The 55,133-nt window shown below is 66.5% G+C and carries 52 protein-coding genes (1 of these 52 running past the window's edge); 17 read left to right on the top strand and 35 right to left on the bottom strand.

Annotated elements, in window-relative coordinates; genetic code table 11:
- The 10 genes from brnQ to sdhC form a co-directional block, all read right to left on the bottom strand.
- Positions 1–1,143 carry the 5' portion of a branched-chain amino acid transport system II carrier protein gene (gene brnQ, locus DMX10_RS20975; RefSeq protein ID WP_111262878.1) on the bottom strand. Its footprint begins 171 nt before the window's first position, so only the first 1,143 of its 1,314 coding nucleotides appear in the window; it begins with the start codon at positions 1,141–1,143; its stop codon lies off the left edge, out of view.
- 277 nt (positions 1,144–1,420) lie between these two features.
- Positions 1,421–2,308, bottom strand: a complete 888-nt coding sequence (gene sucD, locus DMX10_RS20970; RefSeq protein ID WP_111262877.1) for a succinate--CoA ligase subunit alpha — start codon at positions 2,306–2,308, stop codon at positions 1,421–1,423.
- Entirely contained in the window at positions 2,308–3,474 is a 1,167-nt protein-coding gene (sucC, locus tag DMX10_RS20965; protein WP_111262876.1) for an ADP-forming succinate--CoA ligase subunit beta, read from the bottom strand. The genes sucD and sucC overlap by 1 nt, the downstream gene beginning before the upstream one ends.
- Before the next feature lie 203 nt (positions 3,475–3,677).
- A complete protein-coding gene (gene lpdA, locus DMX10_RS20960) occupies positions 3,678–5,114 on the bottom strand; it encodes a dihydrolipoyl dehydrogenase (protein ID WP_111262875.1) in 1,437 nt (478 codons plus the stop codon).
- Between the two features lie 89 nt (positions 5,115–5,203).
- Positions 5,204–6,433, bottom strand: coding sequence for a 2-oxoglutarate dehydrogenase complex dihydrolipoyllysine-residue succinyltransferase (odhB, locus tag DMX10_RS20955; RefSeq protein WP_111262874.1), 1,230 nt, complete (start codon positions 6,431–6,433; stop codon positions 5,204–5,206).
- 44 nt (positions 6,434–6,477) lie between these two features.
- Positions 6,478–9,309 (bottom strand): 2-oxoglutarate dehydrogenase E1 component, encoded by a 2,832-nt coding sequence (locus tag DMX10_RS20950; RefSeq protein ID WP_111262873.1) that lies wholly within the window; start codon positions 9,307–9,309, stop codon positions 6,478–6,480.
- A gap of 248 nt (positions 9,310–9,557) precedes the next feature.
- Positions 9,558–10,265 (bottom strand): succinate dehydrogenase iron-sulfur subunit, encoded by a 708-nt coding sequence (locus tag DMX10_RS20945; RefSeq protein ID WP_111262889.1) that lies wholly within the window; start codon positions 10,263–10,265, stop codon positions 9,558–9,560.
- 26 nt (positions 10,266–10,291) lie between these two features.
- Positions 10,292–12,064 carry a succinate dehydrogenase flavoprotein subunit gene (gene sdhA / locus DMX10_RS20940; RefSeq protein ID WP_111262872.1) on the bottom strand — a complete coding sequence of 591 codons (1,773 nt, stop codon included), beginning with the start codon at positions 12,062–12,064 and terminating at the stop codon, positions 10,292–10,294.
- Between the two features lie 3 nt (positions 12,065–12,067).
- Complete coding sequence (gene sdhD / locus DMX10_RS20935) at positions 12,068–12,436, bottom strand: succinate dehydrogenase, hydrophobic membrane anchor protein (RefSeq protein ID WP_111262871.1); 369 nt, start codon at positions 12,434–12,436, stop codon at positions 12,068–12,070.
- Positions 12,430–12,804, bottom strand: coding sequence for a succinate dehydrogenase, cytochrome b556 subunit (sdhC, locus tag DMX10_RS20930; RefSeq protein ID WP_111262870.1), 375 nt, complete (start codon positions 12,802–12,804; stop codon positions 12,430–12,432). The genes sdhD and sdhC overlap by 7 nt, the downstream gene beginning before the upstream one ends.
- A 361-nt stretch (positions 12,805–13,165) precedes the next feature.
- On the opposite strand from sdhC, the gene gltA reads away from it, so the two are divergent.
- Positions 13,166–14,455 (top strand): citrate synthase, encoded by a 1,290-nt coding sequence (gene gltA, locus DMX10_RS20925; protein WP_111262869.1) that lies wholly within the window; start codon positions 13,166–13,168, stop codon positions 14,453–14,455.
- Between the two features lie 202 nt (positions 14,456–14,657).
- Here gltA and DMX10_RS20920 read toward each other — a convergent pair whose 3' ends face one another.
- The 5 genes from DMX10_RS20920 to DMX10_RS20900 all read right to left on the bottom strand — a co-directional run bounded on the left by DMX10_RS20920 (position 14,658) and on the right by DMX10_RS20900 (position 22,108).
- The gene (locus DMX10_RS20920; RefSeq protein WP_111262868.1) at positions 14,658–15,272 is read right to left on the bottom strand and encodes an START domain-containing protein; all 615 of its coding nucleotides are present in this window, start codon (positions 15,270–15,272) and stop codon (positions 14,658–14,660) included.
- A 46-nt stretch (positions 15,273–15,318) separates the two neighbouring features.
- Positions 15,319–15,594 carry a YkgJ family cysteine cluster protein gene (locus tag DMX10_RS20915; RefSeq protein WP_111262867.1) on the bottom strand — a complete coding sequence of 92 codons (276 nt, stop codon included), beginning with the start codon at positions 15,592–15,594 and terminating at the stop codon, positions 15,319–15,321.
- An 81-nt stretch (positions 15,595–15,675) separates the two neighbouring features.
- On the bottom strand, positions 15,676–17,583 hold the full coding sequence (locus DMX10_RS20910; RefSeq protein ID WP_146603038.1) for a sensor histidine kinase: 1,908 nt from the start codon (positions 17,581–17,583) through the stop codon (positions 15,676–15,678).
- The gene (locus DMX10_RS20905) at positions 17,580–19,814 is read right to left on the bottom strand and encodes an EAL domain-containing protein (RefSeq protein ID WP_111262865.1); all 2,235 of its coding nucleotides are present in this window, start codon (positions 19,812–19,814) and stop codon (positions 17,580–17,582) included. The genes DMX10_RS20910 and DMX10_RS20905 overlap by 4 nt, the downstream gene beginning before the upstream one ends.
- A gap of 80 nt (positions 19,815–19,894) precedes the next feature.
- The gene (locus tag DMX10_RS20900) at positions 19,895–22,108 is read right to left on the bottom strand and encodes an alpha-glucosidase (RefSeq protein ID WP_158545617.1); all 2,214 of its coding nucleotides are present in this window, start codon (positions 22,106–22,108) and stop codon (positions 19,895–19,897) included.
- 101 nt (positions 22,109–22,209) lie between these two features.
- Here DMX10_RS20900 and DMX10_RS20895 point away from each other — a divergent pair, with 101 nt between their 5' ends.
- Positions 22,210–22,551, top strand: a complete 342-nt coding sequence (locus tag DMX10_RS20895) for a DMT family protein (RefSeq protein WP_043247147.1) — start codon at positions 22,210–22,212, stop codon at positions 22,549–22,551.
- 48 nt (positions 22,552–22,599) lie between these two features.
- Here the strand turns inward: DMX10_RS20895 and DMX10_RS20890 are convergent, their stop codons facing one another.
- Complete coding sequence (locus tag DMX10_RS20890; RefSeq protein ID WP_111262863.1) at positions 22,600–23,472, bottom strand: NAD(P)-dependent oxidoreductase; 873 nt, start codon at positions 23,470–23,472, stop codon at positions 22,600–22,602.
- 120 nt (positions 23,473–23,592) lie between these two features.
- Between DMX10_RS20890 and DMX10_RS20885 the strand changes: the two genes are divergently transcribed.
- Both DMX10_RS20885 and DMX10_RS20880 read left to right on the top strand, forming a co-directional pair.
- The gene (locus DMX10_RS20885; RefSeq protein ID WP_111262862.1) at positions 23,593–24,141 is read left to right on the top strand and encodes an exonuclease domain-containing protein; all 549 of its coding nucleotides are present in this window, start codon (positions 23,593–23,595) and stop codon (positions 24,139–24,141) included.
- 88 nt (positions 24,142–24,229) lie between these two features.
- A complete protein-coding gene (locus DMX10_RS20880) occupies positions 24,230–24,511 on the top strand; it encodes a pyrimidine/purine nucleoside phosphorylase (protein WP_111262861.1) in 282 nt (93 codons plus the stop codon).
- 138 nt (positions 24,512–24,649) lie between these two features.
- Here DMX10_RS20880 and DMX10_RS20875 read toward each other — a convergent pair whose 3' ends face one another.
- The 6 genes from DMX10_RS20875 to DMX10_RS20850 form a co-directional block, all read right to left on the bottom strand.
- Positions 24,650–25,759, bottom strand: coding sequence for a saccharopine dehydrogenase family protein (locus DMX10_RS20875; protein ID WP_236208703.1), 1,110 nt, complete (start codon positions 25,757–25,759; stop codon positions 24,650–24,652).
- Between the two features lie 22 nt (positions 25,760–25,781).
- Positions 25,782–27,554, bottom strand: a complete 1,773-nt coding sequence (locus tag DMX10_RS20870; RefSeq protein ID WP_111262859.1) for an ABC transporter transmembrane domain-containing protein — start codon at positions 27,552–27,554, stop codon at positions 25,782–25,784.
- A gap of 72 nt (positions 27,555–27,626) precedes the next feature.
- Positions 27,627–28,067, bottom strand: coding sequence for a thiol-disulfide oxidoreductase DCC family protein (locus DMX10_RS20865; RefSeq protein WP_111262858.1), 441 nt, complete (start codon positions 28,065–28,067; stop codon positions 27,627–27,629).
- A 50-nt stretch (positions 28,068–28,117) separates the two neighbouring features.
- Positions 28,118–28,696, bottom strand: a complete 579-nt coding sequence (locus DMX10_RS20860; RefSeq protein ID WP_111262857.1) for a DUF1287 domain-containing protein — start codon at positions 28,694–28,696, stop codon at positions 28,118–28,120.
- A 2-nt stretch (positions 28,697–28,698) separates the two neighbouring features.
- Positions 28,699–29,097, bottom strand: a complete 399-nt coding sequence (locus tag DMX10_RS20855; RefSeq protein ID WP_111262856.1) for a GFA family protein — start codon at positions 29,095–29,097, stop codon at positions 28,699–28,701.
- Between the two features lie 292 nt (positions 29,098–29,389).
- Positions 29,390–30,529 (bottom strand): ATP-NAD kinase family protein, encoded by a 1,140-nt coding sequence (locus DMX10_RS20850; RefSeq protein ID WP_111262855.1) that lies wholly within the window; start codon positions 30,527–30,529, stop codon positions 29,390–29,392.
- Positions 30,530–30,723: 194 nt separating this feature from the next.
- Here DMX10_RS20850 and DMX10_RS32990 point away from each other — a divergent pair, with 194 nt between their 5' ends.
- Entirely contained in the window at positions 30,724–30,900 is a 177-nt protein-coding gene (locus DMX10_RS32990) for a PA1571 family protein (RefSeq protein WP_178082991.1), read from the top strand.
- A 70-nt stretch (positions 30,901–30,970) separates the two neighbouring features.
- Here DMX10_RS32990 and pdxB read toward each other — a convergent pair whose 3' ends face one another.
- On the bottom strand, positions 30,971–32,113 hold the full coding sequence (gene pdxB / locus DMX10_RS20845) for a 4-phosphoerythronate dehydrogenase PdxB (protein ID WP_111262854.1): 1,143 nt from the start codon (positions 32,111–32,113) through the stop codon (positions 30,971–30,973).
- A gap of 264 nt (positions 32,114–32,377) precedes the next feature.
- Here pdxB and DMX10_RS20840 point away from each other — a divergent pair, with 264 nt between their 5' ends.
- On the top strand, positions 32,378–33,790 hold the full coding sequence (locus DMX10_RS20840; protein ID WP_111262853.1) for an MATE family efflux transporter: 1,413 nt from the start codon (positions 32,378–32,380) through the stop codon (positions 33,788–33,790).
- Positions 33,791–33,953: 163 nt separating this feature from the next.
- Here DMX10_RS20840 and tusA read toward each other — a convergent pair whose 3' ends face one another.
- Positions 33,954–34,193, bottom strand: coding sequence for a sulfurtransferase TusA (gene tusA, locus DMX10_RS20835; protein ID WP_021216828.1), 240 nt, complete (start codon positions 34,191–34,193; stop codon positions 33,954–33,956).
- 89 nt (positions 34,194–34,282) lie between these two features.
- Positions 34,283–35,338, bottom strand: a complete 1,056-nt coding sequence (gene rlmM / locus DMX10_RS20830; RefSeq protein WP_111262852.1) for a 23S rRNA (cytidine(2498)-2'-O)-methyltransferase RlmM — start codon at positions 35,336–35,338, stop codon at positions 34,283–34,285.
- 215 nt (positions 35,339–35,553) lie between these two features.
- Here rlmM and acnA point away from each other — a divergent pair, with 215 nt between their 5' ends.
- A complete protein-coding gene (acnA, locus tag DMX10_RS20825; RefSeq protein WP_111262851.1) occupies positions 35,554–38,295 on the top strand; it encodes an aconitate hydratase AcnA in 2,742 nt (913 codons plus the stop codon).
- A 147-nt stretch (positions 38,296–38,442) separates the two neighbouring features.
- Here acnA and DMX10_RS20820 read toward each other — a convergent pair whose 3' ends face one another.
- Both DMX10_RS20820 and DMX10_RS20815 read right to left on the bottom strand, forming a co-directional pair.
- Positions 38,443–39,417 carry an alpha/beta fold hydrolase gene (locus tag DMX10_RS20820; RefSeq protein ID WP_111262850.1) on the bottom strand — a complete coding sequence of 325 codons (975 nt, stop codon included), beginning with the start codon at positions 39,415–39,417 and terminating at the stop codon, positions 38,443–38,445.
- A gap of 94 nt (positions 39,418–39,511) precedes the next feature.
- On the bottom strand, positions 39,512–40,342 hold the full coding sequence (locus tag DMX10_RS20815) for an undecaprenyl-diphosphate phosphatase (RefSeq protein WP_043246471.1): 831 nt from the start codon (positions 40,340–40,342) through the stop codon (positions 39,512–39,514).
- A gap of 244 nt (positions 40,343–40,586) precedes the next feature.
- Between DMX10_RS20815 and DMX10_RS20810 the strand changes: the two genes are divergently transcribed.
- The 5 genes from DMX10_RS20810 (at position 40,587) to DMX10_RS20790 (ending at position 44,606) form a co-directional block, all read left to right on the top strand.
- A complete protein-coding gene (locus DMX10_RS20810) occupies positions 40,587–42,218 on the top strand; it encodes a methyl-accepting chemotaxis protein (protein WP_111262849.1) in 1,632 nt (543 codons plus the stop codon).
- 8 nt (positions 42,219–42,226) lie between these two features.
- Complete coding sequence (locus tag DMX10_RS20805) at positions 42,227–42,841, top strand: hypothetical protein (RefSeq protein ID WP_111262848.1); 615 nt, start codon at positions 42,227–42,229, stop codon at positions 42,839–42,841.
- Positions 42,842–42,942: 101 nt separating this feature from the next.
- Positions 42,943–43,482 carry a hypothetical protein gene (locus tag DMX10_RS20800; protein ID WP_111262847.1) on the top strand — a complete coding sequence of 180 codons (540 nt, stop codon included), beginning with the start codon at positions 42,943–42,945 and terminating at the stop codon, positions 43,480–43,482.
- 39 nt (positions 43,483–43,521) lie between these two features.
- Positions 43,522–44,085: a nicotinamide riboside transporter PnuC gene (pnuC, locus tag DMX10_RS20795; RefSeq protein WP_111262846.1), complete on the top strand. Its 564-nt coding sequence runs from the start codon at positions 43,522–43,524 to the stop codon at positions 44,083–44,085.
- The gene (locus DMX10_RS20790; RefSeq protein ID WP_111262845.1) at positions 44,082–44,606 is read left to right on the top strand and encodes an AAA family ATPase; all 525 of its coding nucleotides are present in this window, start codon (positions 44,082–44,084) and stop codon (positions 44,604–44,606) included. Before pnuC ends, DMX10_RS20790 begins: the two co-directional genes overlap by 4 nt.
- Here DMX10_RS20790 and DMX10_RS20785 read toward each other — a convergent pair.
- From DMX10_RS20785 to DMX10_RS20765, 5 genes are all read right to left on the bottom strand, one after another.
- Positions 44,586–45,062, bottom strand: coding sequence for a DUF3429 domain-containing protein (locus DMX10_RS20785; protein ID WP_111262844.1), 477 nt, complete (start codon positions 45,060–45,062; stop codon positions 44,586–44,588). The genes DMX10_RS20790 and DMX10_RS20785 overlap by 21 nt on opposite strands.
- Before the next feature lie 65 nt (positions 45,063–45,127).
- Positions 45,128–46,447 (bottom strand): sensor histidine kinase, encoded by a 1,320-nt coding sequence (locus DMX10_RS20780; RefSeq protein WP_111262843.1) that lies wholly within the window; start codon positions 46,445–46,447, stop codon positions 45,128–45,130.
- A complete protein-coding gene (locus tag DMX10_RS20775; protein WP_111262842.1) occupies positions 46,444–47,112 on the bottom strand; it encodes a response regulator transcription factor in 669 nt (222 codons plus the stop codon). The genes DMX10_RS20780 and DMX10_RS20775 overlap by 4 nt, the downstream gene beginning before the upstream one ends.
- Positions 47,112–47,426: a PepSY domain-containing protein gene (locus DMX10_RS20770; protein ID WP_111262841.1), complete on the bottom strand. Its 315-nt coding sequence runs from the start codon at positions 47,424–47,426 to the stop codon at positions 47,112–47,114. Before DMX10_RS20770 ends, DMX10_RS20775 begins: the two co-directional genes overlap by 1 nt.
- Positions 47,426–47,734 carry a PepSY domain-containing protein gene (locus tag DMX10_RS20765; RefSeq protein WP_021216815.1) on the bottom strand — a complete coding sequence of 103 codons (309 nt, stop codon included), beginning with the start codon at positions 47,732–47,734 and terminating at the stop codon, positions 47,426–47,428. Before DMX10_RS20765 ends, DMX10_RS20770 begins: the two co-directional genes overlap by 1 nt.
- A gap of 222 nt (positions 47,735–47,956) precedes the next feature.
- Between DMX10_RS20765 and DMX10_RS20760 the strand changes: the two genes are divergently transcribed.
- The 3 genes from DMX10_RS20760 (at position 47,957) to DMX10_RS20750 (ending at position 50,246) form a co-directional block, all read left to right on the top strand.
- Positions 47,957–49,036, top strand: a complete 1,080-nt coding sequence (locus DMX10_RS20760) for a patatin-like phospholipase family protein (protein ID WP_111262840.1) — start codon at positions 47,957–47,959, stop codon at positions 49,034–49,036.
- A gap of 66 nt (positions 49,037–49,102) precedes the next feature.
- Positions 49,103–50,029, top strand: coding sequence for a hypothetical protein (locus DMX10_RS20755; RefSeq protein ID WP_236234935.1), 927 nt, complete (start codon positions 49,103–49,105; stop codon positions 50,027–50,029).
- A complete protein-coding gene (locus tag DMX10_RS20750) occupies positions 49,989–50,246 on the top strand; it encodes a DUF5329 domain-containing protein (protein ID WP_236206418.1) in 258 nt (85 codons plus the stop codon). Before DMX10_RS20755 ends, DMX10_RS20750 begins: the two co-directional genes overlap by 41 nt.
- Before the next feature lie 3 nt (positions 50,247–50,249).
- On the opposite strand, the gene DMX10_RS20745 is transcribed toward DMX10_RS20750, so the two are convergent.
- The 3 genes from DMX10_RS20745 to hmpA are packed head-to-tail and all read right to left on the bottom strand — an operon-like array spanning position 50,250 to position 52,906.
- Positions 50,250–51,440: an NnrS family protein gene (locus DMX10_RS20745; protein ID WP_111262839.1), complete on the bottom strand. Its 1,191-nt coding sequence runs from the start codon at positions 51,438–51,440 to the stop codon at positions 50,250–50,252.
- A complete protein-coding gene (locus DMX10_RS20740; RefSeq protein ID WP_111262887.1) occupies positions 51,427–51,672 on the bottom strand; it encodes a transmembrane sensor/regulator PpyR in 246 nt (81 codons plus the stop codon). The genes DMX10_RS20745 and DMX10_RS20740 overlap by 14 nt, the downstream gene beginning before the upstream one ends.
- Before the next feature lie 52 nt (positions 51,673–51,724).
- A complete protein-coding gene (gene hmpA, locus DMX10_RS20735) occupies positions 51,725–52,906 on the bottom strand; it encodes an NO-inducible flavohemoprotein (RefSeq protein ID WP_111262838.1) in 1,182 nt (393 codons plus the stop codon).
- A 154-nt stretch (positions 52,907–53,060) separates the two neighbouring features.
- Between hmpA and norR the strand changes: the two genes are divergently transcribed.
- A complete protein-coding gene (gene norR, locus DMX10_RS20730; RefSeq protein ID WP_111262837.1) occupies positions 53,061–54,614 on the top strand; it encodes a nitric oxide reductase transcriptional regulator NorR in 1,554 nt (517 codons plus the stop codon).
- A 99-nt stretch (positions 54,615–54,713) separates the two neighbouring features.
- On the top strand, positions 54,714–55,070 hold the full coding sequence (queD, locus tag DMX10_RS20725) for a 6-carboxytetrahydropterin synthase QueD (RefSeq protein WP_043247051.1): 357 nt from the start codon (positions 54,714–54,716) through the stop codon (positions 55,068–55,070).
- Positions 55,071–55,133 lie beyond the last annotated feature (63 nt).

Below are 55,133 nucleotides of genomic sequence, written 5' to 3'. Positions count from 1 at the left end.
GCCGAAGACGAGGGCAACGAGCATGGTGGGCACGAAGACGCGGCGCGACGACAGCCACAGGCGATTGCAGAGGCTCAATGCCACCAGGACGATCGCCAGGGGATACAGCCCCACCAGCACGGGCACCGAGAAGGCGATCAGCTGGGTCAGCCCCTGGTTGGCCACCAGCAGGCTGAACGCGGCCAGCCCCAGTACCACGGTGCGGTAGGAGACCGGCAGGATGCGGCTGAAGAACTCGCCGCACGCGGTGAGCAGGCCGACGGCAGTGGTCAGGCAGGCCAGGGTGATGACCACGGCCAGCAGCAGGCTGCCGACGGTGCCGAAGGTGTGCTGAACGTAGGCGGTGAGGATCTGTACACCGTTCTGTGCGTCACCGGCGATGCCCTGGCTGGTGGCCCCCAGATAGAAGAGCGCGAGGTAGACAGCGGCCAGCCCGGATGCAGCGATGATCCCGGCTATGACGGAGTAGCGGGTAACCAGGCCGGCATCTTCGACACCGTGGTCGCGGATGGCCGTGGCGATGACGATGCCGAATACCAGCGCGCCCAGGGTGTCCATGGTCAGGTAGCCCTGCAGGAAACCTTCCACCAGCGGCGCAGCCTGGTAGGCCTGCGAAGTGCTGCCGATGGGGCCGGCCGGCATGCTCATCGCGGCACCGCCCAGTACCAGCAGCGCGGCCAGCAGGACAGGGGTGATGAACTTGCCGATGCTGTCCACCAGCTTGCCGGGATTCAGCGCCAGGAACAGCACGGCACCGAAGTACAGCACGCTGTAGATGAACAGTGCGATGCCGCTTTCTCCGGTAAAGGGCGCAACACCCATCTCGAAGGAAACCACGGCGGTACGCGGGGTGGCGAAAAGAGGCCCTATGGCCAGGTAAACGGCTACCGCGAAGGCCAGGCCGGCAGCCTTGCCGAGCGGCGCGGTCAGGCGGTCCATGCCGCCACCGACACGTGCCAGGGCGACCACGGTGAGCAGCGGCAGGCCGACGCCGGTGAGCAGGAAGCCGAGCGCGGCGCGCCAGACATTGTCACCCGCGGCCATGCCGGCGCTGGGCGGAAAAATGATGTTGCCGGCGCCAAGGAACAGCGCGAATGTCATGAAGCCGAGGGCCAGGAGGTCCGAGCCTTTCAAACGAGTCATAGGGAGGAATACCACAGGCAGAATTTCATAGTTTCAGAGGGTTTCCCCGGGGTACGGGAAACGTCATCCATCCGTTTTGGGATCGACCATGGGTGCCCGTTCCCTGCCCTTGTGGAGCCTGGCGAGCTTGAGGGGTGCAAGACTAGCGATTTGTTCAGCCCACCGGCACTGACATGCATCAGCCTGTCGACTGGACTTAACTATCTGTCGCCTGAAGAACAGGCGCGGAAAAACACAAAGGCCACCCGAAGGTGGCCTTTGCTCAGGTCGGAAAGCCTTAGGCCTTCTTCACTTCCCAGCCGGTCAGCTCGGCCAGGGCCTTGCCGATGTCGGCCAGGGAACGCACGGTCTTCACACCGGCGTCCTGCAGGGCGGCGAACTTCTCGTCCGCAGTGCCCTTGCCGCCGGAGATGATGGCGCCGGCGTGGCCCATGCGCTTGCCGGGCGGTGCGGTGACACCCGCGATGTAGGACACCACCGGCTTGGTCACGTTGGCCTTGATGAAGGCAGCGGCTTCTTCTTCAGCGGAACCGCCGATCTCACCGATCATGACGATCGCTTCGGTCTTCGGGTCTTCCTGGAACAGCTTCAGGATGTCGATGAAGTTGGAGCCCGGGATCGGGTCGCCACCGATGCCCACGCAGGTGGACTGGCCGAAGCCGGCGTCGGTGGTCTGCTTCACGGCTTCATAGGTCAGGGTGCCGGAACGCGACACGATGCCTACCTTGCCCGGCAGGTGGATGTGACCCGGCATGATGCCGATCTTGCACTCGCCGGGAGTGATCACGCCCGGGCAGTTCGGGCCGATCAGGCGTACGCCCAGCTCGTCGCACTTGACCTTGGCTTCCAGCATGTCGATGGTCGGGATGCCTTCGGTGATGCAGACGATCAGCTTGATGCCGCCGAAAGCCGCTTCGAGGATGGAATCCTTGCAGAACGGAGCCGGAACGTAGATCACCGATGCGTCGGCGCCGGTGGCTTCCACGGCTTCCTTGACGGTGTTGAACACCGGCAGGCCGAGGTGGGTGGTGCCGCCCTTGCCGGGGGTCACGCCGCCAACCATCTTGGTGCCGTAGGCGATGGCTTGCTCGGAGTGGAAGGTGCCCTGCGAGCCGGTGAAGCCCTGGCAGATTACTTTGGTGTCTTTATTGATCAGGACGCTCATTACTTACCCTCCGCGGCCTTGACGACCTGCTGGGCAGCGTCGGTCAGGCTGGTCGCAGCGATGATGTTCAGACCGCTTTCGGCCAGTACCTTGGCGCCGAGTTCGGCGTTGTTGCCTTCCAGGCGGACGACCACCGGGATCTTCACGCCGACTTCCTTCACTGCACCGATGATGCCTTCGGCAATCATGTCGCAACGAACGATACCGCCGAAGATGTTCACCAGTACGGCAGCGACGTTGCTGTCGGACAGGATGATCTTGAAGGCTTCGGTCACGCGCTCTTTGGTCGCGCCACCGCCGACGTCGAGGAAGTTGGCAGGCTTGCCACCGTGCAGGTTGACGATGTCCATGGTGCCCATGGCCAGGCCAGCGCCGTTGACCATGCAGCCGATGTTGCCTTCCAGCGCGACGTAGTTCAGTTCCCACTTCTGCGCATGGGCTTCACGAGCGTCGTCCTGGGACGGGTCGTGCATGGCGCGCAGCTTGGGCTGGCGGTACATGGCGTTGCTGTCGATGTTGATCTTGGCGTCCAGGCAGTGCAGGTTGCCGTCGGCCTTGATCACCAGCGGGTTCACTTCCAGCAGGGCCAGGTCGTAGTCCTGGAACAGCTTGGCCAGGTTCACGAAGATGTGGGTGAACTGCTTGATCTGGTCGCCTTGCAGGCCCAGTTGGAAGGCCAGTTCACGACCCTGGTAGGGCTGAGCGCCGACCAGCGGGTCGACGGTGGCCTTGAGGATCTTCTCGGGAGTCTCGTGGGCTACTTTCTCGATGTCCACGCCACCTTCGGTGGAGGCCATGAACACGATGCGGCGGCTGGAACGGTCTACCACGGCGCCCAGGTACAGTTCCTTGGCGATATCGGTGCAGGACTCGACCAGGATCTTGCTGACCGGCTGGCCGTTGGCGTCGGTCTGGTAGGTCACCAGGCGCTTGCCGAGCCAGTTGGCGGCGAACGCCTTGGCGTCGTCCTTGCTCTTGACCAGCTTCACGCCGCCCGCTTTACCGCGGCCGCCGGCGTGGACCTGGGCCTTGACGACCCACTCGCTGCCACCGATTTTTTCGCAGGCTTCTGCGGCTTCTTCCGGGGTATCCACGGCGAAGCCCTTGGATACGGGCAGGCCGTACTCAGCGAACAGCTGCTTACCCTGATATTCGTGGAGATTCATGCTTGTCTACCGTCTTCGTTTGGGTATTGCCCATTCGGCGCTGCATTCGTGGTGCCGCGCCACCTGTGACTGCTTCTGAAGGCAGTCCGGCGGGCTTTCCGCGGTGAGCCCCTGGGGGCTCACGACGGGTGGCCCGCCGTGGTTCTTCTGTCAGGAATCCGCTGGGGAGGCGCCGACCCGGCGCGGCATCCCCGGCTGATTTCTCAACGCTTCTTGCGGTTGGCGATGTGGATCGCGTGGCCATTCACGGCCAGGGCCGCTTCGTGCAGCGCCTCGGACAGGGTCGGGTGCGAGAAGACCATCATGCCCAGGTCTTCGGCGCTGGTACCGAACTCCATGCCGATCGCGCCTTGCTGTACCAGCTCCGCAGCGCTCGGGCCGATCACGTGGACGCCCAGGACGCGGTCGGTCTTGGCATCGGCGATGACCTTGACCAGGCCGGTGGTGTCGTTGGCAGCCATGGCGCGACCGCTGGCCGCGAAGGGGAAGGTGCCGACGTTGACTTCGACGCCTTCGGCCTTCAGGGACTGCTCGGTCTTGCCGACCCAGGCGATTTCCGGATGGGTGTAGATCACCGACGGGATCAGGTCGTAGTTCATCTGGGCTTTGTGGCCGGCGATGCGCTCGGCGACCATGATGCCCTCTTCCGAAGCCTTGTGGGCCAGCATCGCGCCACGCACCACGTCGCCAATGGCGAAGACGCCGGGAACGGAGGTCTTGCAGTGGTCGTCGACGTAGATGTAGCCGCGCTCGTCAAGGGTCACGCCGCTGTCGGCAGCCAGCAGGTCGGTGGTGACCGGACGACGACCAACGGCAACGATCAGCTTGTCGAACACCTGCTTCTGCTCGCCTTCGGCGTCGGTGAAGCTGACGGTGACCTGCTTCTTCTTCACTTCGGTACCGGTGACACGGGCGCCCAGGCGGATCTTCAGGCCCTGCTTGGTGAGGACCTTGAGGGCTTCCTTGGCGATCTGCTCGTCAGCGGCCGGGAGGAACTTGTCCAGGGCTTCCAGCACGGTGACTTCGGCACCCAGGCGGGCCCATACGGAGCCCAGCTCCAGGCCGATCACGCCAGCGCCGATCACGCCGAGCTTCTTCGGCACGGCCTGGAAGTCCAGGGCGCCGGTGGAGTCGACGATGACGTCCTGGTCGATGGGAGCCGGGGGGATTTCCACCGGGCGGGAGCCGGATGCCAGGATCACGTTCTCGGCCTGGACGATCTGGGTCTTGCCGTCGGAACCGGTGACTTCGACCTGCTTGTTGGCCAGCAGCTTGCCGTGGCCTTCCAGCAGGGTGACGCCGTTGGCCTTGAACAGGGTGCTCACGCCGCCGGTCAGGTTCTTAACGATGCCGTTCTTGCGCGCGACCATGGCCGGTACGTCGATGCTGACGCCCTTGGCTTCGATGCCATGGATTTTGAAGCCATCGATGGCCTCGTGGTACTTGTAGGAGCTGTCCAGCAGCGCCTTCGACGGAATGCAGCCGACGTTCAGGCAGGTACCGCCCAGAGCGGTCTTGCCGTCCTTGTCCTGGTATTTCTCGATGCAGGCGGTCTTCAGGCCCAGTTGGGCTGCCTTGATGGCCGCGACGTAACCGCCGGGGCCCGCACCAATCACTACCACGTCGAATTTCTGGGTCATAACGTTCTCCTAAGCCTCGAGCTTCGAGCGGCAAGCCACAGGCCGGGCTGCGATGTTCTGCAGCTTGCGGCGTGTGGCTTGCAACTGATTTAGATGTCCAGCAGCAGACGAGCCGGGTCTTCCAGCAGGTTCTTGATGGTCACCAGGAAGCTGACGGCTTCCTTGCCATCGATCAGACGGTGATCGTAGGACAGAGCCAGGTACATCATCGGGCGGATGACCACCTGGCCGTTTACCGCCATGGGACGCTGGATGATGTTGTGCATGCCGAGGATGGCGGCCTGCGGCGGGTTGACGATCGGGGTCGACATCATCGAGCCGAAGGTACCGCCGTTGGTGATGGTGAAGGTGCCACCGGTCATCTCGTCGATGGACAGCTTGCCCTCACGGGCCTTCTTGCCGAAGGTGGCGATGCCGTTCTCGACTTCGGCCAGGCTCATCAGCTCGGCGTTGCGCAGGACCGGAACCACCAGGCCACGGTCACTGGAAACGGCTACGCCGATGTCCTGGTAACCGTGGTAGACGATGTCGTTGCCGTCGATCGAGGCGTTGACCGCCGGGAAACGCTTCAGCGCCTCGACGGAAGCCTTGACGAAGAAGGACATGAAGCCCAGGCGGACGCCATTGTGGGTCTTCTCGAACAGGTCCTTGTACTTCGAACGCAGGGCCATGACTTCGGTCATGTCGACTTCGTTGAAGGTGGTCAGCATGGCCATGGTGGACTGGGCCTCGACCAGACGCTCGGCGACCTTGGCACGCAGGCGGGTCATCGGGACGCGCTTCTCGACGCGATCACCCGCGGCAAAGACCGGGGCTTCGGCGGCCGGAGCGGCAGGCTTGGCAGCCGGGGCGGCGGCCGGAGCGGATTTCTTCGCTTCGACGGCAGCGACCACGTCTTCCTTGGTCACGCGACCGCCCTTGCCAGTGCCGGCGATGCTGTTCGGGTCGATGCCGTTCTCTTCGGCCAGCTTGCGAGCGGCCGGCGAGAGGATGGCGTCGTCGCCACCGGCAGCCGGAGCGGCGGCCTGGGCAGCGGGAGCGGCAGCAGGGGCTGCAGCGGCGGCAGGAGCAGCAGCGGCGCCACCTTCGGTCAGTTTGCCCAGCAGCTCGCCACTGAGGACGGTGTCGCCCTCGTTCTTGACGATCTCGCCCAGGACGCCGTCGGCCTCGGCCAGCACTTCCATCACCACCTTGTCGGTTTCGATGTCGACGATCAGCTCGTCACGCTTCACGGCCTCGCCCGGCTTCTTGTGCCAGGTGGCTACGGTGCCATCGGCAACCGACTCGGGGAATGTAGGGGCTTTGATCTCGATAGCCATTTGTATGGGTTCCTATCTAATTCGGTTTTATCTGCGCGAAGGCGTTAAACAGTAAAGGCATCTTGCAGCAGTTTTTCCTGCTGCTCAGCGTGCATCGAGGCGTAGCCGCAGGCCGGCGAGGCCGACGCGTCACGACCGGCGTACTCGAGGAACAGCCCTTTCTTGTGGGCCGCCGCGACACGACGCATGTGATGCTGGCTGCAGTACCAGGCGCCCTGGTTCATCGGCTCTTCCTGGCACCAGACGATGTGCTTGAGGTTCTTGTACTGGGCAAGAACTTCGGCCAGGTCGTCTTCCGGGAACGGGTAGAGCTGCTCGATGCGCACGACGGCGATGTCTTCGCGGCCTTCGGCACGACGCTTTTCCAGCAGGTCGTAGTAGACCTTGCCGCTGCACAGCACCAGGCGCTCGACCTTCTTCGGATCGATCGGGTCGATCTCGCCGATGACGGTCTGGAACGAACCCTCGGCCAGATCTTCCAGGGTGGAGATGGCGAGTTTGTGGCGCAGCAGAGACTTGGGCGTCAATACGACCAACGGCTTGCGCAGCGGGCGGATCACCTGGCGACGCAGCAGGTGGTAGATCTGCGCCGGGGTGGTCGGCATGCAGACCTGGATGTTGTGCTCGGCGCACAGCTGCAGGTAACGCTCCAGGCGTGCGGAGGAGTGCTCCGGGCCCTGCCCTTCGTAGCCGTGCGGCAGCAGCATGGTCAGGCCGCAGAGACGACCCCACTTGTGCTCGCCACTGGTGATGAACTGGTCGATCACCACCTGGGCGCCGTTGGCGAAGTCACCGAACTGGGCTTCCCAGATCACCAGCGCGTTGGGCGTGGTGGTGGAGTAGCCGTATTCGAAGGCCAGCACGGCCTCTTCGGACAGGTAGGAGTCGTACAGTTCGAAGCTCGGCTGGCCGTCGAACAGGTTCTGCAACGGCAGGTAGGTGCCGGCGTCCTTCTGGTTGTGCAGCGCCGCATGGCGGTGCGAGAAGGTACCGCGGCCCACGTCCTGGCCGGTGATGCGGACCGGGTGGCCTTCGAACAGCAGGGTGGCGTAGGCCATGGTCTCGGCATAGCCCCAGTTGATCGGCAGGCCGCCGGCGCCCATCTTCTGGCGGTCTTCGAGGATCTTCGAGACCTGGCGCTGGACGACGAAGCCTTCCGGGATCTCCAGCAGCTTGGCGGAGAGATCCTGCAGGGTCTTGAGCTCGAAACGGGTGTCGTGGCGAGCGGTCCAGGCATGGCCCAGGTAGGGACGCCAGTCGACGAAGAGCTCCTTGTTGGGCTCCTTCACCAGGCTCTTGACCACGTGCTGGCCGTTGTCCAGGGCGGTGCGGTACTCGTCGATCTTGGTCTGCACGCGCTCGTTGTCCAGCACGCCGGACTGGATCAGGGCGTCGGCGTAGAGCTCACGAGTGGTGCGCTGCTTGGCGATCTGCTGGTACATCAGCGGCTGGGTGCCGCTCGGCTCGTCGGCCTCGTTGTGGCCGCGACGGCGGTAGCAGACCAGGTCGATGACCACGTCACGCTTGAACTGCATGCGGTAGTCGACGGCCAGCTGGGTCACGAAGAGCACGGCTTCCGGATCGTCGCCGTTCACGTGGAAGATCGGCGCCTGGATCATCTTGGCGACGTCGGTGGCGTACTCGGTGGAGCGCGAGTCGTCCTGACGGCTGGTGGTGAAGCCGACCTGGTTGTTGATGACGATGTGCACGGTACCGCCGGTGCGGTAGCCGCGGGTCTGCGACATCTGGAAGGTTTCCATGACCACGCCCTGGCCCGCGAAGGCGGCGTCGCCGTGGATGGAGATCGGCAGTACCTTGTCGCCGGCCTTGTCCTTGCGGCGGTCCTGACGGGCGCGCACGGAACCCTCGACCACCGGGGAGACGATTTCCAGGTGGGACGGGTTGAACGCCAGCGCCAGGTGGACTTCACCGCCCGAGGTCATGACGTTGGAGGAGAAGCCCTGGTGGTACTTGACGTCACCGGAGGACAGGCCCTCGACCTTCTTGCCCTCGAACTCGTCGAACAGGTCGCGCGGGTTCTTGCCGAAGGTGTTGACCAGGACGTTCAGACGGCCGCGGTGGGCCATGCCGATGACGATTTCCTGGGTGCCGTAGGCGCCGGAGCGCTGGATGATCTCGTCCAGCATCGGAATCAGGCTTTCGCCACCTTCCAGGCCGAAACGCTTGGTGCCCGGGTATTTGGTGCCCAGGTACTTTTCCAGGCCTTCGGCCGCGGTCAGGCGCTCGAGCAGGTGGCTCTGCACTTCAGCGGAGAACGCCGGGCGGCCACGCACGCTTTCCAGGCGCTGCTGGAACCACTTGCGCTGGTCGGAATCGACGATGTGGGTGAACTCGGCACCGATGGTGCGGCAGTAGGTCTGCTGCAGCGACTGATGGATCTCGCGCAGGGTCGCTTCTTCCTTGCCGATGTAGAGCTCACCGGTACGGAAGGTGGTGTCGAGGTCGGCGTCGGTCAGGCCGTAATGGTTGATCGACAGGTCGGCCGGCACCTTGCGCTGCCAGAGGCCGAGGGGGTCGAGCGTCGCCGCCTGATGGCCGCGCATGCGGTAGGCCTGGATCAGGCGCAGGACTTCGACCTGCTTCTTCTCGTGCTCGCTGCTGACGCTGCCAGCCGAAACGGGCTGGGCACGGCGCTGGTTCTTGGCGAGCAGGACGAAATGGTCGCGGACAGTAGAATGCGATACGTCGGTGGCGGCGTTGCCGTCGGCCGGCAACTTCTGGAAGTAGGTGCGCCACTCTTCGGGCACAGCGTTGGGATCGTGCAGGTAAAGCTCATAGAGCTCTTCCACATATGCAGCGTTGCCACCGGATAGGTGGGCGCTGTTCCACATGCGCTGCATTACGCTTTCTTGCATGCTTGGTCACCCTCGGTAAGGGGACACCACCGGCGTGGAATCATCGTGGTTTCAACAGTCCTGGCACAGCGACTCGGTAAAGCCACCAAGGATCCCGCAGATAGTCCGGGCACCAGCCCGGTTGCCCCTGCTGGTCATCTATGTATTTTCGAGTAAGGACCGCCGCTTTGTGAGCTGCTGTCCTGGTTTTACTGCGGCGCCGGAAGCAAACCGGCGCCGCAGGTGTCACGGGTAAAGCATGAAGCGCATCAAGTACCGCTTTGCAGCAGCATGTGACGTACGTGGCCGATCGCCTTCGTCGGGTTCAGACCCTTGGGGCAGACGCTCACGCAGTTCATGATGCCGCGGCAGCGGAACACGCTGAACGGATCGTCCAGCGCTGCCAGACGCTCTTCGGTCTTGGTGTCACGGCTGTCGGCCAGGAAGCGATAGGCCTGCAGCAGCGCAGCGGGACCGAGGAACTTGTCCGGGTTCCACCAGAAGGACGGGCAGGAGGTCGAGCAGCAGGCGCACAGGATGCACTCGTACAGACCGTCCAGCTTCTCGCGCTCTTCCGGGGACTGCAGACGCTCGATCGCCGGGGCGGGCGCGTCGTTCTGCAGGAAGGGTTTCACCTTCTCGTACTGCTTGTAGAAGATGCTCATATCGACGACGAGGTCACGGATGACCGGCAGGCCGGGCAGCGGGCGGATCACCAGCTGGCCGCCCTTGAGGCCGGCAGCGGAGATCGGCGTGATGCAGGCCAGGCCGTTCTTGCCATTGATGTTCATGCCGTCGGAACCGCAGACCCCTTCACGGCAGGAGCGACGGTAGGAGAAACCCTCGTCCTGCTCCTTGATCAGGGCCAGCACGTCCAGGACCATGATGTCCTTGCCGCCGGTATCGACCTGGAAGTCCTGCATGAAGGGCGCAGCGTCCTGGTCCGGGTTGTAGCGATAAACGCTGACTTTCAGAATGTTGGCTTGCGACATATCAGCCACCCTTAATAGGTACGTACTTTGGGTTCAAACGCCGGAACTGTCTTGGGCGTGAAGTTGACGTCGCGCTTGGTAACGCGTTTCTCACCCGGGAAATACAGGGTGTGGCACAGCCAGTTCTCGTCGTCACGATCTTCGAAGTCTTCGCGGGCGTGCGCGCCACGGGATTCCTTGCGGACCTCCGCTGCGATCGCGGTAGCCTCGGCCACTTCGAGAAGGTTCTGCAGTTCCAGCGCCTCGATACGCGCAGTGTTGAAGGCCTGGCTCTTGTCGGCGATCTTCACGTTGGCGATGCGCTCGCGCAGGTCGGCCAACTGAGCGATGCCTTTCTGCATGTATTCGCCGGTACGGAATACGCCGAAGTAGTTCTGCATGCAGTTCTGCAGCTCTTTACGCAGCGGAGCCACGTCTTCGCCACTGCTGCGCTCGTTGACGCCGGACAGGCGCTTGAGCGACAGCTCCAGGTCGGTTTCCGAAGCACCGCGATGCTCGATACCTTCCTTGAGGGCTTTTTCCAGGTGCAGGCCCGCAGCACGACCGAACACGACCAGGTCGAGCAGCGAGTTGCCGCCGAGACGGTTGGCACCGTGTACGGATACGCAGGCGACTTCGCCGACCGCGAACAGGCCGTCGATGATGGTGTCGTTGCCGTTGGCATCCTGGGTGATGGCCTGGCCATGGATGTTGGTGGCAACGCCGCCCATCATGTAGTGGCAGGTCGGGATCACCGGCACCGGCGCGACGACGGGGTCGACGTGGGCGAAGGTCTTCGACAGTTCGCAGATACCCGGCAGGCGGCTGTGCAGCACTTCCTCGCCCAGGTGGTCGAGCTTCAGCAGGACGTGGTCCTTGTCCGGGCCACAGCCGTTGCCGGCCAGCACTTCCTTGACCATGGAGCGGGCGACCACGTCGCGGCCGGCCAGGTCCTTGGCGTTCGGAGCGTAACGCTCCATGAAGCGCTCGCCATGGGCGTTGATCAGGTAGCCACCCTCGCCACGGCAACCCTCGGTCACCAGCACGCCGGCACCGGCGATACCGGTCGGGTGGAACTGCCACATTTCGATGTCCTGGACCGGCACGCCTGCACGCAGGGCCATGCCGATGCCGTCACCGGTATTGATCAGGGCGTTGGTGGTGGACGCATAGATGCGGCCAGCGCCGCCAGTGGCCAGCACCACTGCCTTGGAGCGGATGTAGACGGTCTCGCCGGTCTCGATGCAGATGGCGATGATGCCGACCACGGCGCCATCCTGGTTCTTCACCAGGTCGACGGCGTACCACTCGTTGAGGAACGAGGTGCCGTTCTTCAGGTTGGCCTGGTACAGGGTGTGCAGCAGCGCGTGACCGGTACGGTCGGCAGCAGCGCAGGTACGAGCAGCCTGGCCACCCTTGCCGAAGTCCTTGGACTGGCCACCGAACGGACGCTGGTAGATGCGTCCCTGCTCGGTACGGGAGAACGGCAGGCCCATGTGCTCCAGCTCGAACACGGCTTCCGGGCCGACGGAGCACATGTATTCGATAGCGTCCTGGTCACCGATGTAGTCGGAGCCCTTGACGGTGTCGTACATGTGCCAACGCCAATCGTCGTTCGGGTCGGCCGAAGCGATGGCGCAGGTGATGCCGCCCTGGGCGGAAACGGTGTGAGAACGGGTCGGGAAGACCTTGGTGACCACAGCAGTCTTGTGGCCGCCTTGCGCCAACTGCAGCGCGGCGCGCATACCAGCGCCACCGCCGCCGACGATGATGGCGTCGTAGGAAAGAGTACGAATGCTAGACATGGATCAGATACCCCACAGAATCTGCACGCCCCAGACGAAGTACGCGAACATGGCGATGCCGCAGACTGCCTGGAACAGGAAACGCACAACGGTTGCCCACTTGCCCAGCGCCATTGGCGTCAGGTAGTCAGTGGAGATGGTCCACATGCCAACCCAGGCATGTACACCGAGAGCAACCAGCCCGAGCAGGCTGAAGATGCGCATCCAGTTCTGGGAGAACAGACCATGCCAATCAGCATAGGTCAGGCCGGGATTCGCAACGAGGTAGCCCAGCAGGAAGAGAAAATAAGCCGCGAGAACGACCGCAGAAACGCGCTGAGCCATCCAGTCATAGAGGCCCGAACGCGAGAAGTTCGTGACATTGGTTACCATACCCACACCCCCGCCAGCACGATCAGCACCGCGGAAATCGCGATGACGATTTTCGAGCCCAGCTTGCCGCCCTCGAGCGTCTCGCCGATACCCGCATCCATCACCAGGTGGCGCACACCGGCGACCAGGTGATAAAGCAATGCGGACAGCAGGCCCCAAATCACAAACTTGGCCAGCGGACTGGTCAGGCACGCCTTCACCTGCTCGAAGCCTTCCTCGGACGCCAGCGACTTGCCGAGCGCGTAAAGCAGCACAGCGATGCCGACGAAGAGGATGACGCCAGAGATACGGTGGAGAATGGACGTGTAAGCAGTGATTGGGAGTTTGATGGTCCTGAGATCTAGGTTTACAGGTCGTTGGCTATTCACGGCTTTTTTTTCACACTGAGGCCCCTAACAATCAGGGCAAGTTGTCGGGAAGTGCACTGGTCAGGTACCCCTCACCAAGGGAGTGCCGACCTCCAGAATACGGGCTTCAGGGCCCCTGGCAGTCGGGCGCTGAGTATAGACAGTTAGCTGACTAATGACAACGGAAAGGCCTCCCCCTAAGAGCGGATTGCGCTCCTTATATAAAAGGCGTAAATAGCGCCCTTTTTCAGCGAAAAACACCCCGCAAACCCCTCTCCTACATGGGTTTCTTCAAATTGACATTCGCATTTATCTCACTATAGTGGTGCGGGCCCTGCGTGGGGGGCTGTCTGATGATTTCAAGCATAAATAGGAGGCCGCTATGGCTGACAAAAAAGCGCAGTTGATCATCGAGGGCATTGCCCCCGTCGAGCTGCCCGTTCTGTCCGGTACCGTAGGTCCCGATGTAATCGATGTGCGGGGCCTGACCTCCACGGGTCGCTTCACTTTTGATCCTGGCTTTATGTCTACCGCCTCTTGCGAGTCGAAGATCACCTACATCGACGGCGACAAGGGCGTGCTGCTTCACCGCGGCTACCCCATCGAACAACTGGCCGAAGAATCCGACTACCTGGAAACCTGCTACCTGCTGCTCAATGGCGAACTGCCCAGCGCCGAGGAGAAGGCCAAGTTCGTCAGCACCGTCAAGAACCACACCATGGTTCACGAGCAACTGAAGAGCTTCTTCAACGGTTTCCGCCGCGATGCCCATCCGATGGCGATCATGTGCGGCGTAGTGGGCGCCCTCTCCGCCTTCTATCACGACTCCTTGGACATCAACGACCCGCACCATCGCGAAATCTCCGCGATCCGCCTGGTCGCCAAGATGCCTACCATCGCCGCCATGGTCTACAAGTACTCCATGGGCCAGCCGATGATGTATCCGCGCAACGACCTGAACTACGCGGAAAACTTCCTGCACATGATGTTCAACACCCCGTGCGAGATCAAACCGATCAGCCCGGTACTGGCCAAGGCCATGGATCGCATCTTCATCCTGCATGCGGACCACGAGCAGAACGCCTCCACCTCCACCGTACGCCTGGCCGGTTCGTCCGGTGCCAACCCGTTCGCCTGCATCGCAGCCGGCATCGCCGCCCTGTGGGGCCCGGCGCACGGTGGTGCCAACGAAGCGGTACTGACCATGCTGGATGAGATCGGCGATGTCTCGAACATCGACAAGTTCATCGCCAAGGCCAAGGACAAGAACGATCCGTTCAAGCTCATGGGCTTCGGCCATCGCGTTTACAAGAACCGCGACCCGCGTGCCACCGTGATGAAGCAGACCTGCGACGAAGTCCTGAAGGAACTGGGGATCACGAACGATCCGCAACTGGAACTGGCCATGCGTCTCGAAGAGATCGCCCTGACCGATCCGTACTTCAAGGAACGCAACCTGTACCCGAACGTCGACTTCTACTCGGGGATCATCCTCAAGGCGATCGGTATTCCGACCAGCATGTTCACTGTGATCTTCGCCCTGGCGCGCACCGTCGGCTGGATCTCCCACTGGAAGGAAATGCTCTCCAGCCCGTACAAGATCGGCCGTCCGCGCCAGCTGTACACCGGCTACGAGCAACGCGACTACGTCTCGCTCGACAAGCGCAAGTAAGACGTACCGTTCCAGGAAAAGCCCCGCACTCGCGGGGCTTTTTCATGGGCGCCAGCCAGGCATGCGAGGCTGGCGCCACTATCGCCCCACATCAGGTCACGCACCGGTGCGCGCCCCTCGCGCCGCCGTACGGCCCGCCCCGGCGGCCGCACGAATGAAAAGGCCCCGCATTGCGGGGCCCCTTTTCAATACGACCGTTCGTTCACTTCTTCTCGGCGCGTTCACGCAGGTGGCTGATCGTGTTGAACGGCGCATCGACCACGAAGCTGTTGGCCAGCCAGGATGGCACGCTGCCGCCCGGCTCGGTGTGCACCTGATAGGTCACTTCCACCTCGCCCGGGCCCTTGGGCACGAACTTCCATACCCCTTCCACGGCCGCTACGCGCACGAACCCCTTCTCTTCGGGCAGGTACTTGGGCTCGCCCTTGAGGGTGCGGGTCAGGCTGCCATCGGCACCTTCGGTGGTGGTGGCGTGGATCACCGAGTCACGCGGGGTGACCGGCCAGGGGGTATTGAAGCGGGTGTAGGTCCAGCTGTCGGCGCCTTCAGACTTGAGCAGTTTCTGCTGCTCGCACTCGTGGATCCAGGCGCACGAGCCGGAAACGTCTTCCTGCAGCTTGCGCAGGGTGGCGACGTCGGTCTTGAGGGTGGCGACCCCGCGATAGGCCTTGTACTTGGAACCGGCCACCTCGCTCAGGTACACCTTGATGCCGTCCTCGTCCTTGGCCAGCTTCCAGTCTTCGGCATGGGCAGTTGCAGCCATCAGCGCCGTTGCGCTCAATCCACAGATCACAGCGATTCGTTGCAGCGAAACCATCTTTGTTCTCCTTCTTATGATGACCAGCCGTCGTCCATCCGGACGGCTACTGGATAGATTGACTGACCGCCACGGCCGTCTCTTGTTCCAACCAGCCCAGCAAACGTATCGCCTCTTCCCGGCTGTCGCCACAGACAAAAGGATCGGCATCGAAGTCGCTGCACACCTTCGGGCGGCCTGGCTGGCCGAAGATCGCGCAGAGGTGCTGGGCAGAAAGATGGACGCACCGCTCCCCCGCCGCCTTGCCATTGGGCATGCCGGGGATGGGAGAACTGATGGAGGGGGCAATGCAACAGGCGCCACAGCCTGCTCGGCAGATCATGACGTGGGCCTCTCTGTAAGCCACGGCCGATGAAGGGCGCGAATTCTACCTGCGCCCCCAAAGAAATGGGATATCCCCCAATCAGCCCAACGGAAGTCTCACCCTGAACAGCGTTCCCCGCCCCGGCGTGCTGCTCACCTGCAACTCCGCGCCGAGGATGTCCACCGCCAACTGGTGGGTCAGGTGCAGGCCCAGCCCGGTGCCACCCGAACCGCGCCGCGTGGTGAAGAAGGGGTCGAAGATGCGCGCCAGGACCTCTTCCGTCATTCCGCAGCCATCGTCCTCCACTTCGATCACGCAATGGCGGCCCCCGTCATCGATATCCGCACGCACCCGCACGGTGCCGCTCTCCCCTGGCGCGAAGGCGTGCACCAGCGCGTTCTCGATCAGGTTCTGCACGATTTGCCCCAGCGGCCCGGGGTAGCTGTCCAGCATCAGGCTCGGCGGCAGGTTGAGCAGTACCCGGTGGGCGGTGGCCTTGAGCCGCGGCGCGAACACCAGCATCACCTCGTCCACCAGCGCCACCAGGTCGAAACGGCGCCGCTCCACACTGGCCCGGTCGGTGGCCAGTTGCTTGAAGGCACGGGTCAGCAATGCCATGCGCCCCAGGTTGGCGAGAATGATCGCCAGCCCCTCGGCGTTGCGTTGCAGGAACCGCTCCAGCGCAGAACGCTGCAACCCCTCCCGGAACCCCTGCTCCAGTTGCTCCCGGCTCTTGTCCAGGGCCGACGCCGCCACGCTGGCCGCGCCAATGGGCGTGTTCAGCTCGTGGGCGACCCCCGCCACCAGCGTGCCCAGGGAGGACAGCTTCTCCGCCTGGATCAGCGCCCCCCGGGTGCGCTGCAGCGCCTCCACCGTATCGGTGAGCTGCCGGTTGCTCTGGGCCAGCTCGTCCCCCCGTGCCTCCAACCCGGCCAACGCCCGATCGCGGTCGGCCTCCGTCAAGGCCAGCCGCAGGACCACCGCCAGGCCCACGAAGAGCATGAAGGCGCCGAATGCCAGCATCTGCCAGAACACCTGGAGCCGCAGGGACTGCAGGATGTCCACCGGCAGCAGCGACACCAGCAACCAGTCACGCCCACTGTCACGCTCCGCGCCATCCGGGTCGTCGCCACTGTCGCCCGGATCGAAGCGGACGAAGGCCCAGAGCCCGGCAGCGTCGATGAACTGCCCCGACGGCTGGCTGCGCATCCGTGCCCAGCTCTGCGGGTAGCGGCTGGCGACCGTATCCTGCGGGCGGTCGAGCATGAACCCCCACGCCTGCCCGGGGTTGCGCGAATAGATCCAGTAGCCCTCGAAATCCACCAGTTCCAGGTAGCCGCCGTAGCGGGTGGAAATCTGCCCCACCCGGTCCAGCAACACCTGCCCCAGGTAATTGAGCACCAGCACCCCACGCGCTCGTCCAGCCTTGTCGAACAGGGGCGTCGCCGCCCGCAACGTCGGTTTCAGTGGTCGCTCCAGCTGCCCGCGCTCCTGGTTCAGGTCGAAGCGCGACAGATAGAAAGCCCCCGGCGGCAATTGCATGGCCTCGACAAAGAAGTAGCGATCCGCCTTGTTCTGCAGCTCCGGGTCCGGCACCCGCACCGCCAGTCCCTCCCGCAAATCCACGCGCACCCGCTCCTGGCCGCGCTCATCGAGCCAGCGGATCTGGTCGTAGCGCCCGGAGCTCTGGGAAAAATCCAGCATCAGCCGCCGCAGCAGCGCCAGGTTCTGCGGATCGCCGCGCTCCAGCACGGCGCCCATCGCCGGATGCTGGGAAAGGAACAGCAGGTTGCCACGCAAGGAGGCCACATAGCGGTTGAGCACGCCCAACCCCTCGCTGAGGCTGGCTTGCTGGTCATGCAGGCGCGGCGCCAGCTTGGCATCCAGCAGGCGGTCATAGAGCAGCACGGTCAGCACCAGGATCAGCAGCGCCCAGGGCAGGAACAGCGTCAGCAGGCTGCGCAGCAGCACCCGACGGGAGAAACGCTGCAACGAGTCCGGACTCATCCGCTGCGAGGCCCGGCCCTGTCGGCGAGCCAGCCGATCAGGCGGTCACAGGGCATGGGCCGGGCGAACAGGTAGCCCTGGGCTTCGCTGCAACCGTTGCGCAGCACCCACTGCGCCTGGCTCTCGGTTTCCACCCCTTCGGCGATCACGTGCATCCCCACCCGCGCGGCGATCTGGATCACCGCGTCGGCGATCAGCGCCTCGCCCTGCGCCTCGTCGATCTCGACGATGAAGCTGCGGTCGATCTTCAGCCGGTCCGCCGGCAGCCGGCGCAGGTAGCTGAGCGAGGAGAAGCCGGTGCCGAAATCGTCGATGGCGATGGTCACGCCCATTTCGCGCAGGGCCTTGAGCTGCTCGCAGACCAGCTCGAAGTTGCGCATCGCCACCGACTCGGTGATCTCCACCTCGATCTGCCGGGGCGATACCCCGGCGCGCTCAAGATGCAGCCTGAAACGCTCGATGAAGTCCCGCTGCAGCAATTGCGGCGCCGAGACGTTCACCGCCACGCGGATGTCCGCATACCCGGCCTCGGCCAGCCGCGCCGCCTCACGCAACGACAGGCGCAGCAGCAGGTCCCCCAGCGGCAGGATGTAGCCGGTGGCCTCGGCCAGCGGGATGAAGCGGCCCGGCGGCACCATGCTGCCATCCTCCTTGCGCCAGCGGGCCAGGGCCTCGACGCCCGTCACGCGGCCATCCGGCAGACGCAACTGCGGTTGCAGTTCGATGCCGATGCGCCCGGCATCCACGGCATCGCGCAGGGCCAGGAGCATGCGGTAGGACTCGGCGTGCACCGTCTGCAATTGCGGGTCATGCACCAGATGCTGGTCATGGCCCAGTTGCTTGGCCTGTTTCAGCGTCAACAGAGCCGATTGCAGGGCCACGCTGGCATTGCCGACGAAATCCGCCAGGCGCAGGGTCACGCTGCCCAGGCTGTGGACCTGGCCCAGTTCGTAGGGCCGGTTGCTGCGGCGGAACAAGGCGACGATATCCGCCGCACACACCCGGGACTCGGGGCCCAGCACGGCGAACAGGTCGTCCTTGATCCGGGCCACCAGCACCTCGGGCTCGAAGGCCTCGCGCAAGCGCTTGGCCACCAGGCCGAGGATGAAGTCGCCATACCCCGTGCCGAACGCGATATTGGCGCCGGAAAAATCATCGATATCGATCAGTACCAGCACCTGCTTGTCCCGGTCCTCGCTCTGCAGGACCAGGTCGAGCATGCGGATCAGGGCGTTGCGGTTGGGAATCCTCAGCAGCTCGTCCTGGTAGGCCATCTGCTCCAGGCGGCTGAACAACGAAACGTTGTACAGGCCACGGCTGATGCTGGCGCTGAACACCTTGAGCAGCTCCAGTTCGGTGTCATCCAGCTCGCGCTCGGTGCGGACGTAGCAGGCGTAGTCGGCGCCGGCCTGGAAGCGCGAGAAGAACAGCACGATGCCCTGCTCCACGCGCAAGGTCTGCTGCGCCTGCAGGCACTGGCGCAGCAGCACCGCCACATGCGGGCGGCCAAGGCCGTCGAGGTCGCCGTCGATGGCCTGCACGTAGTCATCGGTGGCGCCGACCACCCGCACCTCATCGCCCGTGGCATAGCCACCCGGCTCCGGCTCGACGCGCATGCAGACGAGGCCCTCGATGCGCACATCCAGCAACGTGGAGATCTCGGACAGGATCTTGGTCGCCAACTCGCGGGTATTGCGCGAGCAGAACAGCGAGTTGCTCGACTCGACGATCGACTGCAGGCCGCGCCGCGCACGGGCCACGGCCTGCAACTGGGCGAAGGCGCGGATGCCCGAGGTGAGTACCGTCAGCAGGCGCTCGGCGGTCATCTCGCTCTTGGTCCAGTAGTCGTTGATGTCGTAATCGCGCATCACCTCGTGCACCGGGGCCGTGCCCGGCTCGCCGGTCAGCATCACGATGCGTGCCTCGGTGTTGCCGATCACCTCGCGCAAGGTTCTCACCAGGCGCAGGCCGGCATCCTCGCTCTCCATCACCACGTCAAGGAGGATCACCGCGATATCGCGCCGCTCGGCGAGGATCGCCGCAGCCTCGCGCAGACTGAATGCCTGGATCAGCTCGATGCGGCCACCCTCGACCTCGAGTTCGCCCAGGGCGAAGGCGGTGGCACGCTGGAAATCGACATCGTCGTCCACCGCCAGCACGCGCCAGGCCGGGCCGGAATGCCGCGTAGGGGTATCGTCGTCATCGGAGAGGAACAGCACCTGATCATCCATGAAGGCCGGCTCGCAACGGGGAGGAGATCACCACGACCGAACGGTCGCCTCGGCAGTATAGACAGCCTCCGGCGCTCGCCTCAGGAGCCGCTTTCCCCCTGCTCCCGCAGAGCCTTGCGCAGCGCCTCGCCCACTGCCGAACCTTGCAGGTAGAACACCGCCGGTTGGCCGATGGGAGCCGCCACGCGCACCCGGGTGCCAAGCGATGCCCGGTAGTGCGCCTGCGACCAGAGGTGCACCCATTCCCCGGCCGGCAACGCCACTTCCAGGCTGTCGACGCCCGGCTCCAGCACCGGCGCCACCAGCAATTGGTCACCCAGCATGAAGCTGCGTGGCAGCACCTCCAGGCTTGCCGGGTCATCGGGGTAGTGCAGCCAGAGCGGGCGCACCAGCGGCAGCCCGGTGCGCGCGGCCTCGTCCATCAGCGTGCGGCGATAAGGCGCCAGCGCGGCGAACAACCGGGCACAACGGGCGAAGTGCGCCAGGCTGGCCGGCGAGTCGTAGACCTGATGGCTGTCCGCCGGGCGGTTGCCCTCGTGGGTGCGCAGCAGGCTGGTGAAGGCGGAGAACTCCGCCCAGCGCTGCAGCAGCTCCTTACTGCGGTGATAGTCCTTCAGTGGATTGCTGATGGTGGTGTACCCACCGGTGTCGGCGTGGTTGAGGGTGAAGCCCGACAGCCCGCCGGAGAGCAGCCCCAGCAGCGCGCTGTGCAGGCCGTCGTGGGCATCCCAGGTCACCATCTGGTCCCCCAGCCACATGCTGGTGGTCAGGCCCGGGCTGCGGCTGTAGGCGGCGCGGGTGAAGAACAGCAGCTCCCCTTCCCCGCCGGCTTCCTCCAGCAGCTCACGATTGAGCCGAGCCCACTCTTCCGGGAAGCGGTTGTGCAGCAATGCCGCATCCTCGCCCGAGGCCGGGCGCGCCTCGAAGGGCAAGGCCTCGCCGAAGTCGGCCATCCAGCCGGAGAAACCCTGGCCGAGCATCTCCGTGCGCAGCACGTCCTTGAGCCAGCGACGCGCCTCGGGGTTGCTCAGGTCGACGAGCCCCGCACCGAAGCTGGTGTTGAGCAGCTCCAGTGGCGCGCCGTCCGCTCCCTTCATCAGCAGACCGCGCTCACGGGCCTCGCGCAACAGATTGCGCTGCTCACCCCCCTTCTCGGTGATATCCGCCAGGAACGGATTGGCGTAGGCCAGGGTGCGGATGCCGCGCGCCTTGAGTTCGGCGCTCAGGGCCTGCCACTGCGGGTAGTGGCGCGGGTCGAGGGTCCAGTTCCACCAGAGCTGCTTGCCGAAGCGGGTGCTGCGCTGGCCCACCCAGTCCTGCAGCCAGACGCCGGCCAGCGGCACATCGGCCGCATCGAGGCGCGCCAGCAACTCGCGCACCCGCTCGGTGCCGCCTTGCAGGCCGAGGATGGCGCCGTGCTGGGTCCAGTCCGGCAGCGGCGCCATGCGCCCGACCACGGACGTGTGAGCCCGCACCAGGGCGGCCGGGCTGTCGCCGCTGTAGATGCGCGCAGCCAGGCTGCCCTGGTGCACCTCCAGGCCCACCCGCGCCGGGTCGCGCAGGTCGAACACCTGGTAGGCACTGGATTCGCTGAAGAAGGCGCGCAACTTCGAGGTCAGGAAAAAGGGCACCGGCGCGTAGCTGCTCGACCAGTCGCCACCGGCCCGTGCAGTGAGGTCCGCAGCCAGGGTGATGGGCTGCAGGCCGCGGCCGATGCCCTGTTCCTGCACCAGGATGGGCAGGCGGCGGCCAGCCAGGTCGAAGGCGCTGAACTGCTCGCCGAAGCCGAAGAAGCGTTCGTCGGCGTCCCGCTGCCAATTCAGGTAGAGGCGGTTGAGCCGCGGGTCATCCAGCGCCACAGCCAGGCGTACGCCGCGCACGCCGTCGGCCTCCAGCACCAGGGCATAGCCGCTCACGGCACCGTCGGCGCAGCGCAGGTGACCCCGCAGCACCAGCCGCTGGCCCGCCCCCTGGAAACTGTCCAGGCTCTGCTCGCGGCAGAGGAGCTCCCGGCGCTCGTCGACGAACAATGCCCCGCGGTGCTCCTCGACCTTGGCCTCGCCGATACCAGCGGCGAGGAAGCCTCCTTCGGTGGTCCAAAGCCGCTTGCCTGGGCTGCCCTTCGGGCTCAGCACAAGGCCGTGGCCATTCCACGCCAGGCGGTAGTCGCCGAAGTCGAAATCACGGGGGATGGCGAAGGCCGGCGGCACCACCAGTTCGGCCAGCACGGCGCGCTGCTTCCACATCCGCAGCCCCTGCCATCCGGCCCCCACCGCCGCCGCTGCCAGCAACATGGCCGCCGTCCCTTTCACCCACCAGCGCATCGCTCGCCCCTTTTCTAGTCCTGCACCGCCATTTAGTCTGGCGCGCATCCTCACATCGCGGAGTCACCGTCATGCCGGTTTGGCTGCAGACCGCCCTGTTGCTCACCCTGTCCAACGTCTTCATGACGTTCGCCTGGTACGGCCATCTCAAGACCCTGAACACCAAGCCCTGGATCATCGCCGCCCTGATCAGCTGGGGGATCGCGCTGTTCGAGTACCTGCTGCAGGTGCCGGCCAACCGCATCGGCTACACGGCGCTCTCGGTGGGCCAGCTGAAGATCATGCAGGAGGTGATCACCCTCGCGGTCTTCGTGCCCTTCAGCGTCTACTTCATGCAGCAGCCGCTGAAACTCGATTACCTCTGGGCCGGTCTGTGCCTGCTCGGCGCGGTGTACTTCATCTTCCGCGCCTGAGGCCATTCACGCGTGGCGCGGCGGCCGTGGCGACCGACCGCGCCAGCTTCACTTCGGTGGTTCGAGGCGGGTGATCAGGCTGGAGGTATCCCAGCGCCCGCCGCCTTCGGCCTGGATCTCGCCGTAGAAGCGGTCCACCAGTTCGGTGACCGGCAGTTGCGCGCCGTTGCGCTGGGCCTCGGCGAAGACGATGGCGAAGTCCTTGCGCATCAGGTCCACGGCGAAGCCGAAGTCGAACTTGCCGTCGAGCATGCTCTGGTGGCGGTGCTCCAGCTGCCAGGACTGCGCCGCGCCCTTGCCGATCACCTCCATGGCCGCCGCCGCGTCGAGCCCGGAGCGACGCGCGAAATGCAGGGCCTCGGAAAGCCCCTGGAGCAGCCCGCCGACACAGATCTGGTTGACCATCTTGGTCAACTGGCCGCTGCCCACCGGGCCCATCAGCCGGGTCATCCGTGCGTAGCTGTCGATCACCGGCGCCGCCCGCTCGTAGAGTTCGCGCTCCCCCCCGACCATCACCGTCAGCATGCCGCTCTCGGCCCCCGCCTGGCCGCCGGAGACCGGTGCGTCGAGAAAGCCCAGCCCACGCTCGGCCGCCAGGGCGGCCAACTCCCGGGCCACATCGGCCGAGGCGGTGGTGTGATCCACCAGCACGCTGCCGGGCTGCATGCCGGCGAAGGCGCCGTCTTCCCCCAGCACCACCGCACGCAGGTCATCGTCGTTGCCCACGCAGGTCATCACCAGGTCCGAGCCCTGCGCCGCCTCGCGCGGGGTGGCGAAACTGTCGCCACCGAATTCGTCGCACCAGAGCGAGGCCTTCTCCGGCGAGCGGTTGTAGACGCGTACCTCGTGCCCTTCGCACGCCAGGTGGCCGGCCATGTGGAAGCCCATCACGCCGAGCCCGATAAAGGTCACCTTCGCCATCGCAAACCCTCCTCTGTGCAAGTCCCAGGAAGCCTAACACGCGGTTTGCCGAGCCGCGAAAGCCCCTCCATACTCGCCCGGAAGTTGCCGCAACACCCCGCAAGCGCCAAGGAGAGCCCCATGCCGCACTGGCTGGTGATAGACCTGGAGGCCACGACCGAGGAAGGCGGCTGGCCCCTGGAAGACATGGAAATCATCGAGATCGGCGCCTCGATCGTGGCTGCCGACGGTCGCGAGGTGGACCACTTCCAGCGCTTCGTACGCCCATTGCGTCGCCCCTGCCTGACCGCCTTCTGCCGCCAGCTGACCCATATCAGCCAGGCCAACATCGACGGCGCCGCGCCACTGGCGCAGGTCTGGCCGGCCTTCGAACGCTGGCTGCAGAACTACCAACCACGCCTGGTCAACTGGGTCAGCTGGGGCGATTACGACCGCCGCCAGCTGGAGCAGGAGTGGCGCCAGCAGCAGTTGGTCAGCCGCCTTGCCACCATTCCCCACCTCAACCTCAAGCAGCACTTCGCCCGCGTCCGCCAGCTCAGGCAGCCGGTGGGCCTGCACACCGCGCTGCAACTGGCCGGCCTCAGCTTCCAGGGCCAGCAGCACCGGGCGCTGGAGGATGCACGCAACACCGCGCGCCTGCTGCCCCTGGTGTTGCCCGCGACCTCCTGAAACGCCCCGCCGCATTGCCTAGTGACGCTGCAAAGCGGCTTGGGCATACTGGCGGGCCCTTTTCCAACCCCTCTCAAGGATCCCTGCCATGTTCAAGGTCAACGAGTACTTCGACGGCACCGTCAAATCCATCGCCTTCGGCATGAGCGAAGGCCCCGCCACCATCGGCGTGATGGCCCCCGGCGAATACGAATTCGGCACCAGCCAACTGGAAGTGATGCACGTCGTCGCCGGCGCCCTGACCGTCAAGCTGCCGGGCAGCGACAGCTGGGAAACCTTTGCCGCCGGCAGCAAGTTCACCGTACCGGCCGACAGCAAGTTCCAGCTGAAAGTCGCCCAGGACACCGCGTACCTCTGCGAATACCGCTGAGTCGCGATGTGGTGAAGAACCGGCCCGAGTGGCCGGTTTTTTTATGGGCGAAAGGATCGGTGCAGGGCATGGGCGGATGTGATCGCAGCGGCTCCGCAATGATGGGTTTCGCTGCGCTCTACGCCATCCTACGGGAGGCTATTCGCCTTCCCTGATATCCACCTCGATGCGCATCCCCTCCAGCTCCGCCAGGTATTCGGCTCGGCTGAACAGGCCGATGCAGGGCATCGCGCCGCGCGCCGCCAGGGTGCCTGCGGCGAGCTTGCGCACCAGCGCCACGGCGGCCATGCAGGGGATGTTGGGGCCATCGTTGTCGTGGGCGACCAGTTCCCAGGTGAGCACCAGCGGCCGGCCTTCGCCATCCAGCCCGCGCAGCGTCACGAACATGCCGCTGAGGCCGTCGCCCAGGGGCTCCACCAGCACCGCCCCCCGGCGCAGCAGCGACGCCAGGCCGACGGCGTTGCGCACCAGCCCGCCGCGCACCAGCCAGGACAGCGCCCAGGTGCCGAACTGGGTGAGGCGCAGGCCGACGCCAGCGCGGAAGCTGACGTCGCGCACGCCCGGGTAGCGCACGGGGAAGAGCTCGAGGTCGGGAATATCGCAAACGCCTACCCAGCGTGGCCCCATCGGCGCGCGGAAGGCATGCCGGCGCAGGCCCTGCCAGCCGTGGAGCGAGCCCCAGGCGCCGTCCTGCCAGACCCGCACCGGCCGGCCGCAGTAGCCGAGCACCGCTTCGAGCGTCGACAGCCCCGGCGTCTTCTCCGAGGAACTGATGCCGTGTTCGATGCTGTCCAGCCGGCTGAAGCGCGGCAGCAACTCGTCCACCACGGCCGCGCTCAGGCCCGGAACCGAGCTGGCGCCAGCACAGACCAGCAGGCCACGCTCGCGGGCAGCGGCGTCCAGCCGGTCGATGCCGCAGACGAAGGCCCGCGCATCGGCCAGGTCGATGTAATGGCAGCCCGCTTCCAGCGCCGCCTCGGCGACCCGGTAGTCCTGCCCCTGGAAGGGCCCGACGGTGGACACCACCACCTGGGCCCCCAGCTCGACGAAGGCCTGGGCCAACCCGGCCTGGTCGATATCCAGGCGTGCCGCCTCGCAACCGGTCTCCTCCGCCAGCGCCCGGGCCTTGGCCAGGTCACGCCCGGCGGCGATCACGCCGAGGCCTTCGATACTGCGCAGGCGCCGCACGATCAACCGGCCGAAATTGCCGTAGCCGCCCAGCACCAGCACCCTCAATCCATCCTTCACCACGGGCTCCCTGTGAGGCCGCTCAGGCCGTTTCTCTCGTCGTGGAAAACTGCAACTCTGCCAGGCGCGCGTAGAGCGGGCTGCTCAGCACCAGCTCCTGGTGGCGGCCGATGGCGACCAGTCGGCCCTGGTCGATGACCGCGATGCGATCGGCACTCTGCACCGTGGCCAGGCGGTGGGCGATCACCAGGGTGGTGCGCCCGCTCATCACCTCGGGCAGGGCCTGCTGGATCAGGTGCTCGCTCTCGGCGTCCAGCGCGCTGGTGGCTTCATCGAGGAGCAGGATCGGGGCATCCACCAGCAATGCGCGGGCAATGGCCAGGCGCTGTCGCTGGCCACCGGAAAGGCCGATGCCGCCGTCGCCCAGGTGCGTCTGGTAGCCCTGGGGCATGCGCTGGATGAATTCGTGGGCGTGGGCCGCCCGTGCCGCAGCCTCGACTTCGGCCTGGCTGGCAGTGGGCCGGCCATAGCGGATGTTGTCCTCGACGCTGCCGAAGAACAGCACCGGGCTCTGCGACACCAGGGCGAAGCAACGGCGCAGGTCGGCCGGGTCCAGGCGCTGGATCGGCAGGCCGTCCACCCGCACTTCGCCCTCGGTGGGGTCGAAGAAACGCAGCAGCAGGTCGAAGAGCGTGGACTTGCCGGCTCCCGAGGGGCCGACGAGCGCCAGGGTCTCGCCAGGGCGCACGCGCAGGTCGATGCCGTCGATGGCCAGGCTCTGCGGCCGCGTCGGGTAGGCGAACCGCAGGCCACGCAACTCCAGCTCGCCCTCGACCCGTTCGGGCAGGCGCAGCAGGTCGCTCTCGGGTGCCTTGATGGTGCTGCGGGTCTGCAAGAGTTCGGCGATGCGCTCGGCGGCACCGGCAGCACTCTGCAGCTCGCCGATCACCTCGCTGATGGCACCGAAGGCGGAACCGACGATCAGGCTGTAGAACACGAAAGCCGCCAGGTCACCCCCGGATATGCGCCCGGCGATCACGTCCATGCCCCCGACCCAGAGCATCACCCCCACCGCGCCGAGCACCAGCACGATGACCACGGTGATCAGCCAGGCGCGCTGGGCGATGCGCTTGCGCGCGGTGTCGAAGGCGCCTTCCACGGTGTGGCCGAAGCGCTCGCGGTCCTGGGCCTGGTGGTTGTAGGCCTGTACGGTCTTGATCTGCCCCAGGGTCTCGCCGACGTAGCTGCCGACATCGGCGATGCGGTCCTGGCTCTGCCGCGAGAGGTTGCGCACGCGGCGGCCGAAAATGAGGATCGGCGCCACCACCAGCGGCAGCGCGACGACCACGATGCCGGTCAGCTTGGGGTTGGTGACGAACAACAGGGCGATGCCGCCGATCAGCATGATGCCGTTGCGCAGCGCCAGGGACAGCGAGGAGCCGATCACCGATTGCAGCAGCGTGGTGTCGGCGGTCAGGCGCGACTGGATCTCCGAGGCGCGGTTGGTTTCGAAGAAGCCGGGGTGCAGCTCGATCAGGTGGTTGAACACCCGCTTGCGGATATCGGCGACGAAGCGCTCGCCCACCCAGGACACCAGGTAGAAGCGGCTGAAGGTACCCAGCGCCAGGGCCACCACCAGGACGAAGAACAGCAGGATCGAATGGTTCAGCGCTTCCGGCGACTGGGTCGCCAGCCCCTGGTCGACCAGCAGGCGGATGCCCTGCCCCATCGACAGCGTGATGGCGGCGGTGAACAGCAATGCCAGCAGCGCACCGACCACCCGCCAGCGATAGGGGGCGACGAAGCGCGCGGCCATGCGCAGGGCGTTGCGCTGGCGAGAGGAAAGCAGACCCATTGCGAGGACTCGTTGGGAAGGAGGCGCCACTCTGTGGTTTTTCCCGGCGCGGCGCCAGCGGCACGGAACCGCTTAGTGGTCCGCGTGGAGAAAGCGTCGCTCGTGGTCGGGGTCCGGCAACAGGCAGACCTCGTGGCGACCGAACAGCCGGTAGCGGTTCAGCGCGATGCGGTCGTAGAGCCAGTCGCGCAGGAACGCCGGCACCACGCGCGACACCGTGGCCAGGCGCCAGGGCCAGGGCAACTGGCGGGCGATGCGCAGCACCGCGTCGGAACGCACGAACAGATCGCGACCCTCGATGTAGGCCATGGTGTCGAAGTGGTCGGTGGGCATGCCGTACCAGCGCAGGATCGCCTGGCCTTCGGGGGACTGCACCGAGGCCAGCCTGAACAGGTGTTCGCGGTCATGGCGGATCAGGAAGCGCGCCCAGCCGTTGCACAGCCTGCACACGCCATCGAAGAGCACCACCCGCTCGCCGGGCCGGATGTGGGGGGGAAAGGAATCAGCGCTCATCACGCGCTCCCGCTCAGGAAAGGAGGGTGCAGATACTAACAGGCGCCGAATCAACGTTCTGCGATGCGGTAGTGCCCGATGATCCGGTAGCGGAAGAGGATGTCCTCCTCCTGGGTACCCCGCCCGATGTTGTGCAGCGCCAGCGGCGCGCCCTCGGCACTGGTGCGATCGGACAGGATGCCGATGTGCTGCAGGCCGCGCCCCAGGTCCCAGGTGACGATGTCGCCGGGGCGGTAGCTGGCGGCCTGGTCGCTGGGCGTCAGCGCCATGCCCTGGCGCTTGAACCAGGTCATCAGGTTGGGCACGCGGCGATGGTCGATGTTCGGGTCGGGGCGCTTCAGGCCCCAGTTGCGCGGGTAGGCGGAGAAGTGGCTGCGCATGTCCTCGTGCACCAGTTTCTGCAGGTCCAGGCCCTGCTCGCGCAATGCGCGGATCACCACATCGGTGCACACCCCGGTGGCCAGCGGTACGTCGCCACCGGGGTAGGCGATGCGCCGGTAGACCGGGTCGTAGCTGAGGGTCACGCCGACCTGCGCACGCGCCGAATCCACCAGGCGCCCGGCATCCACCGCCGCCTCGGCCCCCAGGCTGGCCAGCAGCAGGTACAGGCAGAACAGTCGCTTGAACATGATCAACCCCGCCCTTGCGGGAATTGCGGCAGGGCATCGTCGATGTCCCACCAATTGGCCCTGGAAGCCACGTAGGCATGGTTCGCGGGGCGCGTGGCCAGCTCGCCTTCCAGCAGGCCGGCGCGGATGCGCAGTACGCCGGGTGCCTTCTCGCTCTGGCTGTAGAGGGGCGAGCCACACTGCTCGCAGAACACCCGCTGCTTGCCCGGTGAGGAGCTGAAGGCGCGCAGCAGCTGCGCTCCGGCGAGCAGGCGGAAGCGCGTCTCGTCCACCGGGATATTGGTGACGAAGGGCGTGCCCTGCGCCTTGCGGCACTGGCTGCAGTGACAGATCTGGATCGGCGCCAGCTCACCCTCGATCTCGAAGCGGACTCCGCCGCACAGGCAACCACCCTGGACCATGTTTCCCTCCTCGGACAGGTGTGCAGCGGCAAGAGTAGCGGAGCGGAAGGCAACGGAAAATGCCCGATGGTGTGAGCCATCGGGCCAAGGGTATGCAGCTGTGCAAAGGAGCCTGCCGATCCGGGACTCCACCCCAGACGCCCCAACCATAAGCCCTGAGGAGAATGCGCCGGGGGCGGAAGCATCGGATCGGCAGGCCCGGCCAACCTTAAGGATCGGTCCGGGGCAATACCAGGGGCGCCCGCCGCTTGCGCTCTAGGTCGGTTCCCAGCGCGCTGTAGTCATCTGCCGGTCAGGCCTCGGTATCGACTTCGCCGGCCCAGCCCAGCGGGTACAGCAGCTCTTCCTTGTAGCCCGCCCAGACGCGCACCGCATCGGGGAAGGCGTCGTCCAGCTGCGGATCGCCGCTGTCCACCAGCAGGGGCCGGCCTTCGAGGGTGCCGAGCTTGCGCTTGGTGGCCACCACCCGCAGGCGTTCGAGGCCGATGGCGCGCAGCACACGCGGGCTGATCTGCTGGTTGCCGCGACCGATGATGTGGCCCTGGCCGCCGATGGCGGTGACCAGGAGGAAGGCCGGATGGCCATCCACGAGTGCGAACAGCTGGGCTTCGGTAACGTCACGGGCGATCACCTGGCCGTTCTCGATCACGTCCACGCCCAGCAGGGTGGTCTCCAGGCCGAGGTTGCCCGCCAGGCCATGCAGGGTCGAGCCGGGACCGAAGACATAGCGCACGTCCGCCTCCCAGCTGTCCGCCAGCCAATCGGCGAGTTCGACCAGCACCAGTTCTTCGGACTCCATGCCCGCCTGCTTCACGTGCTGCATGAAGTGGCCCTCCACCGGCACCGTCAGCTCGCCGTACCAGCGTGCCGCCACCTTGCCATCGCGCAGGGCGGCCTCGTCGAGGTCGCGCACCTCGCCACTGGCCAGGCGTACCAGCCCGCCTTCGACCAGGCGTCGCGCCAGCTCCCCGGCGGCGCGCGGGCTGATGGCATAGACCCCGGAATGAATCTTCACCCCCGCCGGGATGCCCAGCACCGGCTGGCCTTCGCGGGCCACGGCGCTGACATCCCGGGCCGTGCCGTCGCCCCCGGCGAAGAGGATCAGCGACACCCCCGCCTCCTGCAGCGCCATCACCGCATGGCGGGTGTCGGCAGCGCTGCTGGTGGCCCCCTCCAGGGCTCCGACCAGGCGATGACGGAAACCCATGCGCGCCAGAAGGTCAGCGCCCATGGCACCGGGGAAGGTGAGGAATTCGAGACGCTCCGCCAGGGGCAGCAGGGACTCCAGCGCCAGGCGCGTGCGCTCCTCGGCGCGAGGCAGGGCGCCACGCGCCAGGGCCTCGGCGGCGACACCATCACTGCCCTTGAGTGCAGCCGTGCCGCCCAACCCGGCCAGGGGATTGATGATCAGGCCCATACGGAATATCGACATGCCAACCTCTTCGCTGAACTCTCGGCCCGCGCTGCGGGTCAACCTGTGGGACCGGACGGCCAGCGCGATTGGCACAATCGCTGCAGATACCCTCCGGTCCCATTGCTTTACGGCGTAATACTGGCGCCTGACTGTCACTGCGCGTTCATCTATGGGACCTAGACTGCGCGCACCACCTGATGAGGAGACAGGCCATGAGCTTGCAGAACAGCACTTCCACCCGCCGGGTCGTTCCACTTCAACCGCAGCAGCCCGTTGGCGGCGCGATCATCGACGCGCAAGGTCGCGAGATTCCGATCACCGAAGGCATGATCCAGCATGCCTGCAAGGAACTGGACAAGCAGTCGGTCAGCGCCCGCAAACAGGCCTGACCCGCTTCGCTCCACTCCGAAGGCCCGGGCACCTGCCCGGGCCTTTTCATTCCGGCGTCCTGGCCGGCGATCAGGCCAGCTCGGCGCCCAGCGCCCTCACCCACTGCGCCAGTTGCGGCGCCTCGCCCTGAAGCCGCACCCGCAGGCCGTCGATTTCCCGGCGCACCGGGTAGTGCTTGCGCAGGGCGTCGAAGGCCAGGCGGCGCTGTGCGGCATCGCCCACCAGGCTGCGGCGGAAGTCGGCGTCGTCACGGCGCGGGTCGTACACCGCGCGGCACAGCATGGCCAGGGCCCAGACCGGGTCGGCACTGGCGTCCAGGGTCAATTCAGGCAGCCAGGGCGCGGGCAGCAACGCATCCAGATGCACGCTTTCCTCGATTCCATGGGCACGGCAGAACGCCTGGTAGATCTGCGCGGTGCCGCGCAGCTTGCCGTCCAGGCTGTAGCCGGCGATGTGCGGCGTGGCGATGCGGCAGAGTGCGGCCAGCTCAGGGTCTACCTCGGGCTCGCCTTCCCAGACGTCCAGTACCGCGCGCAGGTCCGGCCGGCTACGCAGCACATCGCGCAATGCCAGGTTGTCCACCACCGCGCCCCGGCTGGCATTGATCAGCCAGCAGCCGGGCTTGAGCCGCGCCAGTTCAGCGGCACCCAGCAGATGGTGGGTGGGATGGGCACCGCCTTTGTCCAGCGGAGTGTGCAGGCTGATGGCATCGCACTGCTCCAGCAGGGTCGCCAGGTCGACGTAGTCTCCGCCTTCGGCCAACTGGCGCGGCGGGTCGCAGACCAGCACCCGCCAGCCCAGGCCGCGCAGCACCTCCACCAGGCGTCCGCCCACCTGGCCGGCACCGACCACGCCGTAGGTACGGGTCGTCGGCGAGACGCCTTCGTCCTCGGCCAAGGTCAGCAGGCTGCCCAGCACGAAATCCACCACGCCCCGGGCATTGCAGCCCGGCGCGCTGGACCAGGCGATGCCGGCTTCGGCGAACCAGTCCAGATCCAGGTGATCGGTGCCGATGGTGCAGGTGCCGACGAAGCGCACCGCGCTGCCTTCCAGCAGGGCGCGGTCGACACGGGTCACCGAGCGCACCAGCAGCACCTCGGCGTCGTCCAGGGCGGCACGGTCGATGGCCCGGCCCGGCAGGCGGCGGATGGAGCCGAAACCGCCGAAGAAGGCGTCGACCAGGGGGATGTTTTCGTCAGCAAGGATTCGCATGGCGCTCTCCGGGGGCAAGGCGGTCATTCTACGGAATCCACCCACCCGGCGTCGCCTCGCAGGCACGCATCGCCCCTCTTTCCTGACTGCATCGTCAAGGCGTAAACTACGCGGTCTTTCGCCTCCGCTGCCCTCTATCGCCGGCATTCCCCCTGCCACGGCCAGGCCAGCGCCCGTTGCGAGCCCATCGCAGCCAGGCATGCCCACCCCGTGGGCCACAAGCAATACGGACGCCACCGCCGTACCGGTGAACGCTTCACAGCCATGGAAAGACCCCCCGTGACAATCCAGACTCGCCTCGACCGTACCCGTCGCGAATTGCGTGCCCTATTCACCCTCGCCCTGCCGATCATGATCGCCCAGCTCTCCCACTCGGCCATGGGATTCGTCGACGCCGTGATGGCAGGCCGCGTCAGCCCGCGTGACCTGGCCGCCGTGGCCCTGGGCAACTCCATATGGGTGCCGGTGTTCCTGTTGATGACCGGCACCCTCCTGGCCACCACCGCGAAAGTCGCCCAGCGCCATGGGGCCGGCCAGGACGCCGAGATCGGCCCGCTGGTGCGCCAGGCACTGTGGCTGGCCGTGGTGGTCGGCATCGCCGGCGCCGGCCTGCTGCTGTGCGCCGAGCCCGTGCTGCAGTTGATGGGGGTGGAAGAAGACCTGGTGATCCCGAGCATGGGCTACCTCCACGGCATCGCCTTCGGCCTGCCGGCAGTGGCCCTCTACCAGGTGCTGCGCTGCTGCAGCGACGGCCTCGGTCGAACCCGCCCGAGCATGGTGCTGGGCATCTGCGGACTGCTGCTGAACATTCCCCTGAACTACGTGCTGATCTACGGCCACCTGGGCTTCCCGGCCATGGGCGGCGTCGGCTGTGGCTGGGCCAGCGGCACCGTCATGTGGTTGATGTTCTTCGGCATGCTGGCCTGGGTGAACATCGCCAAGGTCTACAAGCCGAGCGGCCTGTTCAATCACTTCGAGAGGCCGAGCTGGGCGGTGATCCGCCGCCTGCTGAGCGTGGGCCTGCCCATCGGCATCGCGATCTTCGCCGAGTCGAGCATCTTCGCGGTGATCGCCCTGCTCATCGGCGGCCTCGGCGCCAATGTGGTGGCCGGGCACCAGATCGCGCTGAACTTCAGTTCGCTGGTGTTCATGATCCCCTACTCCCTGGCGATGGCCGTGACCGTACGTGTCGGCCACTCCCTGGGCCGCGGCACACCGCGTGACGCGCGCTTCTCCGCCGGCCTGGGCATGGCCGTGGCACTGACCTACGCCTGCCTCTCGGCCAGCCTGATGCTGCTGTTGCGCGAACAGATCGCCGCCATCTATACGCCGGATGCGCAGGTGATCGCAGTGGCCGCGTCGCTGATCGTGTTCGCCGCGCTGTTCCAGTTCTCCGATGCCATCCAGGTCACCGCCGCCGGCGCCCTGCGCGGCTACCAGGACACCCGGGTGACCATGGTGCTGACACTGTTCTCCTACTGGGGCATCGGCCTGCCCGTCGGCTATTTGCTGGGGCTCACCGACTGGCTGGGCGAACCCACCGGCCCGCGTGGCCTGTGGCAGGGGCTGATCGTCGGCCTCACGGTGGCGGCGGTGATGCTGTCGTTCCGCGTCGCCCGTAGCGCACGCTCGCGCATCCGCATGGGCGAGCGGCTGGGCGTGGCGGAGCCGGCCTGAGGTCCAGCGGCCCCCCGCGTTCGCGAGGGTGACGGGGACGGTCGCGCGCCCAGGGGCCTCGTCATACCCGCGCAGGCGGGGCTCCACCCGACCACCGCACCGACATGCCTCCAGACAGCAAGAAGCCCGCATCAGGCGGGCTTCTTCGCATCCGGGGCGGGCCTCATTCGGCTTTCTTGCGGATCCAGTACAGGTAGGTACCGGCCTCTTCGCCCTGCTCCACCAGCTCGTGGCCGAGGAACATGCAGAACTTGGGAATATCCCGCCGGGTCGACGGGTCGGTGGCGATGACCTTGAGCAGACCGCCAGACGGCAGGTCGCGCACCTTGTTGTGCAACATCATCACCGGCTCAGGGCAATTGAGGCCGGTGGCATCGAGAATGGCATCAGGCTGATCGGACATGGGGTACTCCAGGAACAGGTCGCCATTGTGGCGTAAAGCGCCGGGCACGCCCAGCCCGGCCGATGCCCGGCGCGGCTGGGCGTGGGGCCTCAGCGGTCCAGGCGACGCAGGTGGCAGGTCACTTCCTCGCGGTCGTGATAGAGCTGCTTGCAGGCGATGGACACCTTGATCCTGCGCTCGCGGAAGCTGTCTTCCAGGCGCTGCAGCAGGCGCTGCACCTCGGCGTAGCGCTGCTTCATCGGCAGCTTGAGGTTGACCACCGCCTCGCGGCACAGCCCCTCGCCTATCCAGGTCTCCAGCAGCGCGGCGTTGCGCGCCGGCTTCTCGACGATGTCGCAGACCATCCAGTCCACCGGCTGCTTCGGCTTGAAGGTGAAGCCGTCGACCATCAGGTGCTGCACGAGCCCCGTCTCCATCAGGCTTTCGGCCATGGGGCCGTTGTCGATGGCGGTGACCAGCATGCCGCGACGCACCAGCTGGTAGGTCCAGCCACCGGGGGATGCGCCGAGGTCGACGCCGGTCATGTCCTCGGAGAGCCGTGTTTCCCACTGCTCGCGGGGGATGAAGGTGTGCCAGGCCTCCTCAAGCTTCAGCGTGGAGCGGCTCGGCGCCTCGCGGGGGAACTTCAGGCGCGGGATGCCCATGGGCCAGAGCGCGGAGTTGTCCGCCTCGGCGAGGCCGGCGAACACCTCGCGGCCACTGCGGAAGGTCAGCAGCAAACGCGGCTTGCCCGGGTCATCCACCAGGCGCCCGGCCTTCTCCAGCGCCTTGCGCAGGGGCGCCTCGAACTTCTTGCAGAAATTCGACAGCTCCTTGCCTTCGTTGGTGTCCAGCACCTCCAGCCACAGGCTGCCGCACACCGGGTAGTCGGCCAGGTGCGCCAGCAGCACGCTGATGCGATCGGTCTCCGGCAGGGCCAGGAAGCCGCCACGGGCCCACTGGCGCGGGAAGATCAGGCGCGCGAAACGCTGGCCGCGCATCAGCCGCTCGGCGCCGTCGGCATCCTGGCAGATGAACTCGGCACAGGCACTGTTGGCCTTGCCCTTGGCGTAGCCGGGCACGTCCAGTCGGGCGGCCAGGTCGGATATCTCGGCGCACACTTCGCCCTCGAAACCGGGGCGGCAGTGCAGGAACAGGCTATTCATCGGGGTGTCTCCTTGGCCGCGCACTATAGAGCCGAAGCGCCCGATTTCACACACTAACCGATGGAAAATTCCTACGCCCGCAGTGATGCGACAAGAGGAACCATGCTGGCGGAACGTGAGTCCAGAACATGGCGGAACCTGCCAAGCAGAGCTAGCTTTCCAAGGTTCCGCCCCCTGTATCGGCCCATGCCGTGTGGGCCAAAAGGAGATGTCGCATGCCTTCCCTGGATAGCCTGAACAGCCGCCGCACCCTCGAGGTGGACGGCAAGACCTATCACTACTTCAGCCTGCCAGAGGCCGCCAAGCGCCTCGGCAGCCTCGACAAACTGCCCCTGTCCCTGAAAGTGCTGCTGGAGAACCTGCTGCGCTGGGAGGACAACGAGACCGTCGGCCGCGAGGACCTCGAAGCCCTGGTGGCCTGGCAGAAGACCCGCAGCTCCGAGCGCGAGATCCAGTACCGCCCGGCGCGGGTATTGATGCAGGACTTCACCGGCGTGCCCGCCGTGGTCGACCTGGCCGCCATGCGTGATGCCGTGGCGAAGGCCGGCGGCGACCCACAGAAGATCAACCCGCTCTCGCCGGTGGACCTGGTGATCGACCACTCGGTGATGGTGGACCGCTTCGCCAGCCCCGAGGCCTTCGAGCAGAACGTCGAGATCGAGATGGAGCGCAACGGCGAGCGCTACGCCTTCCTGCGCTGGGGCCAGAACGCCTTCGACAACTTCAGCGTGGTGCCGCCGGGCACCGGCATCTGCCACCAGGTCAACCTCGAGTACCTGGGCCGCACCGTCTGGACCCGCGACGAGGACGGCAGGACCTACGCCTTCCCCGACACCCTGGTGGGCACCGACTCCCACACCACCATGATCAACGGCCTCGGCGTGCTCGGCTGGGGCGTGGGCGGCATCGAGGCGGAAGCGGCGATGCTCGGCCAGCCGGTGTCGATGCTGATCCCCGAGGTGATCGGCTTCAAGCTCAGCGGCAAGCTCAAGGAAGGCATCACCGCCACCGACCTGGTGCTCACCGTCACCCAGATGCTGCGCAAGAAGGGCGTGGTGGGGAAATTCGTCGAGTTCTACGGCGACGGCCTCGCCGACCTGCCCCTGGCCGACCGCGCCACCATCGCCAACATGGCCCCGGAATACGGCGCCACCTGCGGCTTCTTCCCGGTGGACGAGATCACCCTGGGCTACCTGCGCCTCTCCGGCCGCCCGGAATCCACGGTCAAGCTGGTGGAGGCCTACTGCAAGGCCCAGGGCCTATGGCGCAACGCCGGTGACGAACCGGCGTTCACCGACAACCTGTCCCTGGACATGGGCACGGTGGAAGCCAGCCTGGCCGGGCCCAAGCGCCCGCAGGACCGGGTGCCGCTGACCCAGGTGGCCAGCACCTTCGACGACCTCATCGCCCTGCAACTCAAGCCCAGCGCCAAGGAGGACGGCCGCCTGCTCAGCGAGGGCGGCGGAGGCACCGCCGTGGGCGGCAGCGTGCAGAGCGGCGTGATGGACTACGAATACGAGGGCCGCACCCACCGCCTGAGCGACGGCGCCGTGGTGATCGCCGCCATCACCTCCTGCACCAACACCTCCAACCCCAGCGTGATGATGGCCGCCGGCCTGGTGGCGAAGAAGGCCGTGGAAAAGGGCCTGACGCGCAAGCCCTGGGTGAAGAGTTCCCTGGCGCCCGGCTCCAAGGTGGTGACCGAGTACTTCGCCGCCGCCGGGCTGACTAAGTACCTCGATGAGCTGGGCTTCGACCTGGTGGGTTACGGCTGCACCACCTGCATCGGCAACTCCGGCCCGCTGCTGGAGCCCATCGAGAAGGCCATCCAGCAGGGCGACCTGACCGTGGCCTCGGTGCTCTCCGGCAATCGCAACTTCGAAGGCCGCGTGCACCCGCTGGTGAAAACCAACTGGCTGGCCTCCCCGCCGCTGGTGGTGGCCTATGCCCTGGCTGGCAGCGTGCGCCTGGACATCAGCCGCGAACCGCTGGGCGAAGGCAAGGACGGCAAGCCTGTGTACCTGAAGGACATCTGGCCGAGCCAGAAGGAGATCGCCGACGCCATCGCCAAGGTGGACACCGCCATGTTCCGCAAGGAATACGCCGAGGTCTTCGCCGGCGACGAGAAATGGCGCGCCATCCAGGTGCCCGAATCGGACACCTATGCCTGGCAGGCCGACTCCACCTACATCCAGCACCCGCCCTTCTTCGCCGATATCGCCGGTGCGCCCCCCAAGGTGGAAGACGTGCAAAAGGCCCGGGTCCTCGCCTTGCTGGGGGATTCGGTGACCACCGACCACATCTCCCCTGCCGGCAACATCAAGGCCGACAGCCCCGCCGGGCGCTACCTGCGGGAAAACGGCGTGGAGCCGGCCGACTTCAACTCCTACGGCTCGCGGCGTGGCAACCACGAGGTGATGATGCGCGGCACCTTCGCCAACATCCGCATCCGCAACGAGATGCTCGGCGGCGAGGAAGGTGGCAACACCCTGCATGTGCCCAGCGGCGAGAAGCTGGCCATCTATGACGCCGCCATGCGCTACCAGGCCGAAGGCACGCCGCTGGTGATCTTCGCCGGCAAGGAATACGGCACCGGCTCCTCCCGCGACTGGGCGGCCAAGGGCACCAACCTGCTGGGGGTCAAGGCGGTGATCGCCGAGAGCTTCGAGCGCATCCACCGCTCCAACCTGGTGGGCATGGGCGTGCTGCCGCTGCAGTTCAAGGAGGGTACCGACCGCAAGAGCCTGGGCCTGACCGGTAAGGAGACCATCAGCATCAAGGGCCTCAGTGGCGTCAAGCTGCGCCCGCATATACCGCTGACCCTGGAGATCACCCGCGAAGACGGCACAACGGAGAAGGTCGAGGTGCTGTGCCGTATCGACACCCTCAACGAGGTCGAGTACTTCAAGGCCGGCGGCATCCTCCACTACGTGCTGCGCCAGTTGCTGGCCAGCTGACCCGGGAGGCCTGTAGGGGCGAAGCAGAAGCGGGCGAATGAATTCGCCCCTCCAGCCTCCCCATTTCTGCACGACTTCGGGACCGTAGCCCGGACTTCAGTCCGGGAATGCCAACCCCGGGCTGGAGCCCGGGCTACTGGCTGAAGATCATGTGCCGTTCGGATAGTGCCGCGCCAGGAAGCCCAGCAGATGGGCGTTCACCTCGCGCGGCTTTTCGTTCTGCAGCCAGTGCCCGCACTCGGCGATCACGTGCTGTTCCAGGCCGGGCACGCTGCGCGGCATGACCTTGATGCTGTGGGCCTCCAGGGTGCCGACCGGGTCCTTGTCGCCGATGAGGAACAGGGCCGGCTGCAACACCTGCCTGCCCTGCAGCGGCTCGGTGCGCTGCCAGCTGCGCTCGAAGTTGCGGTACCAGTTGAGCGCACCGTGGAAGCCGCGCCCCTCGAAGGTCTGCAGGTACTCGGCGAAGGCCGCCTCGTCGCACCAGGCCGGCAGCTGGCCGGGGTCCTGCATGCCGTCGAACAGCGTCGCGCCGGCGGGCTTGTCCTGGAGGAAGAAGTCCCGGGGCACGGCGGCGGAGCTGTTGTGCATCATCATCCGCAGGGTGCGCGGGATGTCGGCATCCAGCTCGCGCTCGGCGACGCCCGGCGTCTGGAAATAGAGGATGTAGTTGAAGCGCCCGGCGAAGTGCTGACGCATCGCCTCGGTCGCCGGTTGCTTCGGGCGACCGCCGAAAGGCACCGCCATGCCGACCACCGCCTTGACCCGCAGCGGCTCCAGCAGTGCCAGGTGCCAGGCCACCGGAGCGCCCCAGTCGTGCCCGATGACGCAGGCCTCATGCTGGCCGAGGGCGTCCATGGCGGCCTGGATATCGCCGCAGAGGGTGATCAGGTCATAAGCGGCGGGATCGCTCGGGGCACTGCTGCCGCCGTAGCCGCGCATCTCCGGTACCAGCACGCGGTAGCCGGCGGCCAGCAGCGGCTCGATCTGGTTGCGCCAGGAATGCCAACACTCGGGGAACCCATGCAGCAGCCAGAGTGGCCGCCCATCCTCGGGGCCCGCGCAATACAGCCCCAGGCGGATGCCGTTGACCTCCAGCAGGCGATGTTCGAGCGCGCTCATGGGCTTTCCTCAATCGTTGCGGTGCAGGCGCCCACTATGACAAAGGCACGCCCGGGGGCGTGCCTTTATCGATGTCGCGAATGCCCGGGACTCATCAACCCTGGGCGGTGGCCCAGTCGATCAGCCCGAACTGCCAGGTGGCAAGGATCAGCAGGCCGAAGCCGATGCGGTACCAGGCGAAGGCCGCGTAGCTGTGGTTGCCGATGAACTTGAGGAGCGCGCGCACGGCGATCATCGCGAAGATGAAGGAGACCACGAAGCCCAGGGCGAACACCGGCAGGTCGGAGGGCTGGAACAGGTGGCGGTACTTGTAGCCCGAGTACACCGCCGCGCCGACCATGGTGGGCATGGCGAGGAAGAAGGAGAACTCGGTGGCCGCCTTGCGCGACAAGCCGAACAGCAGCCCGCCGATGATGGTGGCGCCGGAGCGCGAGGTGCCGGGCACCAGCGCCAGGCACTGGGCGAAGCCCACCTTGAGGGCCTGCTTCCAGTTCATGTCGTCCACCGTCTCGGCCTGGATCAGGTGATCGCGACGCTCGGCCCAGAGCATGATCACCCCGCCGATGACCAGCGCCGTGGCCACGGTGATGGGGTTGAACAGGTAGTGGTGGATCAGGTCGGCGAAGGCCACGCCCAGGATCACCGCCGGGAAGAAGGCCACCAGCAGGTTGCCGGTGAAGCGCTGGGCGCTGCGCTCGCGAGGCAGGCCCACCACCACGTCGAAGATCTTGCGCCGGTATTCCCAGACCACGGCGAGGATGGCGCCGAGCTGGATGATGATGTTGAACGCCTGGAAGCGCTCACCACCGAAGCCGATCAGGTCCGCGACGATGATCTGGTGGCCGGTGCTGGAGATCGGCAGGAACTCCGTGATGCCTTCGACTACGCCCAGAATCAAGGCCTGGAAGGCCGTCCAAAAATCCATTGGTTCTCCCCAAGGCTCGCCCGATGGCGGCCTGCTCGAAAAGGTGTGTGGTGTGGCCCGGACGGGTGCCGTGCGCGGCTGAGACCAGCCACAGTGACGCGGGTTCCCGGCCGACGATCTGCATCAGGTTTGCCGGCCGAAGGCCGAAATGCTATCAGACATGATGTGGATTCGCGCGTGGCAACGACCGCGCTGGAGTGCGAAATCCGGCCGCAGAACAATAACGAGTCAGGAGCCCCCGACCATGAACCTTCGCAGTCTGCCCATCAGCCGCCGCCTCTGGCTGATCCTCGTCGTCGCGGTGTCGATGCTGGTGGTTCTCGGGATGGCCATGCTCCAGCAGATCCACAGCGACCTGCTGCATGGCAAGGAGCTCAAGACCCAGCACGTGGTGCAGACCGCCGCCGGCGTGCTGCAGCACTTCCAGGCCCAGGAGGCTGCCGGCACCCTGCCCCGCGAAGAAGCCCAGAAGCAGGCCATGCAGGCCATCCGCGCGCTGCGCTATGACAAGAACGACTACTTCTGGATCAACGACCTGACCCCGCGCATGGTCATGCACCCGACCAACCCGAAGCTGGAGGGGCAGGACCTCTCCGGCTACAAGGACCCGGACGGCAAGCCGCTGTTCAACGACATGGTGGCCGTGGCCCGCAGCAAGGGCGCGGGCTTCGTCGACTACCGCTGGCCGAAGCCGGGCGCCAGCGACCCGGTGCCCAAGGTGTCCTACGTGCAGCTTTTCGAACCCTGGGGCTGGGTGATCGGCTCGGGCATCTACATCGACGACATGCAGGAGGAGTTCTGGTCCCAGGCCCTGCGCGCCTCCTTCATCGGCCTGGTGATCGCCCTGATCATGGCGGTGCTGGTGGTGGTGATCGCCCGCAGCATCACCCGCCCGCTGCAGGACGTTGTGGCGGCCATGGCCAACATCGCCAGCGGCGAAGGTGACCTGACCAGTTCGCTGGATGGCCAGGGTCGCGACGAGATCACCGCGCTTTCCGGGCACTTCAACGCCTTCACCAGCAAGCTGCGCGGGGTCATCCGCCAATCACTGGACGCTGCCGGCGCACTGGACCAGGCCGCCGGCTCCCTGGGCGGCATCGCCAGCAACGGCCAGCGCCACAGCGAGCAGCAATCCCAGCAGATGGAGCTGGTGGCCACCGCCATCAACGAGGTCACCTACGGCGTACAGGACGTGGCGAAGAACGCCGAGCACGCCGCCAGCGAGGTGCGCACCGCCGAAGACCAGGCACGCCTCGGCCAGAGCAACATCGACGCCAGCCTGCGGCAGATCGGCCAGCTCTCCGACACCATCGGCCAGGCCGTGGAGGTGATCCGCTCGCTGGCCGAGGAAAGCTCGCAGATCGGCACCGTCCTGGAAGTGATCCGCTCCATCGCCGAGCAGACCAACCTGCTGGCGCTCAACGCCGCCATCGAGGCCGCCCGCGCCGGCGAGCAGGGCCGTGGCTTCGCCGTGGTCGCCGACGAAGTGCGCCTGCTGGCCCAGCGCACGCAGAAATCCACCGCCGAGATCCACGGCATGATCGAGCGCCTGCAAGGCAACTCCGAAGCGGCGGTGAAGGTGATCAACGAAAGCAGCCGCGCCTCGCAGCTGACCGTGGAGCAGGCCAGCCAGGCCGGCGAAAGCCTCGGGCAGATCGCCCAGTCGTTGCGCAACCTCACCGGGCTCAACGCCTCCATCGCCAGTGCCACCCTGCAGCAGTCCCACGTGGTGGAGGACATCAACCAGAATGTGACCCAGGCAGCCAGCTTGGCCCATGACAACGCGATGGCTTCAGAGCAGACTAGCGCCGCCAGTCAGCAGCTCAGCCAACTGGCCGAGCAGTTGAACCGCTTGTTGAGACAATTCCGCGTTTGAGGACCGGCATGGGCAACATGGAGCACCAGGAGGTCGACCTCGGCCAGCAGCAGAACCAGGACCTGATCTGGGACCTGGACAGCATCGCCCGTCGCGAGCTGGCCGAGCGTTTCATCCGTCTGTTCGAGAACCGCCTGTGCGTGTACTCCGAGTCCACGCGCCAGCTTTACACCAACTACAGCCTGCATTTTCCCGCCGATCTCGGGCGCAAGATGGTGGTGCTGCCCAACCCCTACGCCTTTCACGACACCCTCCACGGGATCGAGGCCGCCGCGGTGCTCAAGACCGGCCTCTTCGTGTTGCCCGGCGTGGTACTCGGCAAGCCGGGGTTGCTGCTCAGCACGCGCATCGAGGAAGGCGGCCCGAAGCCCAAGACCATGCCCTTCAAGCCGGCACTGGCGCAGATCATCAGCAACCAGCGCAAGCGCGGCGACGTCTTCCTGCCGATACTCATGAAGGGCGACCTGCGCGAGTTCGACCAGCAGATGCCCTACATCCACCTGCACCGCCTGCAGGTGCACAAGCTGCCGCACCTCTCCACCTTCGAGCGCGACGACATCCAGCAGAGCATCACCCGCAAGCTGCTGATGCTCTACCGCCAGGCCGACAGCCTGGTCTGCTGAGGCTTGCCCCGGGCGCCCGGCGAACCGGGCAGCGCGGGCAAGACCGGGTGCCCTCCTCCTGGCTAGAGTCGACCCGTGACCCGCCAAGGAAACCCACCACCATGCCCTGGTACCTCGAAGCCCCGCTGAGCATCATCGCCGGCCTGCTCTTGGCCAACTTCATCGAATGGTTCTTCCACAAGCATGTGCTCCACGGCCTGGGCCGGGTACGCGGGCGCTTCTGGAGCTTCCATTTCCACGAACACCACGGCAACGCCCGCCGCCATGCCTTCCGCGACCCCTGCTACGAGCGCTTCCCGCTGGGCTGGCACGCCCAGGGCAAGGAAGCCTGGGCACTGCTGCTGGCCAGCCTGGCCGCCAGCCCGCTGTGGCTGGTGGCGCCCTGGCTGACCGCGACCCTCTGGTACTGCGCGGCGAACTACTACCGCACCCACCGCCGCTCCCACGAGGACCCGGACTGGGCACGCCGCCACCTGCCCTGGCACTACGACCACCACATGGGGCCCAACCCCCACGCCAACTGGTGCGTGACGCGGCCCTGGTTCGACCACCTGCTGGGCACCCGCGAGCGGTACCTGGGCACCGAACGCGAGCGCCAGGACCGGCAACGCCTGGCGGCCAGGGCGCCCGCCGCCGGCTGAAGCCGCTACAATCGGCGGCTCTTTCCACGAGGGTCGCCCGTGTCGCCACTTGAACTCTTCGCCGCCGCGCTCGGCGTGCTCGCCGTCTGGCTCACCACCCGGCAGAACCGCTGGTGCTGGCCCATCGGCCTGGCCATGGTGCTGATCTACGCCTGGATCTTCTTCGAGGTGAAGCTCTATTCCGACATGCTGCTGCAGGGCATCTACGCCGTGCTGCAAGGCTACGGCTGGTGGCAATGGACCCGGGGCGGCGCACGCCATGACGGCCGCGAGGTCAGCCGCCTGGCGCCGGCGCAGCTGGCGACGGGCCTGGGCCTGGGGGCCGCCGGCAGCCTGGCGCTGGGCTACGTGATGGCGACCCACACCGACGCCGCCGCGCCCTGGCTGGACGCGGCGCTGACCGGGTTCAGCCTGGTGGCCCAGGTGTGGATGGCGCAGAAGCGCCTGGAATGCTGGGCGCTGTGGATCGTGGTGGACGTGATCTTCGTCGGCCTGTTCCTCAGCAAGGCGCTGTACCTGACCGCCGCGCTCTACGCGCTGTTCACCCTGCTGGCGGTGCACGGCTGGCGGCTATGGCGGCAACCGCAGGCGAGCCCGGCATGAAGGTGCTGGTACTGGCCGGCCCCGAGTCCAGCGGCAAGAGCTGGCTGGCCGGCGAGATCGCCGCGCGCTTCGGCGGCCGGGTGGTGGGCGAGTACGTGCGCGAGTTCATCGACGAGCAGCAGCGCGACACCTGCTACGCCGACATCCCCCTGATCGCCCGGGGGCAATTGCAGCGCGAGGACGCGGCGCGGGCCGAGCGGCCGGCGCTGCTGGTGCTGGATACCCACCTGCTGAGCAACATCCTCTGGAGCCGCACGCTGTTCGGCGACTGCCCGGCCTGGCTGGAGACGGCCCTGGCCGAACGCCGCTACGACCTGCACCTGCTGCTGAGCCCGGAAGGCGTGCCCTGGGTGGGCGATGGGCAGCGCTGCCAACCGGCACTGGCCGAGCGATTGGCATTCTTCCACGCCAGCGAGGCGTGGCTGAAGGCGCGGGGGCAACGCTACGTAGTGCTGGAGGGGGATTGGGCCGAGCGCCGCGAGGCGGCGCTGGCTGCGGTGTCAGCCTGGCTGGCCGAGTAGCAGGCCGCCCCAGGCCACCAGCAGGCTGGTGACGACGCCGATGGTCAGCGGGCGGCGCAGGGCCGGGTACCAGCCCGGTGCCAGGCCCAGGCGCACGGCACGCAGGTCGGCCAGGTAAAGGCCGATGAAGGCCGGGATGAACACGGCCACCGCCAGGCCGGCGGGCAGCCCGGCGGAAATGGCGACCCAGCCGAACAGTGCGGGAATCACCGAGAAGCCCAGTTGCAGGCGCGCGCGGGTGTCCTCCTGGCCGGCACGCATGGCCAGCCCCCAGTGAATGGCGCCCATGAACGCGAGAATGACGGCGGCGTAGTCAAGCAACGCCGCCAGTACCAGGGGGCGCCAGCCGATCGGGGTCAGCCAGATACCGAGTGCGCCCGTGACGAAGGGCACCAGCCCGGCAAAACCGAGCAGCCGGGCCAGGTGCGGCGGATGGGGAGCATCGAATGCATGCATGGGGCGGGTCCTCGTTGGGTTGCCTTCAGACTAGACAGGCCTGATACCAACCGCACTGTGCGCCGTCAACGGCGAGGCACGGGCAGGTCGATGCGCACCCGCAGGCCGCCGAGGGGGCTGCTGTCCAGGCTGAGGCGGCCGTCCCAGGCGTCGACGATGTCCCGCACGATGCCGAGGCCCAGACCATGGCCGGCAACCTGCTCGTCCAGCCGCGAGCCGCGGGCGAGCACCGACTCGCGCTGCTCCTCGGCGATGCCGGGGCCGTCGTCGTCGACACTCAGGCGATAGCCGTCGGCCTGCAGGGAGATGGACAGCAGCACCTGGGTTTCCGCCCACTTGCAGGCGTTGTCGAGCAGGTTGCCCAACAGCTCCAGCAGGTCCTCGCGATCCCAGGGCAGGCGCAGGCCGGGGGCGACATCCCAGTCCAGGTCGAGCCGGCTGTCATGGATCATCGACAGGGTGTTGAACAGCCCCGGCAACTCCGCATCGCAATCGAAATGCGCCCCCGGCAACGCTTCTCCGGCCAGGCGCGCGCGACCCAGCTCGCGGGACAGGCGTTGCTGGATCTGCTCCAACTGCTCGGCCAGGGTGGCGCGCAGCTCCGGGTGCCCGCGCAGCTCGTCGCGGGACTCCAGGCTGACCAGCACCGCCAGGGGCGTCTTCAGCGCGTGGCCGAGGTTGCCCAGTGCATTGCGCGAGCGACGCAGGGTGTCTTCGGTATGGGCCAGCAGGTGGTTGATCTGGCCCACCAGCGGCTCCAGTTCCAGGGGCACGCGGGCATCCAGCTCGCTGCGCTGGCCCTGCTGCAGCTGGGCGATCTGCCGGCGCACCCGTTCCAGCGGGCGCAGGGCGCGACGCACCGTGTAGCGCTGCAGGGCGAGCATCAGCAGGAGTGCGGCGATACCCAGGGCGACACCGGTCCACTGCACGCGGCGGAAGCTGTCCAGGATCGGCGTGTAGTCCTGGGCCACGGCAATGCTGACCTGGCGCCCGAAGCGGCGGTAGTCGCCCCGGTAGGTGAGCAACTGCTGGTCATTGGGCCCGGGCAGCAGCTCGGCGGTCAGGCCAGGGCGCTCGGGCATGGCGAACTCGGCGTCCCACAGGGAGCGGGAGCGCCAGGGGGTGTCATCGATACGGATCAGGAAGTAGCGCCCCGAATAGGGCTGCTGATGCGCCGGGTTGAGCTTCTGCTCGTCCAGCTGGATGCCCTTGGGACCGCGCACCAGGGCGGCCAGCAGGCTTTCCGCCTCGCTGCGCAGGTTGCCCTCGAGGTGGCGGCGCAGGCCATCATCGAACAGCCACAGGCTCACCTGGGCGAGCAACAGCCCGACCACCAGCAACAGGGTCACCAGGCCGATGCTGAGCTGCCGCTGGATGGACCTCACTCGGTGACACCGGTGAAGCGGTAGCCCTGGCCTCGACGGGTCTCGATCACGCTGCGCCCGAGCTTGCGCCGCAGGTGGTTGACGTGAACCTCGATGACGTTGGAGTCGCGCTCGGTCTCGCCGTCATACAGGTGCTCGGCCAGGTGGCTCTTGGACAGCAGCTGGCCGGGGTGGAGCATGAAGTAGCGCAGGAGGCGGAACTCGGCGGCGGTCAGGTCCACTTCCTCGCCGCCGCGGGTGACGCATTGACGGCCTTCGTCCAGCTGCAGGCCGGCCGCTTCAAGGTGCGGCTGGTTGGCCAGGCCCCGGGCACGGCGCAGCAGCGACTGGATGCGCAGGGCCAGCTCCTCCGGGTGGAAGGGTTTGGTCAGGTAGTCGTCGGCGCCGGCCTTGAGGCCCTCGATGCGCTCGGCCCAGGAATCCCTCGCGGTGAGGATCAGCACCGGCGTGGCCAGCCCGCCCGCCCGCCATTCGCGAAGCACGTCGAGGCCCGGGCGCCCGGGCAGGCCGAGGTCCAGCACGATCAGGTCATAGGGTTCGCTGGCGCCCTGATGGGCGGCATCGCGGCCGTCGGCCAGCCAGTCCACGGCGTAGCCCTGGCGGCCGAGCCCGGCCAGCAGCTCGTCCGCCAGAGGCACATGATCCTCAACCAGCAGCAGGCGCATCAGTCATCCTCCTCGTCCTTCAGGATGCGCCCGTCACGGGCGTCCAGTTCCAGCTCGCGCACCACGCCTTCGGTGGTCAGCAGTTCGACTTCGTAGACATAGACATCGTCTTCCTCTTCCAGCTCCGCCTCCAGCAGGCGAGCCCCGGGGTACAACCCCAGGGCCCGGTGCAGCAGTTGCTCGAGGGGCATGATCACCCCTTCTTCGCGGAGCTTCAGGGCTTCGTCCTGGTCCAGGTCACGGGCCACCGCCTCGAGGGCAAAGACCGCCAGCACCAGGACGAGGATGCCGCTGTAGCGCATGATCAGTCCCATCAGTCGTCCTGGTGATCCTTGAGGATCTGGCCATTGGTGGCGTCCAGTTCGAGATCCCACTGCACGCCCTGGGGATCACGCAGTTCGACCTGGTAGATGTAGCGGCCGTATTCCTCTTCCAGCTCGGTCTCGTTGACGGTGGAGCCGGGGTGCTTGGCGATGGCGGCGGCGTTGAGCTTCTCGAACGACTGGATGGTGCCGGCGTCACGCAGCTTCAGGGCTTCGTCCGGGCCGAGGTCACGGGCCTGGGCAATCCCGGCGGTGGCAGCGAGGGTGGCGACGGCGAACAGGGCAGTGAGTTTTTTCATGGTGCATCTCCTTGTGGGGATATCTGTCTTCGATGGGTACACCTTAGCGAAGGCCAATTAACTCAAGCTGAATTTCCGGCCGCCCCGGTCGATGCCATCGGTACCCCGGGTCCGCCAATCACTCCCCGGCCTCGGCATGGACGCATCATTCACAGGATGAAGGCGCTTGGACTGGCGGCGCGGGCCACTATAATCGCTGCCTCGCTTTTTTCGGAGGCCCCCATGAGCGCCATTCACATCAAGTCGCCCGCCCTCACCCTGCGCGCCGGCAGCCGTGCCCTGGCACGCATCCGCGAGCGCGGCCTGCAGCCGGCCGACGTGAAGATTCTCCCCGGCGCCGCCGGCGGCCCCAAGGCGCTGGGCATCCAGGGCCTGGACCTGGCGCTGTTCGGCGACTGGCTGCCACGCGCGCCCCAGGAGCGCTCGCTGATCGGCGCCTCCATCGGCTCCTGGCGCTTCGCCAGCGCCTGCCTGCCGGGCGCCGCCAAGGGCATCAGCCGCCTGGGCGAGCTGTACACCGCGCAACGCTTCCCCAAGGGCGTGACCATGGCCGAGGTCAGCCGCCTCTGCGCGCAGATGCTCGACCACCTGCTGGAAGGCCAGGACGCCCATGTGCTGAGCAACCCGCACTACCGCCTCAATGTGGTGGTGGTGAAGAGCCACGGCCTGCTCGCCCATGACCGCCGGGGTGCGCTGGGGCTCGGCCTGGGCTCGGTGATCGGCTCCAATCTGCTGGGGCGCCCGCGCCTGGCCCGACACTTCGAGCGGGTGATCCTGCATGACAGCCGCCTGGCCCCTCCCCTGGCCGCGCTGGAAGACTTCCCCTCGCGCTGCCTGGCACTGGACGCCGGCAACCTCCGCCACGCCCTGCTCGCTTCCGGCTCCATCCCCATGGTGATGGAAGGCGTGCGTGACATCCCGGGCGCCGGCCCCGGTACCTACCGCGACGGCGGCCTGCTCGACTACCACCTCGACCTGCCCTACAGCGGCGACGGCGTGGTGCTCTACCCGCACTTCACCGACAAGGTGATCCCTGGCTGGTTCGACAAGGGCCTGCCCTGGCGTCGTGGCGATGCAGTGCGCCTGCAGGACGTGCTGCTGCTCGCCCCCTCGCGGGAGTACCTGGCCACCCTGCCCCACGGCAAGCTGCCGGACCGCAAGGACTTCACCCGCTACCTGGGTGACGATGCCGGACGCGAGCGCTACTGGCGCAAGGCGATGAGCGAAAGCCAGCGCCTCGGTGACGAATTCCTCGAGTTGGTGGATGGCGGCCGCCTGGCCGAACGCCTGCAGCCGCTCTGATCGGCCCGATTGCCGCGCGGCCTGCCTCGGGGTAGGCTGCCGCGCGACGATTCAGGGAGAGAACCGATGAAGCTCGCCGTCGCCATCATCCATGGCATTGGCAACCAGCAGGACCTGCGCGACGACGACGGCCAGCACAGCTTCGCCCAGGGCCTGATCCGCGGCCTGCGCAAGCGCCTGGGCAGCGACGCCGAACAGATCGCCTTCCAGAGCCTCTACTGGGCCAGCGTGCTGGACAAGCGCGAGCAGGCCTACCTCGACCGCCTGGAGCGCGAACCGGTTACCTGGCGCTGGCTGCGCGAGGCGGTGACGCTGTTCCTCGGCGACGCCAGTGGCTATCGCAAGGTCAGCCAGGCCTACGACACCACCTACGAAGAAGTGCACCAGTGCCTGCGCAACGGCCTCAACGCCCTGCGCGCACGGGTCGGCCCGAATACGCCGCTGGTGGTACTCGCGCACTCCCTCGGCGGGCACATCTTCTCCAACTTCGTCTGGGATCAGCAGAAACTCAACGACACCCCGAGCTGCCCGCGCGACCCCTTCATCGCGCTGGAGACCCTCGCCGGGCTGGTCACCTTCGGCTGCAACATCCCGCTGTTCACCTTTGCCTACGACCCCGTGCAGCCCATCCGCTTCCCCGGCCATTGCCTGGAGGAGCGGGTGCGCGAACAGGCGCGCTGGCTGAACGTCTACGCCCCGGCGGACCCACTCGGCTACCCGCTGCGGCCCCTGCAGAACTACACCGCCGTCGTGCAGGAGGACCGCGCCATGCCGGTCGGCCCCTGGTACAAGCGGCACACACCCCTGAGCCATATGGAGTATTGGGAAGATGCGCGTTTTCACCGTTACCTGGCAGGCCATCTGCGCCAGTTGCTTGTTGCTTGCGATGAACCCGAGCCAGGCGGCGCCGGACGCACGCAGCCAGCAGGAAATAGCGGGGCTGCTGACGTTCGTGGCGTCGAGTGGCTGCCTGTTCATCCGCAACGGCAGTGAGTACCCGGCCACCGAAGCCCGCGATCACCTGCAGAAGAAGCTCGACTACCTGAACAAGAAGGGCCTGGTGGACTCCAGCGAGGACTTCATCGCCCGCGCCGCGACCGAAAGCAGCATGAGCGGCAAGCCCTACAAGGTGCGCTGCAACGGCCAGGAACAGCTCTCCGCGGAATGGCTGAAGGCCGAACTGGCGCGCCTGCGCACCACCCGGCCCTGAGCCTCAACCCGGCTGGCCGTCGACCCGGGGGTGGCAGAACATCGGCGCGTAGTGCACGAGAAACAGCGCAAAGGCGGCCAGCCAGCATACCCCCGCCAGGGGTAGCGCCACGCTTGGCAGCAGCCCCGGCAGGAACACCCGTGCCACCGCCCCACAGTTGACCAGTGCGAAGGCGACGCCCATCGCCTTCGGCGGCGACAACGGCCGTCCGGTGTGACCCAGGCTGACACGAGCCAGCATCGCCAGGATCAACCCGCCCATTGCCCCGACCGCCAGCGCGTGCAACGGCAGGCTCGGGTTGCCCAGTAGCCCCAGGTGCCAGAGCGCCTGGCCGAGGGGCGCCACCACCAGCCAGGCGAAGGCCAGGTGCAAGGACCAGAGCAACGGCGCGCGCCAGATGCCCGCGTCGTACCAGCGCGCCAGGCGAACGGCGTTGCCCAGGGCCAGGCAGGCGAACGGCAACGCGATCCAGGGGCTGGCTTTCAGGGCTATACCCGAGGCGCTCAGCACAGCCACCAGCAGCGCGCAACCGAGGGTGGCGCGGTCCAGCCAGGGCAGTGCCTTCACCTGCTGGGTGCGCCCCAGCCCGCGCTGGGTGAAGAAGGGAATCACCCGCCCGCCGATCAGGCCCATCAGCGCCGCGATCAGCCACATCGCCGCGAGCACGCCCTGGCGTTGCATACCCTCGTCGCCCAATGCCAGGCCAGCCAGCACCAGGGCATCGGTACCGCCGAGCAGGGCCAGCACGGCCACCACGGGATAGTTGTTGTGCTGGCGCACCTGCCAGAGGCTGCGGCCGATGACGAAGGCCAGCAGCGGCAGGAAGGCGACCTGCAAGGGAATCAGCACAAGGAGCGGCGCTTCCAGCAACCAAGCCAGGCGCGCGGCGAGCCAGAGGGCTGCGAGCAACATCAACGGGCGCCCGGAGAGCCCCGCCCTGCCCGTCCAGTTCTGCACGGCAGTGAGCAGGAAGCCGGCGATGATGGCGATGCCGAAGCCGAACGGCATTTCGTGACGATGCCAGGCCAGCCAGCCACCAACCGGTTGCCAGGTACTGAGGTGGCCGGTCAGCACGACGGTCCAGAACGCCATGGCGATGAGCGCGAAGAGCCCGCCAGCCAGGAAGAAGGGGCGGAAGCCAAGGCGCCAGAGCGGCGCGATGGCCAGTTCCCGTTTACGGTCACGCAACTGCATGGAGCGCCTCCTTGCGCAGCTGGTATTGGGCGGTGAGGCGCATGACGTAGCCGAGCTTCAGCAGGGTCGGCCCGAAGATGACCATGCCGTGGAAGGCGATCAGCGGCAGCAGGCCGAAGAACTGGTCGAGCAGATAGCCGCAGAGGATGCCGACAAGCAGCATGACCAGGCCGACCCAGAGAACCTGGTTGGCAAAGCGCAGAAGAGCATCGGGGGAGTTGAAGAAGGTCATGGTGGTTTCCTCGTTCAAGGCCCGGCACCTCGTGAGCGCCGGGCAAGGTCGATCAGCTGTCCAGGGCACTGGCAGGCCCGAAGAACTCGTAGTGGCATTGTCTTTCGGGTACGCCCAGCGCCTTGAGGTACTTCTTCACCTGAGCCATGAAGGGCTTTGGCCCAAGGAAGTAGGCATCCAGATCGCGCTCGGCGGGTAGCCAGCCCGACAGGCGTTCTTGGGTGAGAAAACCGGTGCCGTCGGCGCGATCGCTTTCGCCCGGTTCGCTGTAGCAGACGAAATGCTGGAGGTTCGGACGCCGGGCAGCGATCGCCTCAACCCAGTCGCGGAAGGCGTGCACCGCGCCGTTGCGCGCACAGTGGATGAAGTGGATCGGCCGATCGCTGTGTTGCGCCACGTCGAGCATGGCCAGCGCAGGGGTGATGCCGACGCCGGCGGTGATCAGCACCAGCGGTTTGCGACTGGAGCGCAGGACGAAGTCACCGGCCGGTGCGAAGAGCTCGATGCGGTCGCCTTCGCCGACTCGGTCGTGGAGGAAGTTGGAAACCTTGCCGCCTGGCTCGCGTTTGACGCTGATGCGGTAGGAGCGACCGTTGGCGGCGGCGGACAGGGAATAGTTGCGGCGCGCCTCCTCGCCATCGATGTCCAGGCGCAAGCCGATGAACTGGCCGGGGGCGAAGTCCAGCACCGCGCCGCCGTCTTCCGGCACCAGGTGGAAGGAGGTGATCTCGTCGCTTTCCGCGACCTTGCGCTCGACGATGAAGCCACGCGCGCCGCGCCAGCCACCGGGGGCCTCGGCACTCGCGGCGTAGATTTCCTCCTCCGAGCCGATCAGCAGGCCGGCCAGCAGCTCATAGGCCTGGGCCCAGGCGTCGATCACCTCCTCAGTGGCGATCTCCTCGCCCAGGACCTCGCGGATGGAACGCAGCAGGCAGTCACCCACGATGGGGTAGTGCTCGGGGAGGATCTGCAAGGCGACGTGCTTGGCGACGATGCGGCTGACCAGCGGGCCCAGGACCTCGAGCTGGTCGATGTGGCGGGCGTACATCAGCACGCCGTTGGCGAGGGCGCGGGCCTGGTCGCCGCTGGCCTGGTGGGCCTGGTTGAACAGCGGGCGGACCTGCGGGTACTCGCTGAGCATCATCTTGTAGAAATGGGTGGTCAGGGCTTCGCCACCGGTCTCCAGCAGGGGGACGGTGGACTTGACGATGGCACGCACTTGGCTGGACAGCATGGTTGGACTCCGTTTTTCTAGTGGGTCTGAATCTCGTCCTGGGTATTTCATTTCCCGTGCCACATTTTTATTTCTTATAAATCAGTTAGTTATGTTTTGAAGGGTGGTTTTGACTACAATTGTCTCCGAGTCAATCCGACATCAAGAAGTCAATATGACAACTCCCTCTTTGCTGCAGACACTCATCCCCCTGGTCACCGACCTGTCCCGCGATCTACCGGAGCCGGAGCGCTATCGCCGCCTCCTCGGCGCGCTGCGGGGCCTGCTGCCATGCGACGCAACCGCGCTGCTGCGACTGGAAGGCGAGCAACTGGTGCCCCTCGCGGTGGACGGCTTGAGCGCCGACACCTTGGGGCGGCGCTTCAAGGTCAGCGAGCACCCACGCCTGCGGACACTCCTGGAGAATCGCGGGCCGACGCGCTTCCCGGCCGACTGCGATCTGCCCGACCCGTATGACGGCCTGGTGGATGGGCATCTGGAGCACCTGGAGGTGCACGACTGCCTGGGCTGCCCCCTGTTCCTCGATGATCGCCCCTGGGGCCTGCTGACGCTGGACGCGCTGAACCCGGCGCGCTTCTCCAGCGAGGACCTGCAGACCCTGGAGAACTTCGCCGTGCTGGCGGCGGCGACGGTGAAGGCCGCCGAGCGCATGCATGGCCTGGAGCGGCTGGCGGCGGATGAACAACAGCGTGCGGAGGTCTATCGCCAAGCCGCCGGGCAGGCGCGGCCGCAGGAAATGATCGGCCAGAGTGCCGCGCACAAGGCGCTGGTGGAGGAGATCGCCGTAGTCGGTGGCAGCGAGCTGACGGTGCTGATCAGCGGTGAGACGGGCGTCGGCAAGGAGCTGGTGGCTCAGGCGATCCATGCCAGGTCTCCTCGCAGCAACCAGCCGCTCATCAGCCTCAACTGCGCGGCCCTGCCGGACACCCTGGTGGAGAGCGAGCTGTTCGGCCATGTGCGCGGTGCCTTCTCCGGCGCTGTGGGTGACAGGCGTGGCAAGTTCGAGCTGGCCGATGGCGGCAGCCTGTTCCTGGATGAAGTGGGCGAGCTGCCTCTGGCGATCCAGGCCAAGCTGTTGCGGGTATTGCAGAGTGGCCAGTTGCAACGGGTGGGATCGGATCGGGAGCATCGGGTCAATGTGCGGGTGATCGCCGCGACCAACCGCGATCTGGCCGAGGAGGTGCGTCATGGCCGCTTCCGCGCCGACCTCTATCACCGTCTCAGCGTCTATCCCATGCGCGTGCCGCCATTGCGCGACCGGGGCCGTGATGTGCTGCTGCTTGCGGGCTATTTCCTCGAAAACAACCGTGCCCAATTGGGGCTGCGCAGCTTGAGACTGAGCCAGGATGCGCAAGCCGCCCTCCTCGGCTATGACTGGCCCGGGAACGTGCGCGAGCTGGAGCACCTGATCGGACGGGCCGGGCTCAAGGCAAGGGTGGCGCAGCCGGATAGGCCAAGGATCCTGACCCTGACGGCGGCAGACTTGGCTTTGCCACGAGCCGGGGCTCGCGTTGAGGCGGATGAGGTGATCGAGGAAGAGCAGCCAGTCTCGATCGGCGATCTACGTACGGCAGTGGATCACTACCAACAGCGCCTGGTGACCGCGGCGCTGGAACGCAACGAGGGCAACTGGGCGGCAGCTGCCCGGGAGCTGGGGCTGGATCGCGCCAATCTGCTGCGCCTGGCCAAGCGCCTGGGCATCAAGTGACAGGGCGGCTCGTCCGGTCAGCGGTAAAGGGCGGGGGGAACTGATAAACTCCCGCCCCTTCCAGGCCGGTACCGGGCCGTCATCTTCAGAGCGTCATTCGTGGAACTGTTCAAGGAATTTATCTTCGAGGCGGCTCACCGCCTCCCCCATGTCCCCGCCGGCCACAAGTGCGGGCGACTGCACGGCCACTCCTTCCGCGTCGCCATCTACATCGAAGGCGAAGTCGATCCCTATACCGGCTGGATACGCGATTTCTCGGAGATCAAGGCGATCTTCAAGCCACTCTACGAGCAGCTCGATCACAACTACCTGAATGACATCCCCGGGCTGGAGAACCCCACCAGCGAGGTGCTCGCCAAGTGGATCTGGCAACAGCTCAAGCCGCTGCTTCCGGAGCTGAGCCGGGTGCGCATCCACGAGACTTGCACCAGTGGCTGCGAGTATCGCGGCGACTGATTCTTCTGCTGCCCCCATGCAAAAGGCCACCCTAGGGTGGCCTTTTTGTTGCGCGCAGTTCCT

This window comes from Pseudomonas sp. 57B-090624, from assembly GCF_003234055.1.
GTDB lineage: Bacteria > Pseudomonadota > Gammaproteobacteria > Pseudomonadales > Pseudomonadaceae > Metapseudomonas > Metapseudomonas tohonis.
This window is presented reverse-complemented; position numbering and strand designations above follow the sequence as displayed.

What these genes read in the sequence shown, in the direction of transcription:
- DMX10_RS20810 (WP_111262849.1), top strand. Translation starts at nt 40,587, where the DNA reads ATGAACCTTCGCAGTCTGCCCATCAGCCGCCGCCTCTGGCTGATCCTC.
- DMX10_RS20785 (WP_111262844.1), bottom strand. Translation starts at nt 45,062, where the DNA reads ATGCATGCATTCGATGCTCCCCATCCGCCGCACCTGGCCCGGCTGCTC.
- DMX10_RS20865 (WP_111262858.1), bottom strand. Translation starts at nt 28,067, where the DNA reads ATGAGCGCTGATTCCTTTCCCCCCCACATCCGGCCCGGCGAGCGGGTG.
- DMX10_RS20850 (WP_111262855.1), bottom strand. Translation starts at nt 30,529, where the DNA reads ATGTCGATATTCCGTATGGGCCTGATCATCAATCCCCTGGCCGGGTTG.
- DMX10_RS20920 (WP_111262868.1), bottom strand. Translation starts at nt 15,272, where the DNA reads ATGGTTTCGCTGCAACGAATCGCTGTGATCTGTGGATTGAGCGCAACG.
- DMX10_RS20890 (WP_111262863.1), bottom strand. Translation starts at nt 23,472, where the DNA reads ATGGCGAAGGTGACCTTTATCGGGCTCGGCGTGATGGGCTTCCACATG.
- DMX10_RS20910 (WP_146603038.1), bottom strand. Translation starts at nt 17,583, where the DNA reads ATGAGTCCGGACTCGTTGCAGCGTTTCTCCCGTCGGGTGCTGCTGCGC.
- tusA (WP_021216828.1), bottom strand. Translation starts at nt 34,193, where the DNA reads ATGTCCGATCAGCCTGATGCCATTCTCGATGCCACCGGCCTCAATTGC.
- DMX10_RS20770 (WP_111262841.1), bottom strand. Translation starts at nt 47,426, where the DNA reads ATGGGACTGATCATGCGCTACAGCGGCATCCTCGTCCTGGTGCTGGCG.
- DMX10_RS20860 (WP_111262857.1), bottom strand. Translation starts at nt 28,696, where the DNA reads ATGTTCAAGCGACTGTTCTGCCTGTACCTGCTGCTGGCCAGCCTGGGG.
- hmpA (WP_111262838.1), bottom strand. Translation starts at nt 52,906, where the DNA reads ATGCTGTCCAGCCAAGTGCGTGCCATCGTCAAGTCCACCGTCCCCCTG.
- sucD (WP_111262877.1), bottom strand. Translation starts at nt 2,308, where the DNA reads ATGAGCGTCCTGATCAATAAAGACACCAAAGTAATCTGCCAGGGCTTC.
- DMX10_RS20745 (WP_111262839.1), bottom strand. Translation starts at nt 51,440, where the DNA reads ATGCAGTTGCGTGACCGTAAACGGGAACTGGCCATCGCGCCGCTCTGG.
- DMX10_RS20800 (WP_111262847.1), top strand. Translation starts at nt 42,943, where the DNA reads ATGCCCTGGTACCTCGAAGCCCCGCTGAGCATCATCGCCGGCCTGCTC.
- DMX10_RS20855 (WP_111262856.1), bottom strand. Translation starts at nt 29,097, where the DNA reads ATGGTCCAGGGTGGTTGCCTGTGCGGCGGAGTCCGCTTCGAGATCGAG.
- DMX10_RS20815 (WP_043246471.1), bottom strand. Translation starts at nt 40,342, where the DNA reads ATGGATTTTTGGACGGCCTTCCAGGCCTTGATTCTGGGCGTAGTCGAA.
- DMX10_RS20775 (WP_111262842.1), bottom strand. Translation starts at nt 47,112, where the DNA reads ATGCGCCTGCTGCTGGTTGAGGATCATGTGCCTCTGGCGGACGAGCTG.
- norR (WP_111262837.1), top strand. Translation starts at nt 53,061, where the DNA reads ATGACAACTCCCTCTTTGCTGCAGACACTCATCCCCCTGGTCACCGAC.
- sdhA (WP_111262872.1), bottom strand. Translation starts at nt 12,064, where the DNA reads ATGTCTAGCATTCGTACTCTTTCCTACGACGCCATCATCGTCGGCGGC.
- gltA (WP_111262869.1), top strand. Translation starts at nt 13,166, where the DNA reads ATGGCTGACAAAAAAGCGCAGTTGATCATCGAGGGCATTGCCCCCGTC.
- DMX10_RS20950 (WP_111262873.1), bottom strand. Translation starts at nt 9,309, where the DNA reads ATGCAAGAAAGCGTAATGCAGCGCATGTGGAACAGCGCCCACCTATCC.
- pdxB (WP_111262854.1), bottom strand. Translation starts at nt 32,113, where the DNA reads ATGCGAATCCTTGCTGACGAAAACATCCCCCTGGTCGACGCCTTCTTC.
- DMX10_RS20840 (WP_111262853.1), top strand. Translation starts at nt 32,378, where the DNA reads ATGGAAAGACCCCCCGTGACAATCCAGACTCGCCTCGACCGTACCCGT.
- DMX10_RS20885 (WP_111262862.1), top strand. Translation starts at nt 23,593, where the DNA reads ATGCCGCACTGGCTGGTGATAGACCTGGAGGCCACGACCGAGGAAGGC.
- DMX10_RS20820 (WP_111262850.1), bottom strand. Translation starts at nt 39,417, where the DNA reads ATGAGCGCGCTCGAACATCGCCTGCTGGAGGTCAACGGCATCCGCCTG.
- lpdA (WP_111262875.1), bottom strand. Translation starts at nt 5,114, where the DNA reads ATGACCCAGAAATTCGACGTGGTAGTGATTGGTGCGGGCCCCGGCGGT.
- DMX10_RS20765 (WP_021216815.1), bottom strand. Translation starts at nt 47,734, where the DNA reads ATGAAAAAACTCACTGCCCTGTTCGCCGTCGCCACCCTCGCTGCCACC.
- DMX10_RS20790 (WP_111262845.1), top strand. Translation starts at nt 44,082, where the DNA reads ATGAAGGTGCTGGTACTGGCCGGCCCCGAGTCCAGCGGCAAGAGCTGG.
- DMX10_RS20915 (WP_111262867.1), bottom strand. Translation starts at nt 15,594, where the DNA reads ATGATCTGCCGAGCAGGCTGTGGCGCCTGTTGCATTGCCCCCTCCATC.
- acnA (WP_111262851.1), top strand. Translation starts at nt 35,554, where the DNA reads ATGCCTTCCCTGGATAGCCTGAACAGCCGCCGCACCCTCGAGGTGGAC.
- rlmM (WP_111262852.1), bottom strand. Translation starts at nt 35,338, where the DNA reads ATGAATAGCCTGTTCCTGCACTGCCGCCCCGGTTTCGAGGGCGAAGTG.
- DMX10_RS20870 (WP_111262859.1), bottom strand. Translation starts at nt 27,554, where the DNA reads ATGGGTCTGCTTTCCTCTCGCCAGCGCAACGCCCTGCGCATGGCCGCG.
- DMX10_RS32990 (WP_178082991.1), top strand. Translation starts at nt 30,724, where the DNA reads ATGAGCTTGCAGAACAGCACTTCCACCCGCCGGGTCGTTCCACTTCAA.
- DMX10_RS20760 (WP_111262840.1), top strand. Translation starts at nt 47,957, where the DNA reads ATGAGCGCCATTCACATCAAGTCGCCCGCCCTCACCCTGCGCGCCGGC.
- DMX10_RS20895 (WP_043247147.1), top strand. Translation starts at nt 22,210, where the DNA reads ATGCCGGTTTGGCTGCAGACCGCCCTGTTGCTCACCCTGTCCAACGTC.
- sdhD (WP_111262871.1), bottom strand. Translation starts at nt 12,436, where the DNA reads ATGGTAACCAATGTCACGAACTTCTCGCGTTCGGGCCTCTATGACTGG.
- DMX10_RS20905 (WP_111262865.1), bottom strand. Translation starts at nt 19,814, where the DNA reads ATGGATGATCAGGTGCTGTTCCTCTCCGATGACGACGATACCCCTACG.
- DMX10_RS20755 (WP_236234935.1), top strand. Translation starts at nt 49,103, where the DNA reads ATGAAGCTCGCCGTCGCCATCATCCATGGCATTGGCAACCAGCAGGAC.
- DMX10_RS20740 (WP_111262887.1), bottom strand. Translation starts at nt 51,672, where the DNA reads ATGACCTTCTTCAACTCCCCCGATGCTCTTCTGCGCTTTGCCAACCAG.
- sucC (WP_111262876.1), bottom strand. Translation starts at nt 3,474, where the DNA reads ATGAATCTCCACGAATATCAGGGTAAGCAGCTGTTCGCTGAGTACGGC.
- DMX10_RS20900 (WP_158545617.1), bottom strand. Translation starts at nt 22,108, where the DNA reads ATGTTGCTGGCAGCGGCGGCGGTGGGGGCCGGATGGCAGGGGCTGCGG.
- DMX10_RS20880 (WP_111262861.1), top strand. Translation starts at nt 24,230, where the DNA reads ATGTTCAAGGTCAACGAGTACTTCGACGGCACCGTCAAATCCATCGCC.
- DMX10_RS20805 (WP_111262848.1), top strand. Translation starts at nt 42,227, where the DNA reads ATGGGCAACATGGAGCACCAGGAGGTCGACCTCGGCCAGCAGCAGAAC.
- odhB (WP_111262874.1), bottom strand. Translation starts at nt 6,433, where the DNA reads ATGGCTATCGAGATCAAAGCCCCTACATTCCCCGAGTCGGTTGCCGAT.